Source organism: Nonomuraea sp. NPDC004186 (genome assembly GCF_053603495.1).
The window spans coordinates 1-53,903 of the sequence record NZ_JBSGFQ010000029.1 but is presented as its reverse complement, the minus strand read 5'-3'; the positions used below and the strand labels follow the sequence as shown (position 1 = coordinate 53,903).

General features: G+C 70.6%; 58 protein-coding genes, 2 tRNA genes and 1 pseudogene (1 of these 61 running past the window's edge). 37 read left to right on the top strand and 24 right to left on the bottom strand.

Going from position 1 to position 53,903, the window contains the following annotated elements; all coding sequences use genetic code 11:
• The 5 genes in view from ACWEPL_RS23790 to ACWEPL_RS23770 are tightly spaced (at most 4 nt apart) and all read right to left on the bottom strand, a layout consistent with a single transcriptional unit that may run on beyond the window.
• Window positions 1–817: the 5' portion of an MlaD family protein gene (locus ACWEPL_RS23790; protein ID WP_363963934.1), read on the bottom strand. It extends 209 nt beyond the left edge of the window; the window shows 817 of its 1,026 coding nt (coding positions 1–817); it begins with the start codon at window positions 815–817; the stop codon falls past the left edge of the window.
• Entirely contained in the window at window positions 817–1,851 is a 1,035-nt protein-coding gene (locus ACWEPL_RS23785; protein ID WP_452437477.1) for an MCE family protein, read from the bottom strand. The genes ACWEPL_RS23790 and ACWEPL_RS23785 overlap by 1 nt, the downstream gene beginning before the upstream one ends.
• A gap of 1 nt (window position 1,852) precedes the next feature.
• Window positions 1,853–2,872 (bottom strand): MCE family protein, encoded by a 1,020-nt coding sequence (locus ACWEPL_RS23780; protein WP_452437476.1) that lies wholly within the window; start codon window positions 2,870–2,872, stop codon window positions 1,853–1,855.
• A gap of 4 nt (window positions 2,873–2,876) precedes the next feature.
• Window positions 2,877–3,734, bottom strand: coding sequence for an ABC transporter permease (locus ACWEPL_RS23775; RefSeq protein ID WP_313045386.1), 858 nt, complete (start codon window positions 3,732–3,734; stop codon window positions 2,877–2,879).
• Window positions 3,734–4,525 (bottom strand): MlaE family ABC transporter permease, encoded by a 792-nt coding sequence (locus ACWEPL_RS23770; protein WP_350726465.1) that lies wholly within the window; start codon window positions 4,523–4,525, stop codon window positions 3,734–3,736. The genes ACWEPL_RS23775 and ACWEPL_RS23770 overlap by 1 nt, the downstream gene beginning before the upstream one ends.
• A gap of 256 nt (window positions 4,526–4,781) precedes the next feature.
• Here ACWEPL_RS23770 and ACWEPL_RS23765 point away from each other — a divergent pair, with 256 nt between their 5' ends.
• The 10 genes from ACWEPL_RS23765 (at window position 4,782) to ACWEPL_RS23720 (ending at window position 14,629) form a co-directional block, all read left to right on the top strand.
• Window positions 4,782–5,210 (top strand): CBS domain-containing protein, encoded by a 429-nt coding sequence (locus ACWEPL_RS23765; protein ID WP_350726467.1) that lies wholly within the window; start codon window positions 4,782–4,784, stop codon window positions 5,208–5,210.
• Between the two features lie 93 nt (window positions 5,211–5,303).
• Window positions 5,304–5,861, top strand: coding sequence for a hypothetical protein (locus tag ACWEPL_RS23760; protein WP_452437475.1), 558 nt, complete (start codon window positions 5,304–5,306; stop codon window positions 5,859–5,861).
• Window positions 5,862–6,074: 213 nt separating this feature from the next.
• Complete coding sequence (locus tag ACWEPL_RS23755) at window positions 6,075–6,941, top strand: endo alpha-1,4 polygalactosaminidase (protein WP_452437474.1); 867 nt, start codon at window positions 6,075–6,077, stop codon at window positions 6,939–6,941.
• On the top strand, window positions 6,931–7,845 hold the full coding sequence (locus tag ACWEPL_RS23750; protein ID WP_452437473.1) for a carbohydrate kinase family protein: 915 nt from the start codon (window positions 6,931–6,933) through the stop codon (window positions 7,843–7,845). Before ACWEPL_RS23755 ends, ACWEPL_RS23750 begins: the two co-directional genes overlap by 11 nt.
• Window positions 7,842–9,128: an alpha-glucosidase/alpha-galactosidase gene (melA, locus tag ACWEPL_RS23745; RefSeq protein WP_350726475.1), complete on the top strand. Its 1,287-nt coding sequence runs from the start codon at window positions 7,842–7,844 to the stop codon at window positions 9,126–9,128. Before ACWEPL_RS23750 ends, melA begins: the two co-directional genes overlap by 4 nt.
• Window positions 9,128–10,423, top strand: a complete 1,296-nt coding sequence (locus tag ACWEPL_RS23740) for an ABC transporter substrate-binding protein (protein WP_452437472.1) — start codon at window positions 9,128–9,130, stop codon at window positions 10,421–10,423. The genes melA and ACWEPL_RS23740 overlap by 1 nt, the downstream gene beginning before the upstream one ends.
• 11 nt (window positions 10,424–10,434) lie before the next feature.
• Entirely contained in the window at window positions 10,435–11,331 is an 897-nt protein-coding gene (locus ACWEPL_RS23735) for a carbohydrate ABC transporter permease (RefSeq protein ID WP_452437471.1), read from the top strand.
• Window positions 11,328–12,140 (top strand): carbohydrate ABC transporter permease, encoded by an 813-nt coding sequence (locus ACWEPL_RS23730; protein ID WP_350726481.1) that lies wholly within the window; start codon window positions 11,328–11,330, stop codon window positions 12,138–12,140. Before ACWEPL_RS23735 ends, ACWEPL_RS23730 begins: the two co-directional genes overlap by 4 nt.
• Before the next feature lie 72 nt (window positions 12,141–12,212).
• A complete protein-coding gene (locus ACWEPL_RS23725; RefSeq protein WP_452437470.1) occupies window positions 12,213–12,986 on the top strand; it encodes a cyclase family protein in 774 nt (257 codons plus the stop codon).
• The gene (locus tag ACWEPL_RS23720; protein ID WP_452437469.1) at window positions 12,983–14,629 is read left to right on the top strand and encodes a thiamine pyrophosphate-binding protein; all 1,647 of its coding nucleotides are present in this window, start codon (window positions 12,983–12,985) and stop codon (window positions 14,627–14,629) included. The genes ACWEPL_RS23725 and ACWEPL_RS23720 overlap by 4 nt, the downstream gene beginning before the upstream one ends.
• Window positions 14,630–14,666: 37 nt before the next feature.
• Here the strand turns inward: ACWEPL_RS23720 and ACWEPL_RS23715 are convergent, their stop codons facing one another.
• The 3 genes from ACWEPL_RS23715 to dhaK all read right to left on the bottom strand — a co-directional run bounded on the left by ACWEPL_RS23715 (window position 14,667) and on the right by dhaK (window position 16,742).
• A complete protein-coding gene (locus ACWEPL_RS23715) occupies window positions 14,667–15,041 on the bottom strand; it encodes a PTS-dependent dihydroxyacetone kinase phosphotransferase subunit DhaM (protein ID WP_363963953.1) in 375 nt (124 codons plus the stop codon).
• 103 nt (window positions 15,042–15,144) lie between these two features.
• Window positions 15,145–15,762: a dihydroxyacetone kinase subunit DhaL gene (gene dhaL, locus ACWEPL_RS23710; protein WP_363963955.1), complete on the bottom strand. Its 618-nt coding sequence runs from the start codon at window positions 15,760–15,762 to the stop codon at window positions 15,145–15,147.
• Complete coding sequence (gene dhaK, locus ACWEPL_RS23705) at window positions 15,762–16,742, bottom strand: dihydroxyacetone kinase subunit DhaK (protein WP_452437468.1); 981 nt, start codon at window positions 16,740–16,742, stop codon at window positions 15,762–15,764. The genes dhaL and dhaK overlap by 1 nt, the downstream gene beginning before the upstream one ends.
• Before the next feature lie 54 nt (window positions 16,743–16,796).
• Between dhaK and ACWEPL_RS23700 the strand changes: the two genes are divergently transcribed.
• Together ACWEPL_RS23700 and ACWEPL_RS23695 are read left to right on the top strand one after the other, a co-directional pair.
• Window positions 16,797–17,963, top strand: coding sequence for a cytochrome P450 (locus ACWEPL_RS23700; protein WP_363963959.1), 1,167 nt, complete (start codon window positions 16,797–16,799; stop codon window positions 17,961–17,963).
• An 18-nt stretch (window positions 17,964–17,981) separates the two neighbouring features.
• On the top strand, window positions 17,982–18,728 hold the full coding sequence (locus ACWEPL_RS23695; RefSeq protein ID WP_363963961.1) for a lysophospholipid acyltransferase family protein: 747 nt from the start codon (window positions 17,982–17,984) through the stop codon (window positions 18,726–18,728).
• Between the two features lie 40 nt (window positions 18,729–18,768).
• Here the strand turns inward: ACWEPL_RS23695 and ACWEPL_RS23690 are convergent, their stop codons facing one another.
• Window positions 18,769–19,533 (bottom strand): RNA-guided endonuclease InsQ/TnpB family protein, encoded by a 765-nt coding sequence (locus tag ACWEPL_RS23690; protein WP_452437507.1) that lies wholly within the window; start codon window positions 19,531–19,533, stop codon window positions 18,769–18,771.
• Window positions 19,503–20,081: a hypothetical protein gene (locus tag ACWEPL_RS23685; RefSeq protein WP_452437467.1), complete on the bottom strand. Its 579-nt coding sequence runs from the start codon at window positions 20,079–20,081 to the stop codon at window positions 19,503–19,505. The genes ACWEPL_RS23690 and ACWEPL_RS23685 overlap by 31 nt, the downstream gene beginning before the upstream one ends.
• Before the next feature lie 54 nt (window positions 20,082–20,135).
• Here ACWEPL_RS23685 and ACWEPL_RS23680 point away from each other — a divergent pair.
• Window positions 20,136–20,237: pseudogene (locus tag ACWEPL_RS23680) on the top strand (transposase); the annotation flags it as partial.
• Between the two features lie 94 nt (window positions 20,238–20,331).
• Here ACWEPL_RS23680 and ACWEPL_RS23675 read toward each other — a convergent pair.
• Window positions 20,332–21,276, bottom strand: coding sequence for a hypothetical protein (locus ACWEPL_RS23675; protein ID WP_452437466.1), 945 nt, complete (start codon window positions 21,274–21,276; stop codon window positions 20,332–20,334).
• A 311-nt stretch (window positions 21,277–21,587) separates the two neighbouring features.
• On the opposite strand from ACWEPL_RS23675, the gene ACWEPL_RS23670 reads away from it, so the two are divergent.
• Window positions 21,588–22,379, top strand: a complete 792-nt coding sequence (locus ACWEPL_RS23670) for a hypothetical protein (protein WP_452437465.1) — start codon at window positions 21,588–21,590, stop codon at window positions 22,377–22,379.
• 99 nt (window positions 22,380–22,478) lie between these two features.
• On the opposite strand, the gene ACWEPL_RS23665 is transcribed toward ACWEPL_RS23670, so the two are convergent.
• Window positions 22,479–22,970, bottom strand: a complete 492-nt coding sequence (locus tag ACWEPL_RS23665; RefSeq protein WP_363963971.1) for a MarR family winged helix-turn-helix transcriptional regulator — start codon at window positions 22,968–22,970, stop codon at window positions 22,479–22,481.
• 90 nt (window positions 22,971–23,060) lie between these two features.
• On the opposite strand from ACWEPL_RS23665, the gene ACWEPL_RS23660 reads away from it, so the two are divergent.
• Window positions 23,061–23,915, top strand: coding sequence for an NAD-dependent epimerase/dehydratase family protein (locus tag ACWEPL_RS23660; RefSeq protein WP_452437464.1), 855 nt, complete (start codon window positions 23,061–23,063; stop codon window positions 23,913–23,915).
• 150 nt (window positions 23,916–24,065) lie between these two features.
• A complete protein-coding gene (locus ACWEPL_RS23655; RefSeq protein WP_452437463.1) occupies window positions 24,066–25,094 on the top strand; it encodes a DUF418 domain-containing protein in 1,029 nt (342 codons plus the stop codon).
• Here the strand turns inward: ACWEPL_RS23655 and ACWEPL_RS23650 are convergent.
• On the bottom strand, window positions 25,091–26,365 hold the full coding sequence (locus tag ACWEPL_RS23650) for an ABC transporter substrate-binding protein (RefSeq protein ID WP_363963977.1): 1,275 nt from the start codon (window positions 26,363–26,365) through the stop codon (window positions 25,091–25,093). The two genes, ACWEPL_RS23655 and ACWEPL_RS23650, sit on opposite strands and share 4 nt — an antisense overlap.
• 318 nt (window positions 26,366–26,683) lie before the next feature.
• On the opposite strand from ACWEPL_RS23650, the gene ACWEPL_RS23645 reads away from it, so the two are divergent.
• Window positions 26,684–27,451 carry a phosphatase PAP2 family protein gene (locus tag ACWEPL_RS23645; RefSeq protein ID WP_452437462.1) on the top strand — a complete coding sequence of 256 codons (768 nt, stop codon included), beginning with the start codon at window positions 26,684–26,686 and terminating at the stop codon, window positions 27,449–27,451.
• 48 nt (window positions 27,452–27,499) lie between these two features.
• Here the strand turns inward: ACWEPL_RS23645 and ACWEPL_RS23640 are convergent.
• Window positions 27,500–27,576 (bottom strand) — tRNA-Pro (locus ACWEPL_RS23640).
• Between the two features lie 95 nt (window positions 27,577–27,671).
• Between ACWEPL_RS23640 and ACWEPL_RS23635 the strand changes: the two genes are divergently transcribed.
• From ACWEPL_RS23635 to ACWEPL_RS23620, 4 genes are all read left to right on the top strand, one after another.
• Window positions 27,672–28,097, top strand: a complete 426-nt coding sequence (locus tag ACWEPL_RS23635; protein ID WP_350726512.1) for a hypothetical protein — start codon at window positions 27,672–27,674, stop codon at window positions 28,095–28,097.
• Between the two features lie 70 nt (window positions 28,098–28,167).
• A complete protein-coding gene (locus ACWEPL_RS23630) occupies window positions 28,168–28,713 on the top strand; it encodes a hypothetical protein (RefSeq protein WP_363963983.1) in 546 nt (181 codons plus the stop codon).
• Between the two features lie 8 nt (window positions 28,714–28,721).
• Window positions 28,722–29,483 (top strand): hypothetical protein, encoded by a 762-nt coding sequence (locus ACWEPL_RS23625; RefSeq protein ID WP_452437461.1) that lies wholly within the window; start codon window positions 28,722–28,724, stop codon window positions 29,481–29,483.
• Between the two features lie 4 nt (window positions 29,484–29,487).
• The gene (locus ACWEPL_RS23620) at window positions 29,488–29,685 is read left to right on the top strand and encodes a hypothetical protein (RefSeq protein ID WP_185073178.1); all 198 of its coding nucleotides are present in this window, start codon (window positions 29,488–29,490) and stop codon (window positions 29,683–29,685) included.
• An 84-nt stretch (window positions 29,686–29,769) separates the two neighbouring features.
• On the opposite strand, the gene ACWEPL_RS23615 is transcribed toward ACWEPL_RS23620, so the two are convergent.
• On the bottom strand, window positions 29,770–30,183 hold the full coding sequence (locus tag ACWEPL_RS23615; RefSeq protein ID WP_363963987.1) for an ATP-binding protein: 414 nt from the start codon (window positions 30,181–30,183) through the stop codon (window positions 29,770–29,772).
• Window positions 30,184–30,198: 15 nt separating this feature from the next.
• Window positions 30,199–30,969, bottom strand: coding sequence for a SigB/SigF/SigG family RNA polymerase sigma factor (locus ACWEPL_RS23610; protein WP_350726519.1), 771 nt, complete (start codon window positions 30,967–30,969; stop codon window positions 30,199–30,201).
• Between the two features lie 174 nt (window positions 30,970–31,143).
• Here ACWEPL_RS23610 and ACWEPL_RS23605 point away from each other — a divergent pair, with 174 nt between their 5' ends.
• Complete coding sequence (locus ACWEPL_RS23605; protein ID WP_350726908.1) at window positions 31,144–31,500, top strand: STAS domain-containing protein; 357 nt, start codon at window positions 31,144–31,146, stop codon at window positions 31,498–31,500.
• Window positions 31,501–31,523: 23 nt separating this feature from the next.
• Here the strand turns inward: ACWEPL_RS23605 and ACWEPL_RS23600 are convergent, their stop codons facing one another.
• Window positions 31,524–32,225 carry a GAF and ANTAR domain-containing protein gene (locus ACWEPL_RS23600; RefSeq protein ID WP_363963989.1) on the bottom strand — a complete coding sequence of 234 codons (702 nt, stop codon included), beginning with the start codon at window positions 32,223–32,225 and terminating at the stop codon, window positions 31,524–31,526.
• Between the two features lie 79 nt (window positions 32,226–32,304).
• Here ACWEPL_RS23600 and ACWEPL_RS23595 point away from each other — a divergent pair, with 79 nt between their 5' ends.
• Complete coding sequence (locus ACWEPL_RS23595) at window positions 32,305–34,131, top strand: SpoIIE family protein phosphatase (RefSeq protein ID WP_363965038.1); 1,827 nt, start codon at window positions 32,305–32,307, stop codon at window positions 34,129–34,131.
• A 126-nt stretch (window positions 34,132–34,257) separates the two neighbouring features.
• Entirely contained in the window at window positions 34,258–35,361 is a 1,104-nt protein-coding gene (locus tag ACWEPL_RS23590; RefSeq protein WP_363963991.1) for a glycosyltransferase, read from the top strand.
• A gap of 66 nt (window positions 35,362–35,427) precedes the next feature.
• On the opposite strand, the gene ACWEPL_RS23585 is transcribed toward ACWEPL_RS23590, so the two are convergent.
• On the bottom strand, window positions 35,428–36,480 hold the full coding sequence (locus ACWEPL_RS23585) for a PucR family transcriptional regulator (RefSeq protein ID WP_452437460.1): 1,053 nt from the start codon (window positions 36,478–36,480) through the stop codon (window positions 35,428–35,430).
• A 75-nt stretch (window positions 36,481–36,555) separates the two neighbouring features.
• Between ACWEPL_RS23585 and ACWEPL_RS23580 the strand changes: the two genes are divergently transcribed.
• The 4 genes from ACWEPL_RS23580 to ACWEPL_RS23565 all read left to right on the top strand — a co-directional run bounded on the left by ACWEPL_RS23580 (window position 36,556) and on the right by ACWEPL_RS23565 (window position 40,803).
• A complete protein-coding gene (locus tag ACWEPL_RS23580) occupies window positions 36,556–37,473 on the top strand; it encodes a proline dehydrogenase family protein (RefSeq protein ID WP_350726527.1) in 918 nt (305 codons plus the stop codon).
• Window positions 37,473–39,098: an L-glutamate gamma-semialdehyde dehydrogenase gene (pruA, locus tag ACWEPL_RS23575; RefSeq protein WP_397366192.1), complete on the top strand. Its 1,626-nt coding sequence runs from the start codon at window positions 37,473–37,475 to the stop codon at window positions 39,096–39,098. The genes ACWEPL_RS23580 and pruA overlap by 1 nt, the downstream gene beginning before the upstream one ends.
• A 115-nt stretch (window positions 39,099–39,213) precedes the next feature.
• Entirely contained in the window at window positions 39,214–40,176 is a 963-nt protein-coding gene (locus ACWEPL_RS23570) for a GlxA family transcriptional regulator (RefSeq protein ID WP_452437459.1), read from the top strand.
• Window positions 40,177–40,179: 3 nt separating this feature from the next.
• Entirely contained in the window at window positions 40,180–40,803 is a 624-nt protein-coding gene (locus tag ACWEPL_RS23565; RefSeq protein WP_363963997.1) for a DJ-1/PfpI family protein, read from the top strand.
• A gap of 4 nt (window positions 40,804–40,807) precedes the next feature.
• Here the strand turns inward: ACWEPL_RS23565 and ACWEPL_RS23560 are convergent, their stop codons facing one another.
• Together ACWEPL_RS23560 and ACWEPL_RS23555 are read right to left on the bottom strand one after the other, a co-directional pair.
• Window positions 40,808–41,041 (bottom strand): hypothetical protein, encoded by a 234-nt coding sequence (locus ACWEPL_RS23560; protein ID WP_363963999.1) that lies wholly within the window; start codon window positions 41,039–41,041, stop codon window positions 40,808–40,810.
• 23 nt (window positions 41,042–41,064) lie between these two features.
• The gene (locus ACWEPL_RS23555) at window positions 41,065–41,712 is read right to left on the bottom strand and encodes an ArsR/SmtB family transcription factor (protein WP_363964001.1); all 648 of its coding nucleotides are present in this window, start codon (window positions 41,710–41,712) and stop codon (window positions 41,065–41,067) included.
• A 67-nt stretch (window positions 41,713–41,779) separates the two neighbouring features.
• Between ACWEPL_RS23555 and ACWEPL_RS23550 the strand changes: the two genes are divergently transcribed.
• Together ACWEPL_RS23550 and ACWEPL_RS23545 are read left to right on the top strand one after the other, a co-directional pair.
• Entirely contained in the window at window positions 41,780–43,024 is a 1,245-nt protein-coding gene (locus ACWEPL_RS23550; protein WP_452437458.1) for an MFS transporter, read from the top strand.
• Between the two features lie 56 nt (window positions 43,025–43,080).
• Window positions 43,081–43,887, top strand: a complete 807-nt coding sequence (locus ACWEPL_RS23545; RefSeq protein WP_350726540.1) for a serine/threonine-protein kinase — start codon at window positions 43,081–43,083, stop codon at window positions 43,885–43,887.
• Here the strand turns inward: ACWEPL_RS23545 and ACWEPL_RS23540 are convergent, their stop codons facing one another.
• The gene (locus ACWEPL_RS23540) at window positions 43,888–44,769 is read right to left on the bottom strand and encodes a hypothetical protein (protein ID WP_452437457.1); all 882 of its coding nucleotides are present in this window, start codon (window positions 44,767–44,769) and stop codon (window positions 43,888–43,890) included.
• 518 nt (window positions 44,770–45,287) lie between these two features.
• Between ACWEPL_RS23540 and ACWEPL_RS23535 the strand changes: the two genes are divergently transcribed.
• The 3 genes from ACWEPL_RS23535 to ACWEPL_RS23525 all read left to right on the top strand — a co-directional run bounded on the left by ACWEPL_RS23535 (window position 45,288) and on the right by ACWEPL_RS23525 (window position 46,963).
• Window positions 45,288–45,364, top strand: a tRNA-Pro gene (locus tag ACWEPL_RS23535).
• Between the two features lie 839 nt (window positions 45,365–46,203).
• The gene (locus ACWEPL_RS23530; protein WP_452437456.1) at window positions 46,204–46,431 is read left to right on the top strand and encodes a hypothetical protein; all 228 of its coding nucleotides are present in this window, start codon (window positions 46,204–46,206) and stop codon (window positions 46,429–46,431) included.
• Between the two features lie 34 nt (window positions 46,432–46,465).
• Window positions 46,466–46,963, top strand: a complete 498-nt coding sequence (locus ACWEPL_RS23525; RefSeq protein WP_363964009.1) for a peptidase inhibitor family I36 protein — start codon at window positions 46,466–46,468, stop codon at window positions 46,961–46,963.
• A gap of 260 nt (window positions 46,964–47,223) precedes the next feature.
• Here ACWEPL_RS23525 and ACWEPL_RS23520 read toward each other — a convergent pair whose 3' ends face one another.
• Window positions 47,224–47,913: a response regulator gene (locus ACWEPL_RS23520; RefSeq protein WP_452437455.1), complete on the bottom strand. Its 690-nt coding sequence runs from the start codon at window positions 47,911–47,913 to the stop codon at window positions 47,224–47,226.
• Window positions 47,910–48,959 carry a sensor histidine kinase gene (locus ACWEPL_RS23515; RefSeq protein ID WP_452437454.1) on the bottom strand — a complete coding sequence of 350 codons (1,050 nt, stop codon included), beginning with the start codon at window positions 48,957–48,959 and terminating at the stop codon, window positions 47,910–47,912. The genes ACWEPL_RS23520 and ACWEPL_RS23515 overlap by 4 nt, the downstream gene beginning before the upstream one ends.
• A 348-nt stretch (window positions 48,960–49,307) precedes the next feature.
• Here ACWEPL_RS23515 and ACWEPL_RS23510 point away from each other — a divergent pair, with 348 nt between their 5' ends.
• On the top strand, window positions 49,308–50,111 hold the full coding sequence (locus ACWEPL_RS23510) for a hypothetical protein (RefSeq protein ID WP_452437453.1): 804 nt from the start codon (window positions 49,308–49,310) through the stop codon (window positions 50,109–50,111).
• A gap of 196 nt (window positions 50,112–50,307) precedes the next feature.
• Here the strand turns inward: ACWEPL_RS23510 and ACWEPL_RS23505 are convergent, their stop codons facing one another.
• Window positions 50,308–51,159: a DUF72 domain-containing protein gene (locus ACWEPL_RS23505; RefSeq protein ID WP_363964017.1), complete on the bottom strand. Its 852-nt coding sequence runs from the start codon at window positions 51,157–51,159 to the stop codon at window positions 50,308–50,310.
• 70 nt (window positions 51,160–51,229) lie between these two features.
• Here ACWEPL_RS23505 and ACWEPL_RS23500 point away from each other — a divergent pair, with 70 nt between their 5' ends.
• The 3 genes from ACWEPL_RS23500 to ACWEPL_RS23490 all read left to right on the top strand — a co-directional run.
• On the top strand, window positions 51,230–51,982 hold the full coding sequence (locus ACWEPL_RS23500) for an endonuclease/exonuclease/phosphatase family protein (protein ID WP_452437452.1): 753 nt from the start codon (window positions 51,230–51,232) through the stop codon (window positions 51,980–51,982).
• Window positions 51,983–52,055: 73 nt separating this feature from the next.
• On the top strand, window positions 52,056–53,183 hold the full coding sequence (locus ACWEPL_RS23495) for an L-talarate/galactarate dehydratase (protein ID WP_355192712.1): 1,128 nt from the start codon (window positions 52,056–52,058) through the stop codon (window positions 53,181–53,183).
• 5 nt (window positions 53,184–53,188) lie between these two features.
• Window positions 53,189–53,903 (top strand): mandelate racemase/muconate lactonizing enzyme family protein (locus ACWEPL_RS23490; protein WP_452437451.1); only part of this gene is annotated, 715 nt, incomplete at its 3' end.

Genomic DNA, 53,903 nt, shown 5'->3' with positions numbered 1-53,903 from the left:
CCTGGACGAGGGTCTTCTCGTGCTCGTTGATCAGCTTGGTCGTGCTGCGCACCAGGTCGCTGCCGTCGCCGAGCAGCGTGCGCAGCTCCTCGCGCCGCCGGCGCAGCTCGGCCAGCATGACGCCGATGGCGTCGATGAGCCGCGAGAGCTGCCTGTCCTTCTTCTCCAGGACGTTCATGATCCGGGTGCCGTTGTCCATGAGCCGCTGGAGCTGCGGCTCGCTCTTGCTGATCGTGTCCGACAGGTCGCCGATGTTGCGCAGCAGCCGGGTGATGCGGCCGCGCTTGCCGAGGTCGACCTTGTCCAGCTCGGTGAGCAGGTCGTCCACGGCGTCGGTGTCCAGGCGCTGGACCAGCCGGGTGGCGTCCTTGATGGCGTCGTTGATCAGGGTGGGCACGCCGGTCCGCGTCACGGGGATGCGCCGCTGACCCTCGGGGAGCTGGTCCATGAACGGGGCCGTGACGGGGCCGGTGAGCTTGACGTACCGGCCGCCGAGCAGGTTCGACAGGGCGATGTCGGCCCGGGTGCCGCGGCCGAGCCGTACGCCGTCGTCCACTTTCCAGGTGACCACGACGTCGCCCTGCGCGTAGTCGGCGCGGACCTCGGTGACCTTGCCGACGCGCACCCCGGCGACCCTGACGTCGTTTCCGGTGCGCAGCCCGCCGGAGTCCACGAACACGCCCGACATGGAGTAGCCGCCCTCCAGCAGCCCCAGGTTGCCGACCAGGAACGTGCCGACGAGGATCGCGGCGAGCGTGGCCAGCGACACGAGGCCGACGACGATCCGGTTGCGGTCGCGGAAGGACTTGAGCGCCATCACTCGCCCACCAGCAGCTTCTGCAGGTCCTTCGTGCTCTGGACCCGGGTGTTGCGCAGCGGCGGCGGCGCCTGCATCCCGTACGGGCAGGGCGCGGCGCTCAGCGCCACGCACGGGACCGCGGTGATGAAGTAACGGCCGCGGTCCACGGTCTGGTACGCGCGGGCGAACAGCGGCTGGAACGTGCTGACCGTCCTGTCGATCTGGTTCACGTGCCGCCTGATGCCGCCGGTCAGCCCCGACAGGTTGTCGACCAGCCGGCCGAGCTCGTCGGCGTTCTTGCCGAGCACCTCGTTGGAGGTGTGCACGGTCGTCGACAGCTCCACCAGCGACTCGTCGATCAGCTCGCGGTTGTCGGCGAACGCCTCCGACAGCGTGACGAGGTTGTCGACGAGCTGCTCGATCTGCTTGTCGCGCCGGGCGACCACGCCGGTGACGGTGGCATAGTCCTTCAGTAACTGCTCGATGGTCTTCCTGCGCTCGGTGACCGTGGTGGTGATGGCGTTGACGTTGTCGAGCAGCCTCGGGATGTTCCGCTCGTTGCCCTTGAGCGACCTGGCGGCGGCGGTGAGGAGCTGGTTGATCTGGTCGGGGTCCAGGCTGCGGGTGAGCGGGCCGAGGTCGCTGACCAGCTGGCCGATGTCCACGACGGAGGACGTACGGGTGATGCGCGCCCCCGGCGTCAGCTTTCCGGGCGCGGTGCCGGGCAGCAGGTAGACCACGCGCTGGCCGACCGCGTTGCGCCAGCGGATGGCGGCCTCGGTGTCGGCGGGCACGGTGATCCCCTGCTGCACCTCCATGGTCACCTCGGCCCGCCCGTCCACCACCTTGATCGTGTCCACCTGGCCCACGGGCGCTCCGGCGATCTTCACCTGGTCGCCCTCGTTCAGCCCCGACACGTCGTCGAACACGGCGACCAGCGGATATCCGGCGTCCGTGCTCACCCGGGCGATCTGCACGCCGATCACCGCGATCAGCGCCACGCACACGCCGACGAAGACCGCGAACCGCGCGAACGTCCAGGCCCGGCGCATGTCAGCGCCTCCCGTCGGTCGGGCCGCAAATGCCGACGATCAGCTCGCAGACGTCGGTCGCCACGAACGCCTCGACCTGGAGCTGGCGGGTGTTGCCCGGCCCGGGCGCCTCGATCAGCTCGTTGAGCAGGTCGACCAGCCTGTTCAGGCCGCGTACGCCGTCGCCGGCCAGGCCGAGCTGGGCGTAGATGAGCGCGGCCACCCGCTCGGTGGAGTGCACGCCAGCCCGCAGGTCCTGACGGTGCTTGGCCAGCCCGTGCGCCGCCAGGCCGGAGACCGAGGTGACCTCGTCCAGCAGCGCGCGCACCTTGTCGGCCCGCGCGAGCAGGTCGGGGGTGATGACGTTGACGTCGGAGGAGATCGAGACCAGGTCGTCGCCCTTGTCCTGCAGGGCCGTGCCCAGCAGGGCGGCGTCGTGCAGGAACTGCCGGGCCCGGCCGCGCTGCCGGTGCGCGACGCCGACGAGCGTGCCGGCGTCGCCGATCAGCTCGCGCAGGTTCTCGCCTTCGCCGTCCAGGCCCTGGGCCAGGGTGTGCACGATGACGGTGACCTCGCGCGGGTCGACGGCGTTCAGGCCGCGGTAGGCGGCGCCGAGCGTGTCGGACAGGTCGAGCGGGCCCTCGGTGTCGGTGATGACGGCTCCGCTGGCCAGGTAGGGGCCGGTGGTCTCGCCGGAGCCGGGCTTGAGGTCGAGGAACTTGGGGCCGAACACCGAGGCCGGCTCGACGGAGGCGACCGTGGACCCCGGCACCTTGACGCCGGGGTCGAGGTGCATGGTCACCACGGCCCGGCCCTTGGCGTCCAGCGACACGCTCGTCACCTTGCCGACCGTGATGCCGCGGATCTTGACGGGGGAGCCGGCGTCCATGCCCTGCCCGGCCCTGGCGAACACGGCGTCGATCCTGGTCCCGCTCAGCTCGGTGGCGGTGCGGACGACGTACAGGGTGGCCGCGGCGAGCACGACGAGCACGGCGAACGCGATGCCCACCCGGGCGGCGAGGGAGAGTTGGAATCGGCCCACCGGCTCACCCCGTCAGCGGTATGTTGCCGCCGCTGCCCCAGAACAGGTACGACAGCAGCAGATTGAGCAGCACGATCGTGACGATCGACTGGCGGATGGCGCGGCCCGCCGCCACGCCCACGCCCACCGGGCCGCCGGTGGCGTGGAAGCCGTGGTAGCAGTGGATCACGATGACCGCGAAGGCGAACACGCCGACCTTGGTGACGCTGAACGCGATGTCCCGGACCGGCAGATACAGATAGAAGTAGTAGTCGTAGACCCCCGGCGCCAGGCCGAACAGCACCGTGCACATCAGCCGGGTGGCGAAGAAGCTGGCGAAGAGCGCGATCAGGTAGATCGGCACCAGCGCCAGCAGCGCCGCCACGACCCTGGTGCAGATCAAATAGGTGAAGGCGTTGATGCCCATGACCTCCAGCGCGTCGATCTCCTCCGAGATCCGCATCGCGCCCAGCTCCGCCGTGAACGACGAGCCCACCTGCGCCGCCAGCGCCGTCGCGGCGATGATCGGGGTGATCTCGCGGACGTTCGCGAAGCTGCCCACCAGGCCCATGAACGACTCCGCGCCGATCGCCTGCAGCCCCTGGTAGCCCTGCAGGCCCACGGTCGCGCCCACGACGAACGCCATCGTGAACACCACGAAGATCATGCCGCCGCCGATGACGGTCGCCCCGACGCCCACCACGACGTCGCTGACCTGCCTGATGACGACCTTGAAGAACTTGAGCCGCAGGACGACGTCGCGTACGGAGTAGAACAGCACCTTCCACACGAACAGCGGCCAGTCGGCCAGCGTCGCGAACCGTTCGGCGACGTCCCGCCCCCGCAGCGCGAGCCGCAGGCCGGCCGTGCGCGTCACCATCATCACAGCGACCTCGGCGGGTAGGCCAGGAAGTAGACGGCCGAGATCACGTAGTTGAACGCGAACACCAGCATGAACGTCACCACGGTCGCCTGGTTGACCGCCCGCCCCACGCCGACGGGGCTGGAGGCGCACGTCATGCCCTTGTAGCAGGCGACCGCCGCCGCGATGAACCCGAAGATCCACGCCTTGAACAGCGTCACGTACAGGTCGGAGGCGACGACCAGGGAGAACGCGCCGTCGAAGTACGCGCCCGGGGTGACGCCCTGCACGACGACGTTGAAGAAGTAGCCGCCGCTCGCGCCGGCCAGGATGACCAGCGGGCACAGGCAGACCGCGACCGTGCTGGCCGCCCACATGCGCGGCGTGACCAGGCGGTGGATCGGGTTGACCGACATGACCTCCATTGCGCTCAGCTCGTCGCGGATGTGGCGCGCGCCGATGTCGGAGGTCATCGCGCTGCCGCCGGCCCCGGCGATCAGCAGCGCGCTGGCCAGCGGCGCCACCTCGCGGATGAGCCCGACGAAGACCGCGCTGCCGGTCGCGGAGCTGGCGCCGAGCTGCCTGGCCAGCTCGCCCACCTGGAGCGCCACGGTGGCGCCCAGCGGCAGAGCGACCAGCAGGACCGGGACGCTGGTGACCCGGGCCAGGAACCAGCACTGCTCGACGAACTCCCACCACCAGCGCCTGATGTCCCAGGTCCTGCGCAGCCCCTCCAGGACGATGACGAACAGCTCACCGATCTGGCCGAGCGTCGAGCCGGCCCGGCGTCCGATGTACCCGGACAGGGTCATCGGCGACCTCGGGTTACCGCCATGACCACCTCCGCCGCCTACGGATGAGATGAGTGGCAACCCTACTGACGGGTTGTCTAGTAGTCGATGCTTTCGTGGGAATTTGCGCGAAAGGTATGAGACGCAGGTCACATGTTGTCAGCCAGGCACGAAAAGTGACCGCCCCGTTACAACCCGGCTCCCCTTGACGTCATCCCCTGGGGTTGTTTGCCTGTACGCAAGGCCTGGAAGACTGAGGTGCAAGAGGTGGTGCAACATGCTCATCGGGACGATTCTTCGCGCCAAGGGAAGTGATGTGGCGACCGTGTCGCCCGGGGCGACAGTGCGCGAGCTGCTGGCCACGCTCGCCGAGCGCAACATCGGTGCCGCGGTGGTCTCCACCGACGGCCTCACCATCGAGGGCATCGCGTCCGAACGCGACGTCGTGCGCCGCCTGCACGACCGCGGCCCGGCGATCCTCGACGGCCCGGTATCCGCGATCATGACCACTCAGGTGCGCACGGTGGGGCCCGGCGAGAACGTCGACTCGCTGCGGCAGATCATGACCACGCAGCGGTTCCGGCACATGCCGGTGGTCGAGAACGGCCGGCTCGTGGGCATCGTGAGCATCGGCGACGTGGTCAAGAGCGCGATCGAGGAGCTGGAGACGGAGAAGGCGTCGCTCGTCGACTATCTCCACCGTTGATAGGGATGGCACCCTTGGTCCGTGATGTACGGGCCTCCTGAATATCCGCCTGAGTATCCGCGGGCGACAAGCAGTCCGACGATCATCGTGCTCGTGGCCGGACTCGCCGCTCTGCTCGGGTTCCTGCTGGGGGTCTTCGTGGGGTTCGGCGCGTCCGAGTCGTCCGAGGAGCCCGCCTCCCGGGTCACGGTCACGGTCGAGGGCACGCAGCCGCCGGAGCCCGAGGCCACCGGCCCCGGCCCGTCGTCGCCGGTCCAGTCCACGCAGCCAACGCAGCCAACACAGCCCACGCCGCCGCAGGGAACGCAGCCACCGGCCACCCAGCCGGGCGCCACCCCGCCCGGGCCCGGTCAGACGGCGCCCAGCCAGAACCCGCCGGGTCAGACCGGCCCGCCGAGCGGGGGGGCCGGCAGTCCCGCGTTCAACAACGTGTCCATGCGGACGCTCGTCGTGGGCACGGACATCCAGCCGGGCACCTACCGTACGGCGGGCCCGACCGCGGGGATCCCCATGTGCTACTGGGCCAGGCTGCGGAGCACCACGGGGGGCGAGATCGCGAGCGGCATGCCGACAGGTTCGGTCAGCGTCACCATCCTGGCCACGGACAAGGCGTTCAGGACCGCCGGATGCGCGGAGTGGATCAGAGCATGATGCTTTTGTGCGTCAAACTCTGGACAAAAGAGCAGGAATGCGCAATTCTGTGCGGCAAGCAAGAAGGGAGGCACGCCTGGAGCGTGCTGGCGTGACGTCCTACGGTTATGGGCCACGCCACTCCGGTGTCCCTGGCCAGGACGCGACTCGGAGAGTGCGGAACAGCGCGCAGCGCCATTGATCCGCACCCGTTCCGTACGCGAGGAGTGCCTGTTGCGCCGTCTCCCTGCTCTGATCTCTGCGGCCGCCCTGGCCGCCGCCGCTCTTGTCACCGCACCCGCCGCCGCCGCGACCACCGAGGCCAGGGCGTTGCCCGCCCCCGTCGCCTGCAACGGCTGCTGGAAGCCCGCGCTGAACACGTCCTGGCAGTGGCAGCTCTCGTCCCTGCCGACCAAGCCGTACCCGAACGTGCAGATGTTCGACATCGACGGCTTCGCCGCCAAGGACGGCGCGATCGTCAAGTCGCTCAAGGCGGACAAGCCGGGTCGCGGCGTCGTCTGCTACGTCAGCGCGGGCACGTTCGAGGACTGGCGCCCGGACGCGAGCCAGTTCCTTGCCGAGGTGCTCGGCAAGCCGCTGGAGGACTGGCCGGGTGAGCGCTGGCTCGACATCCGCACATACACCGGCAAGCTCGGCCAGATCATGAAGGCCCGGCTCGACATGTGCAAGGCCGCCGGGTTCGACGCCGTGGAGCCCGACAACGTCGACGGCTACAGCAACGCCAGCGGCTTCCCGCTCAAGGCCGCCGACCAGCTCGCCTACAACACCTGGTTCGCCAACGAGGCCCACAAGAGGGGCCTGTCGGTCGCGCTCAAGAACGACATCGAGCAGATCCCGGCGCTGCTGCCGTACTTCGACTTCGCGGTGAACGAGGAGTGCTGGGAGCACACCGAGTGCACCACCGCGCAGAACGACGACTACGGATACGACCAGTTCGTCAAGGCGGGCAAGGCCGTGTTCAACGTCGAGTACAACCTGGCCACCTCGGCCTTCTGCGCCAAGTCCAACGCTCAGAACTTCAACTCGCTGAAGAAGAAGTACGAGCTCGACGCGTACCGCGTGCCCTGCCGTGGCGCGTGACTTCGACCTGCTGGTCGTCGGTGACGCCAACCCCGACGTGGTGCTCTCCGGAGCGCCGCGCGGGTTGGCGTACGGCCAGCGTGAACAGCTCGTCTCCGGCGGCGACCTGGTGCTCGGCGGGTCCGGCGCGATCACCGCGTGCGGGGCGGCCCGGCTGGGCCTGCGGACCGCGTTCGCGGGGCGCGTGGGCGACGACGCGGCCGGGCGCTTCGTGCTGGACGCCCTGGCCGACCGGGGCGTGGACGTCTCCCGCTGCGTGGTCGACTCCCGGCCCACGGCCATGACCGTGGTGCTGGCCGACGGTTCGGACCGGGCCATCCTCACCTCGCCCGGCTGCCTGCCGTACCTGACCGTGGAGGACCTGCCGCGCGATGTGGCCCGCCACGTCCACGTGTCGTCATATTTCCTGCAACCGGGGCTCGCGCCCGGACTGCCGGGCTTCCTGGCGGAGGAGCGGCGCGCGGGCGCGACCACCTCGCTGGACACCAACGACGACCCCGCCGGGGAGTGGGAAGGGCTCGGGGAGGTGCTGGCCGAGGTGGACGTGTTCCTCCCGAACGCCGCCGAGGCCCGGGCCGTGGCCGCCCGGCTCTTCGACACCGGTCCCGAATGCCTCGAGGCCGCGGCGGCCCGGATCGGCGGGCTCGGCCCCACCGTGGTCGTCAAGGACGGCGGCGACGGCGCGCTGGCGTGGCAGGCGGGCGAGCTGACCCGGGCCCCCGCCGTCCCCGTCGAGCCGGTGGACACCGTCGGCGCCGGCGACAGCTTCAACGCCGGCCTCCTCGCCGCGCGGCTGCGCGGGATGAGCCTGCGCGAATGCCTGCGCGTGGCCGTGACCTGCGGATCCCTTTCGACCCAGGCCGCCGGCGGCACCGCCGCCCAGCCCACCTGGAAGGACCTATGAAGATCGTCTTTCTCGGCGCCGGGAGCGTCGAGTTCACTCAAGGGCTGCTGGCGGACCTGGTCGCCTTCCCCGATCTGGGGGAGTTCGAGGTGGCGCTGCACGACATCCACCCCGAGCGGCTGGACACCGCCGAGGCCGCCGCCCGCGTCATCGCGGCCGGGCGGCCCGTCAAGATCTCCGCCCACCTCGACCTGCGCCAGGCTCTCGAAGGCGCCGACTTCGCGATCAACATGATCCAGGTCGGCATGATCGACGCGACCCGCGTCGACTTCGAGGTGCCCGCCCGGTACGGGCTGCGCCAGACGATCGCCGACACCATCGGCGTGGGCGGCATCTTCCGCGCCCTGCGCACCTTCCCGGCGCTCGACCGGATCGGGCGGGCCATGGCCGAGGTGTGCCCGGACGCGTGGCTGCTCAACTACACCAACCCGATGGCCATGAACGTCTGGTACCTGGCCGCCGCCACCCCCGTGCGCAACGTCGTCGGGCTCTGCCACTCCATCTACTGGACCGCCCACGACCTGGCCGAACTGGTCGGGGTGCCGCTGGAGGAGGTGTCGTACCTCGCGGCGGGCGTCAACCACCAGTCGTGGATGCTGCGCTTCGAGTCCGGCGGACAGGACCTCTACCCGCGCCTGGACGAGGCCATCGAGCGCGACCCCGGCCTACTGCGCCGGGTGCGCGTGGACATGTACCGCAGGCTCGGCTACTACCCGACCGAGACGAGCGAGCACTCGGCCGAGTACGTGCCCTGGTACCTGCACGACGAGAGCGAGATCGAGCGCCTGCGGATCCCCGTGGGCGCGTACATCGGCATCAGCGAGGAGAACGTGCGCCAGTACGAGGCCACCCGCGACGCGCTGCGCGCGGGACGGCCGATCACCGTGGAGGGGACCATGGAATACGCCCCGCAGATCATCCACAGCGTCACCACCGGCACCAGCCGGGTCGTCTACGGGAACGTCCAGAACAGGGGCCTGGTCGCAAACCTGCCGGACGGCTGCGTGGTGGAGGTGCCGTGCGTGGCCGACGCGCTCGGCGTCCGCCCGATGGCCGTCGGCGACCTGCCCGCGCAGTGCGTGGCGCTCAACCGCGCCTATGTCAACGTCAACGAGCTGACCGTGCGCGCCGTCACCGAGGGGCGGCCCGAGCACGTCCGGCACGCCATGATGGCCGACCCGAACACCGCCGCCACCCTCACCGTCGAGCAGATCGACGAGCTGTGCGGCGCGCTGATCGAGGCCCACGGCGAGCTGATGCCCGAGTCCCTCAGGAGCCGGTGATGAAGAGCCCCGTCATGAAGAGCCCTGTCATGAAAAGCACGGCGGTGCTTGTCCTGGTCGCCGCGCTGGTGACGGCCTGCGGCTCCTCCTCCGAGGACGCTTCGGGCCCGGTCGAGATCACCTGGTGGCACGGCCAGACGGAGCTGCAGGCCAAGGTCATCGAGGAGCTGGCCGCCGAGTACTCCAAGGCCCACCCGGACGTGAAGATCACGCCCGCCGTCGGGTCCACGAACGTGGACGACATGCTGCAGAAGGTCCAGGCGGTGCTGGCCGGCGGCAAGGCGCCCGACATCGCGTACATGTACGGCACGTGGATGCCGAACCTGGCGCGTAACCCCAAGGTGTACGACCTGGCCGCCACCGTGAAGGCCCCCGGGTTCGGGTGGGACGACTTCTGGCCGTCGGAGCGGGCCGTGTCGGAGGTGAACGGCAAGGTCGTCGGCGTCCCCGCCCTGGTCGACAACCTGGCCGTCATCTACAACAAGAAGCTGTTCGACGCGGCGGGGCTGCCGTACCCGTCCAAGGACTGGACCTGGGACGACTTCCGGGCCACGGCGAAGAAGCTGACCGGCGGCGGCGTGTACGGCACCGCGTACCCCGTGACCGGTCTCGAGGACACCGTGTGGCGGTTCTGGCCGATGATCTGGCAGCAGGGCGGCTCGATCCTGACGCCGGACGGGAAGAAGTCGGCGTTCAACACGCCGCAGGCGACGCAGGCGCTCGACCTGTGGAGTGCCATGGCCCAGCAGGATAAGTCCGTATATCTCGATCAAAATGGTGAGAAGTTCGTGCCGCTGTTCCAGAGCGGCAAGATCGGGATGATCGCGGCGGCGCCGTACGCGCTGCTGGACATCATCGATCACAAGATCTCCTACGGCGTGCAGGTGCTGCCCGGCTACAACGGCAACCACGAGACGGTCGCCGGGCCGGACAACTGGGTCGTGTTCGACAACGGCTCGCGCCGGGCCAAGGCCGCCGCCGAGTTCCTGACCTGGCTGACCCGGCCGGAGCAGGACGCCCGGTGGTCGCTCGGCCTGGGCAACCTGCCGCTGCGCAAGGCCACGACCGCGCTGCCGGCGTACCAGAAGTTCGTCAAGGACTTCCCCGGCATCGACGTCTTCACCGCGAACCTCGAGAACGCCAAGCAGGCCAGGCCGCCCCTGCCGGCGTACCCGGAGTTCTCCGAGAAGGTCGGCAACGCGATCGCCCAGTCGCTGGTCGGCGGCACGCCCGCGCAGCAGGCCCTCACCAAGGCCGCGACCGACGCCGACGCGGTGCTGGGGCGCTCGCGATGACAGCCCCGACGATGAGCAGGACGGCGCGGGTGAGCGCGCCGTCCGCGCGGCGGAGCCGGTTGGTCCCCCAGCTGACCGGGTGGGGTTTCGTGTTCCCCGCGACGCTCGTGATCGTCGGGCTCAGCCTGTTCCCCGCGGTGTGGGCGCTGCTGCTCTCGCTGCGGGACGGCGACCTGCTCACCGGCGGCAACTTCGTCGGGCTGGCGAACTACGGCGACATGCTCGGCGACGCCGAGCTGGCCGCGTCGGCCGGGCACACGCTGCTCTACACCGTGCTCTTCGTGCCCGGCTCGGTGGTGCTCGGGCTGGCGCTGGCGCTGGCGCTCAACCTCAGGATCCGGCTCATCGGGTTCTACCGTACGTGCTTCTTCGTCCCGTACGTCGTCTCCGCCGCAGCCACGGGCATCCTGTCGAACTTCGTCTTCGACCCCGACTTCGGCATCGTCAACGCCGGGCTGAAGGCGCTCGGCCTGCCCGCGATGGGGTTCCTGCAGGACCCCGACCAGGCGATGCTCACCCTGGTCGCGATCTCGCTCTGGGGCGGCGTGGGCATGCCCGCCGTGGTCTACCTGGCCGCCCTGCAGGACATCCCGCGCGAGCTGATCGAGGCGGCCCGGGCGGACGGCGGCGCCGGTCGGCACGTCCTGCGCCACGTCGTGCTGCCGCAGCTGCGGCCGGCCACGGTCTTCCTGCTGATCTGGCAGACGATCACCGCGCTGCAGCTGTTCGACCTCGTCTACACCACCACCAAGGGCCAGCCGCTCGACTCCACGACGACCATCGTGTTCTACCTCTACCGGCAGGCGTTCCAGCTCTTCCACTCCGGCTACGGCACGGCCATCGCCTACGTCCTGTTCATCGTGACGCTCGCCGTGTCGGGCGCGGTCCTGTGGAGGGGTGCGAAGTGACGCGCCGCAGCCTCGCCCATCTCTTCCTGATGCCGCTCGCGCTGCTGTTCGTGGCGCCGCTGGTGTGGATGGCGCTGACCGCGTTCATGCCGGACGCCGACATCAACACCTACCCGCCCAAGCTCTGGCCCGAGCACTTCACGCTGGACGGGTTCAGGCGCATCTTCACCGAGGACGAGTACCCGCTCTGGCTGGCCAACACGGTGATCGTGGCCGGGTCGGCGGTGCTCGGGCACGTGGTGCTCTGCTCCCTGGCCGGGTACGGCTTCGCCCGGATCAAGTTCCGCGGCCGCGGGGTCGCCTTCGCGGCGGTCATGGCCACCATCATGGTGCCGACCCAGGTGCTGATGATCCCGACGTTCCTGCTGTTCAAGAACATGGGCCTGATCGACACGCTGGGGGCGGCCATCGTGCCGTGGCTGGCGTCGGCGTTCGGGGTGTTCCTCATGCGGCAGTTCTTCCTGTCGCTGCCCAAGGAGCTGGAGGAGGCCGCCATCATCGACGGCTGCTCCCCCCTGGGCGTGTTCTTCCGCGTGGTGCTGCCGCTGGCCCGGCCCGCGCTGGCCACGCTGGTGGTGTTCACGCTGCTCGGCGCCTGGAACGACCTGATCTGGCCGCTCATCGCGATCTCGTCGGAGTCGGGCTACACGCTGCAACTCGGGCTGGCCACCTTCGCCGGCGCCCGGCACACCGAGTGGTCGGCGCTGATGGCCGGCAACGTGATCGCGGTGCTGCCGCTCGTGCTCGCGTTCATCCTGGCGCAGCGGCACTTCGTGGCCACGATGAGCTTCAGCGGACTCAAGGGCTGAGGTTGTTGGCAGTGGTGGGGTGTGCGTAGGAGGATGCGCACAGCCCACCCCACAGCCCATCGGGAGGATGACATGTCGGTCTTGCAGAGCTTCGTTGACAGCGTGCGCAGCGGGGCGATCGAGGTGATCGACCTCACGGCGCCCCTCTCGTCCGAGACGCCGATCCTCCAGTTGCCCGAGCCGTTCGGCAACACGATCCCGTTCCGCCTGGAGGAGATCAGCCGCTACGACGACCGCGGCCCCGCCTGGTACTGGAACGACATCCACACCGGCGAGCACACCGGCACCCACTTCGACGCCCCCGTCCACTGGGTCACCGCCCGCGACGGCCAGGACGTCTCCCAGGTGCCCGTGCGCAGCCTCATCGCGCCCGCCGTCGTGCTCGACTTCGCCGCCGAGGCGTCCAAGGACGCCGACTTCCTCCTCCAGATCGACCACGTCAAGGAGTGGGAACGCGCCAACGGCCCGCTGCCCGACGGCGGCTGGCTGCTCTACCGCACCGGCTGGGACACCCGCTCCGCCGACCAGGCGGCCTTCCTGAACGCCGACGCCTCCGGCCCCCACACGCCCGGCATCTCGGTGGAGTGCGCCAAGTGGCTGGCCTCCGAGAGCCCGATCGCCGGGATCGGCGTCGAGACCGTCGGCACCGACGCGGGCGCCGCCCACTCCTTCGACCCGGCCTTCCCGTGCCACTCCTTCCTGCTGGGGGCGGGCAAGTACGGCCTGACCCAGCTGCGCAACCTCGACCGGCTGCCCGCGACCGGCGCCGTCGTGGTCGCGCCGCCGCTGCCCATCGTGGGCGGCTCCGGCAGCCCCGTGCGCGTGCTGGCCCTGGTGGAACGTTGATCGTCGCGGAGGCCGTGGGGCGGGCCCTGGCCGCCTGCGGCGTCGGGACCGCCTTCGGGGTGGTCGGCAGCGGCAACTTCCACGTGACCAACGCCCTGGTGGCGGGCGGCGTGCGCTTCGTCGCCGCCCGCCACGAGGGCGGGGCCGCCACCATGGCCGACGCGTACGCGCGGATGAGCGGGCGGGTCGGCGTCGTGTCGGTGCACCAGGGGCCGGGGCTCACCAACGCCCTGACCGGCCTGACCGAGGCGGCCAAGAGCCGTACGCCGCTCATCGTGCTGGCGGGGGAGGCCACGGAGGTCCAGTCCAACTTCCACATCGACCAGGCCGCGCTCGCGACGGCGGTGGGGGCGGTGGCGATGCGCGTCACCTCGGCGGAGGAGGCCGTGTCGCGGGTGGCCGAGGCGTATCGGGTGGCGGTGGAGGAGCGGCGCACGGTCCTGCTGAACCTGCCGCTCGACGTCCAGGCCGCCCCCTTCGAGGGGCCTGCCGACGTGATGCCGCCCGCGATCGCTTCGGCGGTTCCTACGGCGGTTCCTACGGTGGGTCCTTCGGTGGCGGAGGTGGGGGAGCTGGCGCGGTTGCTCGGCGCGGCCGAGCGGCCGGTGTTCATCGCGGGGCGCGGTGCCCGGCACGCGCGGCGGGAGCTGGAGGAGCTGGCCGACCTCGCGGGCGCCCTGCTGGCCACCTCGGCCGTCGCGAAGGGGCTGTTCCGCGGCAGCCCGTGGGACCTCGACGTGAGCGGCGGCTTCGCGACGCCGCTGGCCGCCGAGCTGATCCGCGGCGCCGACCTGGTCGTCGCGTGGGGATGCGCGCTGAACATGTGGACCACCCGCCACGGCACGCTCGTCTCGCCGGGCGCGAAGGTCGTGAAGGTCGATCTCGACCCGGCGGCGTTCAAGACGCATGTGCCCGCCGACCTGGGCGTGGCGGGTGACGTGGCGCGGGTAGCGGAGGCGCTGGCCGCCCAGGTCGCGCCCCGCCCGGGCTACCGGTCGCCGGAGCTCGCCGCCCGCGTGCGGGCCGAGGGGCGCTGGCGGGACGTGCCGTACGAGGACGAGAGCGGCGGCGGCCGGATCGACCCCCGGACGCTCAGCATCGGGCTGGACGACCTCCTGCCGCGGGAGCGGATCGTTGCCATCGATTCCGGAAATTTCATGGGATATCCGTCGATGTTCGTGGATGTCCCGGATGAGGGTGGGTTCTGCTTCACGCAGGCGTTCCAGTCGATCGGGCTGGGCCTGGCGACGGCGATCGGCGCGGCGATCGCCCGCCCGGACCGGCTGCCGGTGGCCGCGCTCGGCGACGGTGGCGCCCTCATGGGCATCGCGGAGCTGGAGACCGTCGTCCGGCTCGGCCTGCCCATGGTGATCGTGGTGTACGACGACGAGGCGTACGGGGCCGAGGTCCACCACTTCGGGCCGCACGGACACCCGCTCGGGACGGTCACGTTCCCACCGGCCGACCTCGCCGCCATCGCCCGGGGTCACGGCTGCGCCGCCGTGACGGTCGGCGGGCCCGGCGACCTGGCGGGCGTGGCCGAATGGGTGGACGGGCCCCGCGACCGGCCGCTCCTGGTGCACGCCAAGGTCACGGCGGAGCACGGGTCCTGGTGGCTGGAGGAGGCCTTCAAGGGCCACTGAGCTCAGAGCTCGCGGTAGGCGCGGGCGCCCGCTGAGCTCACAGCTTGCGGTAGGTGCGGGCCTCCTCGGCCGCCTCCAGCACGTCGGCCAGCGGCACACCCGCGCCCGCCGCCACCGCCGCGGCGATCGCGCCCTCCACGAACGGCACGTCCGCCACCACCACCCGCCCGTCCTCCTCCAGCAGGCGGGCGGTCAGCACCGAGCTGCCCAGGTCGGGGATGAGCACCACCCCGTCACCCTGGTCGACGCCGCGCAGCGCCGCCTCGATGAGGTCCAGGCTCGTGCCCAGCCCGCCGTCCTCGGTGCCCCCGGCGGCCGCCACGGGTACGTCGGCACCGGCGATCCCGCGGGCCAGCGCCGCCGCCTCCGCCGCCAGCCCCGCGCTGTGCGCGACGAGCACCAGCCCCACCATCACCCGGCTCCGCGCGGGATCGCGCGATCACCGGGGCCGCCCATCACGCCACCACCGAGACCAGGCCCGCCCATCACGCCAACACCGAGGCCAAGACAGCTCATCACGCCACCACCGACGCCAGCGCCGCCATGAACAGGGCCGCCGACGCCGCCCCCGGGTCCTCGTGCCCGATGCTGCGTTCGCCCAGGTAGCTGGCCCGGCCCTTGCGCGCCTGCATCGGGATCGTGGCCTTCGCCCCCTCCTCGGCCGCTTCGGCCGCCCGTTCGAGTGCCTCCTTCACCCCGATCCCGTCACGTACGGCCAGGGCGAGCGCCCGGGAGGCCGGGACCAGCGCGTCCACCATGGTCTTGTCGCCCAGCGCGGCCTTGCCCAGCCGTTCGAGCGCCACCACCCCGGCCTCGAACGCCCCCGAGAACCCGGCCAGCGTCACCGGCGACTCCAGCGACTTGCCCATCTGCCGGAACACGGACCCGTACAGCGGCCCGGAGGCGCCCCCGACGCGGCGGATCAGCGTCGCGCCCGCCGCGGCCAGCGCCTCGCCGGGAGTCCCCGGCGGCGACTCGGCCAGCGTCTTGCGGACCTCGGTGAGGCCGCGGTCGAGGTTCGTGCCGTGGTCGGCGTCGCCGATCGCCGCGTCCAGCCGGGTCAGCCGGTCGCGGTCCCTGTGCACCAGCCTGGCAGCCTCCTCGAACCAGGCCACGAACACGTCGGTGTCCATCAGCGCCCCCAGCGCAGCCCCGGCGTCTCGACCGGAGCGTCCCACAGGCGGGTGAGCACGTCGTCGAGCAGGCAGATCGACACGGAGAAGCCCTGCATGTCGAGGCTGGTCACGTAGTTGCCGACGAGCGAGCGCGACACCCGCGCGCCCTTGCCCCTGACGAAGGCCGCGACCTCCGCGAACACCACGTACAGCTCCATGAGCGGGGTGCCGCCCATGCCGTTGACCATGACCAGCAGGTCGCCGCGGAGCGGCAGGTCGCCGTGGATGGCCTCCATGGCGATCGCGGCCAGCTCGCGCGCCGACACCATCGGCACCCGGGCCCGCCCCGGCTCGCCGTGGATGCCGATGCCCAGCTCCACGTCCGTCTCCGGCAGGTCGAAGGTCGGCTTGCCCGCGTGCGGCGTCGTACAGGACGTCAGGGCGATGCCGAACGACCTGCTGCGCTCGTCCACCTCGCCCGCCACCGCGGCGATCTGGGCCAGCGGCGCGCCCTGCTCGGCCAGCGCGCCCGCGAGCTTCTCCACGAACAGCGTGGCCCCGGTGCCGCGCCGGCCCGCCGTGTAGAGGGAGTCCTGTACGGCCACGTCGTCGTCGACCAGCACGCTGGCCACCTCGACGTCCTCGATCAGCTCGGCGGCCATCTCGAAGTTCAGCACGTCGCCGGTGTAGTTCTTGACGATGTGCAGGACCCCGGCGCCGCCGTCGACCGCCCTGGTCGCGTCGATGATCTGGTCGGGGACCGGTGAGGTGAAGACCTCGCCGGGGCAGGCCGCGTCGAGCATGCCGTACCCGACGAAACCGGCGTGCAGCGGCTCATGTCCCGAGCCGCCGCCCGAGACCAGGCCGACCTTGCCCGGCAGCGGTCCCTCGGCCCGGCAGACCACGCGGTCGCGCACCCGCAGCGAGGGGTGGGCCGCGGCCATGCCGTTCAGCGCGTCATCGACGACGGAGTCGGCCGTGTTGATGAGCTTCTTCATGGTGAGAAGATCTGCCCATTTTCACGAGGGCGCAAGCGTCGTAGCGTGGGCGGGATGGAGGTCGTCTACAACCCCTACGACCCGGCGGTCAACAACGATCCGTACCCCGTCTACGCGTGGTTACGCCGGGAAGCGCCGGTCTATCACAACGCCGAGCACGGCTTCTGGGCACTGTCGCGGCACGCCGACGTGTCCGCCGCGCTCGGCGACAGCGCCCTGCTGTCCAGCGACCACGGCCCCGTGCTCGATCCGGCCGCGTGGGGGCCGCAGGCGCGTACGTACCTGTCGTTCGTGGCCATGGACCCGCCGGACCACACCCGCATGCGGGCCGTCGTCTCGCGGGCCTTCACCCCGCGCCGGGTGGCCGCGCTCGAACCCATGATCAGGGAGATCGCGCGGGGCTACATCGAGGAGGGCATCGAGCGGGGGACGTTCGACTTCGTCCGCGACTTCGCGGCCAAGCTGCCGCTCGACGTGATCTCCGAGCTGGTGGGGGTGCCGCCGTCCGATCGCGCGGACGTCCGCCGCAAGTCCGACATCCTCGTGAAATATGACCCTCAGGGCAAGATGGCGGACACGGGGCTCAGGAGCATCCTGTCCCTCGGCGACTACTACGCCTCGATCGTCGCCGACCGCCGGGCCGCACCCCGTGACGACCTCGTCTCGGCGCTCGTCGCCGACGGCGGGCTGAGCCCCGAGGAGATCGTGGCGTTCCTGTTCCTGCTGATCGGGGCCGGCTCGGAGACCACCACCCACCTGCTGGGCGCCGCCTGGTACTGGGCATGGCGCCACCCCGGCCAGCGCGCCGCCGGCTTCGGCGGGGCGATCACGGGGTGGGTGGAGGAGTCGCTGCGGTACGACACCCCCGCGCACGGCATCGCCCGCCGCCTCACCGAGCCCGCCGAGTGGCACGGCGTCGAGGTCCCCGCCGACGCCAAGGTATGGATCCTGATCGGCTCCGCCAACAGGGACGAGTCGGTATTCCCCGACCCCGACGTCTACGACCTGGGCCGCGACACCTCCAGGTCCATCAGCTTCGGCGTCGGCCGCCACTACTGCCTCGGAGGTCCGCTCGCCCGGCTGGAGGCCCGGGTGGCGCTGGAGGAGCTGACGAAGGCCGTCTCGCCTTCGTACGAGATCGACCCGGACGGCATCCGGCGCATCTCGCACGGGAACGTGCGCGGGATGGTCAGGCTCCCGACTACCGTGGCACCCGCCTGAGTAGGCTACCTTCTGCTCATGGCTGAGATCGTGTACCCGCCGGTGATCGCCGCCGCGCGGACCCTGTTTCGCGTGCTCGACGTCCGGTTCCACATGGAGGGTACGGAGCACGTGCCGCAGACCGGGGGAGCGGTGCTGGTGAGCAACCACATCAGCTACCTCGACTTCATCTTCGCGGGATTCGCCGCGCTGCCCTCGCGGCGGCTGGTGCGCTTCATGGCCAAGCAGGACGTCTTCGAGCACCGGATCTCCGGGCCGCTGATGCGCGGTATGAAGCACATCCCGGTGGACCGGGGGGCGGGCGCGGGCTCTTACGCCACGGCCCTGCGCATGCTGAAGGCCGGCGAGGTCGTCGGGGTCTTCGCGGAGGCGACGATCAGCCGGTCGTTCACCGTCAAGGAGATCAAGAACGGCGCCATCCGCATGGCCCAGGCCACCAACACGCCCATCATCCCCGTCGGGCTGTGGGGCAGCCAGCGCTTCTGGACCAAGGGCCGGCCCCGCAAGCTCACGCAACGGCACATCCCGCTGACCATCGTGGTGGGGGAGCCGATGCACCCCAAGCGCGGCGAGAACGTCAACGACCACACCGCCGACCTGCACAAGCGGCTGTCGGGCCTGGTGGACCAGGCGCAGCGCACGTACCCGGAGGTGCCGCAGGGGGTGTGGTGGCAGCCCGCCCACCTGGGCGGCACGGCCCCGACGCCGGAGGAGGCGGAGGCCATGGACGCCGCCGAGGCCGAGGCCCGCGCCAAGAAGGATTGACATGCTCCTCCCCGGTGAACGGGGAGGATTCTCATGGCCGCTACGCGGCCACCCCTTGCGGGGTGGGTGCGGTCCCGCTATGAGTGGCTTGACGCTTCACAGGCCCCAGTACGGCAAGGCCTCCACGTCCGTTTACCGCCTGTCCGACGGCTGAGTTGTACCGGTACATCTGGGTGCGGGCGGCATTGGTGTCGGCGTTGCCGATCCACCCGCAAGCTGGGTTTTTGCATACGAACCTGGCCTGGGACTGGCGTGATCCCTGGGTGATCGTGTGGCACTGGTGGCATTCCCGGCTGGTGTTCGCCGCCGGGATGGAGGCGACTTCCCCGCCCTTGTCGAGGACTTTGTAGGCGAGGAACTCGGCGGTGCGCGACCATGCCTCACCGGCGATGGCCCGGTTCAGGCCGCGCTTTTGGGCGACGTTCGTCCCCGGTTCCTCCACAGTGCCCGAGGCAGAGGCCATCATGTTCTTGACCTTGAGGCCTTCGAGCACGATCACGCTGTAGCGGTCGGTGAGTTTCGCGGTGGTCTGGTGTTGCCAGTCGATCACCCGGCGCTTGGCTCTCGCACGCAGGCTAGCGATCTGGTCATAGGTTCTCTTCAACCGGTTCGAGGTCGGCCGTCCCGGCTTGGCGGCCCGCTTCTGGCGGGCGGCCTTGCGTTCCAGCCGGAGCAGACGCTCGGCCTCCTTGTGCGACAGCCACTGCTCGCGGTGGCGGATCTTCTCCCCTGAAGCCAGGGCCAGGGGGACGGTGATGCCCCGGTCGATCGCGGTCACCGGGCCCTCATGCGGGGCCAGGGGCATCTCCATCGTTTGGGTGCGGAAGATGATGTGCCAGCCGTTGGCTCCTTGATCAGCCGGGCACCGGTGACCTTCCCATCGGCGGAGGATCTGGTGATGCCGGGCAGGTTCTTGGTCCACCGGAACGGGACCCGGCCCAGTTTGGGGATGTTGACCTCGCCCCACCGCCGGTTGACCCGGATGATGTGCAGATCCCGCCCCTGCGGAACATCCACGGCCATCCGGGACCGAAAACGCCCTTTGAACTTCGGCCGCTCAGCGGGATGGTCGGGGTTGAAGAAGTTCGCCCACGCCTGCCGATGGGTCTTGAGCACAGCTTGGGAAGCTTGCGCAGGCAGGTCCTTCAACCAGTCGACGTCCCTGCGCGCCTGCCGGATCGCCTCGTCGCCGTCCTTCAGCGTGGCGAAGCGGCCCTGCCGGAAGGTGTAGTACTCGTGCAGCAGGTTCCACAACGCCCGCGCATTGTGCGCCTGGCCATCCAGGATGGCTGACTGGCGACTGTCCAAGTCCAGGCGCGCCATATGAGCGCGGTGGCGTTTCTCCAGCTCCACAAACCGCATTTTGTCATTTGGTGTATGTCACCGATGTGAGAACCGAATCCCGAAATCAGAACTGGTCGCCATTGCGTTCACGAACTGACCGCGCATTTGGTGTTCGTCACCAAATATCGGCGCAACTTCTTCTCCGATGAGATGCTCACCCGCTGCCGGGTCGCGCGAGTCAGCACGGGCGACTCCGCGCGCCTGCTCCCAGCCTGGCCCACTGGTTCCCATCGCTCCGAACGGCGCGGGCGCCGGGCTCTCAGCGGGGGATCGGAAGGGTGCGATCGGGACGATCCGCCCGGTACGCCTCGCCGTCCGGATAGATGCACCACGCATCGCCTCGCCGTAGCAGGACCGGGCTGGTCCACGCCTCGTCCGGCGCCGGGAGGTGGAGGTGCCGGACGCGTTCCGCCGCGTCCCAGATCAGCAGCCCGCGAATGTCGCCGAGGAGATCCATCTTGACGGAGTCGTACAGAGGATGGCTCCACAGGCCGCCCACCTCGGCGTGGACGAAGCGGTCGTCCAGCCACGTGACGTGCTCGTCGCACAACGGGCCCCAGTCCCGCTCACACGGCACGGGCACCGGCTCGCCGTCGACCCACAGTTGCGCGCCGATCCAGTCGGGAGCGCGGATCGTCAGGGCCTGGCGCCGCAGGCCGGGCGCGAAGGCGACGCGGACCACGCCCTTGCCCGCGGTGTCGAGGAAGTTGTACGCGCACCGCTCGTCCGTGAACTCCCAGCCGATCTCCCCGTACTCGGCGGGCGTCACCCCGGCCGGTGGAGCCGGGTAGGTCCGCCCGCACCTGTCACCGTCACGCGCGGCAACGCGCCCGGCCGCACCCGTCCAGGCCCACATCGCCAGGACCCGCACCGGATCGTCCATCCCGCCCATCGAGAACCGATGCTCCAGCCAGCGCTCCAAAGCAGCGCCCTGCGGCTCGCCCCCGATGCCGGTCGGGACGGGCGCGCTCCGGCCGTCCATCCACAGCAGGAGCTCGGGCCCGGCCAGCAGCATGGCGTGATGCCGCCGGTCGGGGGCGAAGTAAGCGCGAAACGTCACACCCCCGCGAGAGCGCCGGTAGGACCTCCCGTACGACGCCAGGCCCGCGGCCGTACAGTCCTCGACCGTCACCGCGGCCGGTGGGTCCGCCAGGTCGCCGCGCGCCACGGCGGCCATCCACTGCTCCAGGGCCTCGCGACTCATGGCCGCCATTCTGATGCGACTCTGATACGACGGACAGGCCCGGACAAGATCAACAAACGCGGCGCGAATCGAATCCACCCGGTCGCGGCGCAACGCCTCGCCCCGGCAGCGGCGACTGGGCACGGGCGCGACCCGAGCCGGTCGAGGCCGCGCCCGTTCACCGCGCGGGGGTGGCCTGTGACCGTGCTTGCGGGCCGTGATGCGAGGCGCGCGGCCCGGGCGGTTGCGCTGGTGGAGTGGGTGAGGCCGGAACGAGATCTGGGCCTGCGAAGATCACCCGGCATGGCTCACCTCCCGAGGAGACGACCCGCATGAGGCTCTGGGCGCTCGCCCTGACGATCACCTCCGTGACCTCCATCGTCACGTCGCCGGCCGCCGCCGCGGCCGACCCCGTCGCCGCGCTGCGCCGCCAGCTGACGAGCGGCAACGGTGTGACCTTCTCGGACGTCCTGGTCGCCAGGTCCGAAGGAAAGCCGCGCACCTTCCGGGAGTCGGGAGTCCACGAGCTGGACCGGGGGAGGATCGTCGCGAGCGAGATCCTGCGTCCCAAGGACTTCATGTTCGGCAAGTACCGCCAGCGTCTCATCCTCTTCCCGGACCGGTCCTACGAGCAGTCGGCCGGCCTGCGCAAGCATCTTCCGGAAGGCAAGAGCTGGGTGGTCGCCGAGGAGAAGCAGTCCCTCGCCCTGTACTGCGGCCAGATGCGGCTGAGCGATCCCGGCACGCTCAAGGCCCTGCTCGCCGCCACCAAGGTCAAGCGTCCCTCCGGCGTGTACGACGGCACCCGCACCACCCTCTACGAGGGGTTCATCACGCTGGGCGAGCTCGCCAAGGCGGACCCCGACTTCCGTATCGCCGGACGCCACAGGCCCACGGGCAAGTACGCCCGTGTCCGGGTCGACTGGAAGCTCTGGATCGGACGGGACCAGCTCGTCCGCCGATGCCACAGCGACTCCAGGCAACCCGGCATCCCCAAGCTGAGCGACGAACCCGTCCATTACGTCGACGACGTCCGCCTGTCCCGGTGGGGCCGGCCGATCGACATCCAAGCGCCTCCGGCCGATCAGGTGGCGACCTACGACGAGCTCGACCTTCCGGAGTAGCCCCTGCGAGGGCCACCGGATGCGGGGCCGTACAGGCGCAGAAAAGGGAAGCCTCGACGGACCGCCCCAAGGCAGGTGCCGAGCCCCGGGAGCAGCCCCCTACACGGTGTCGCCCAGAGAGACGAGGAGTTTGCGGAGGAGGTCGGCCAGGGCGTCGCGGTCGGTGGGGGAGAGGCCGGACAGGAGGCGGGCCTCGTTGGCCGCGTGACGTTCCAGGACGTCGTTGGCCACCCGCCGCCCCTCGTCCGTCAGCGCCACGAGCGTCATCCGCCGGTTGTCCGGCGCCGGCCAGCGGTCGACCAGCCCGCGCTCCACCAGGTGGTCCATGCGGTTGGTGAGCGCGCCAGGACTGACCATGGCCGCCGCCGACAGGTCCTTCATGCACATGGAGTCGGCTTCGTTCCTGAGCAGCGTGGCCAGCATGTCGAACTCCCACGCCTCCAGCCCGTGCTCGCCCAGGAACTCCTTGACCCCCCGCTCCAGGAGCCGCGAGGCCCGCGACACCCGGCCGATCACGCCCATCGGGGACACGTCCACGTCGGGCCGGGTGCGGGCCCACTGCCCGAGGATCGCGTCGACTGCATCTCCCATGGCGGCAATCGTACGACATTGAAATGTTCGATGTCGTGGGTTATCGTCCTACGTGGAAATGTTCAATGTCGAAATTTTTGAGGTGGGACAATGAAGGTGCTGGTGCTTGGCGCGACGGGGTACATCGGGGGCGCCCTGGTGGAGCGGCTGGTCGCGCAGGGGCATGAGGTGGCGGCCTACGTGCGGCCCGCGGCGGAGGGAGAGCGGCGGGTGCCGGGTGTGGCCGACGTCCGGTACGGGGACCTGGCGGACGCCGCCGCGCTGGAGAGGGCGATCACCGCGGACCTCGACGCGATCGTGCACGCCGGCCAGTTGACCGGCGACCAGGAGACCGACCTGGCCACGCTCGGCGTGCTCGCCGGAGCGTCACAGAAGGTCGTCTACGTCAGCGGCGTGTGGGTGCTCGGCGAGACCGACGGGGCCGACGAGGACAGCCCGGCCGACCCGATCCCCCTGGTGGCGTACCGGGACCAGGTGGAGCGGCTGGTGATCGGCGGCGGCGGCTCCGTGGTGCGTCCCGGCGTCGTCCACGGGCGTGGCACGGGCATCGCGGCGCTGCTGAAGGCCCAGGCCGCGCGGCGCGGGACCGGTGTGTACGTCACCGCGGGCGGCACCGCGCCGACGTGGACCTTCGTGCACGTGGACGATGTGGCCGAGCTGATCGTGGCCGCCCTGGAGAAGGGGGAGGCGGCCGTCTACCACGCCATCAGTGAGGAGGCGGTGCCCGTCACCGCCGTGGCCGAGGCGGCGGCCAGGTCGGCGGGCGTCAAGGAGACGGCCGAGCCCTGGCCGCTCGAGGAGGCCGCGCGGGAGCTCGGGGAGGGCTTCGCCCAGGCTCTGGCGATCAGCCAGCGCGTCAGCGCGACCCGTACCCGCGAAACGCTCGGCTGGCAGCCCACCCGTCCCGGCATCGTGGCCGATCTCGTCGAGGGTTCCTACGCCTGACGCGTCCTCCCATCCCGGACCAGCGGGACGAACCGACGGCCCGGTGGGGCACCGTCGAGAACGAGGATCGGCCGAAAGTACCGTCGGAGGACCGCGAGCCCCCACCGGTGGTCGATGTCCGCACCGGGCCCCGTCCCCAGGATGAGGTGCATGCCCTATCGAGATCACGCTCCGGGACCGGCCCGAGGTCCCGGAGCCCCTTCCACCCGCGCCGGGACGACGGCCTCCCCCGGCCGGCCGCGTATCGCCGCGCTCGACGTCCTGCGCGGGTTCACGCTGTGCGAGATCCTGCTCGCCAACATCCAGCTGATAGCCAACGGCGACAGAGCCGTCACGACGCAGCCCATGGGCGACTGGGACCCGTGGCTCGGGCTCCCGATCTTCTCCCTGCTGTTCGGCATCGGGTTCTCGCTGCTGCTGGACTCCGCCGCGAACCGCGTCCCCCGCCCGCGGCTCGTCCTGCTGCGCCGGCTTCTGGCGCTGCTCGCGATCGGCCTCGCGCATTCGCTGCTGTGGCGGGGCGAAATCCTGACCTCGTACGCCGTCGTCGGCCTGCTGGTGCTGCTGCCCTCCACTTGGCTGCCGCGGTGGGCCGTGGCCGGCCTCGCCCCGGCGCTCGTGGCGGCGGCGCTGATCGGCGGGGGTGGCGGGCCCCTGATGATCGCCGGGCTGTTCCTGCTGGGCTCGGCACTGGTCCGGTACGGGATGATCGAGGCCCTCGAGCGGTCCACTCGAGGGCCGCTCCTGCTGGGCCTGGCCTTCGCGGCGGGGGCGGCCTCAGCCCTGTGGGCACGGAACGGGACCGGTGCGCCGTCCTTCACGTCCAGCCTGGCCGATCTGCTGCTCGCCGGCGTGTACGTGTGCACCCTGCTGGTCCTGCTCAGAACGCCGCTGCGACCGGCGCTGGCGGCCCTCTTCGCACCACTGGGCCGGATGGCGCTGACCAATTACCTGACCGCCACGCTCCTCGTGCTGGCGGCCGGTCACCTCCTCGGCCTGCCGATCGGCCGATCCCTGACGGCGGCGTACGCGGCCGCGGGGGTCATCCTCGCCGCCCAGTGGCTGTTCGCCACCCTCTGGCTGCGCCGCCACCGCCAGGGTCCCGTCGAGTGGCTCTGGCGCTGGGTCACCTGGGCCCACCGCTCAGCCCTGCGCATCCCCGCGAACCGAGCCCACTAGCCCGCGATGAGGGCGTTGGCCTCCGTGATGAGCTTCTGAGCGGCCTCGTCAGGCGTCATCCGACCGAACAGGACCTCATTCGTGTACCGCGTGAGGATGGCCTCGATGGCGCTGGCGCGCTTCGGCGGGGCGGCGGGCGAGTCCGTGAGCTCGCCCTTGACCTTGTCGAGGAAGGCCAGCGTCTTCTTGTCGGTCTCCGGAAGCTTGTCCCTGACCGCCGCCAGCACCTTGGAGCTGGCCGGCAGGCCGCGGTCGCTGAGGATGATCGCGCCCGCCTCCGGATCGTTGATCATGAAGTCGATGAACTTGGCCGCCGCGGCCTGATGCTCGGACTTCGCCGAGGCGGTGTAGAACATCGCGGGCTGCAGGAACATGCCGCCCGCGGTGGCGCCCTGCGCCTTGGGCATCCGCAGCAGGTCCACCTCCTTGCCGCCGGACGCCTTGTTGATCGAGCCGAGCTGGTTGCTCCACCACATCCCCATCGCGCCGTTGCGGGTGGCGAACAGCGACCGGTCCTCGCTCTGGGTCGCGAGCTCGATGCTCTTGGCGGCGTCAGGAGAGCCCTTGCTCCTGATCAGCTTCTGGTGGACCGCCCACCACGCCTTGAGCGTCCCGGGCGAGACGCCGATCTTGTTGCCCTTGTAGAGGGACTCGCCCCGCTGAGCGGCGAAGATCTGCAGGAACGCCGGGTTGAAAGCCTGCTGCGTGCCGTAGACCTTGCCGCCGGTGCTCGCGGTGATCTTCGCCGCCAGCTCGGCGTATTCGTCCCAGGTCCACGTGGTGTCGTCGGGCAGGTTCTGCCCCGCGTCCTTGATCGCCTTCGGGTCCACGACCAGGGACCAGGCGTTGACGCCGGTGGGGATGGCGAACTGCTTCTCGTCGATGGCGCCGGTGGCCAGCACCTTGGCGTCGATGTCGGCGGTGTCGACCGCGCTGGACAGATCGGCGAGCGTGCCGCGTTCGGCGTACTCCCGCAGCCCGCGGATCTCAAGGGTGATGACGTCAGGCGTCTCGTCGCTCGCGACCTTCGTGGCCAGCGTGTCGTAGTAGGTGCCGAAGCCGGAGAACTCTTCCTCGATGTCGATGTCCGGGTTCTTCGCCTCGAACCTCTTGATCGCCTCTTGCGTCATCTTCTGCCGCGCGTCACTGCCCCAGTAGGAGAAACGTAACGTGATCGCACCGTCGGCGCCTTCGCTGCCGCAGGCCGCGGTGATCGCCAGCACAGCAGTGGCCAGCAACGCTGCCGTCCACGTCTTCTTGCCAGAGCCCACGGCTCTACCTCCTGGGGGGTTGAGGGGTGCAGGACCTGCAGCGGCCCTGGGGCGGTCACTCCACGGGTCCGGCCAGGAAGAAGTCGAAGCCCAGCCCGAGCGCGCTGATCGGCATGGCGAGCACCGGAGCTCACGACGACCTTCCACCGGAGTCAGAGAATCCCGCAAGATTACCGGGGCGGTGAGGCCGCCGGAAGTTGTTGAGGTGGCGGAAGTGGCTGAGGTGGTCGTTCTGTAACACGTTCCATGCCGGAGCGGTGAGTTAGGGTGACTCGCGTGAGCCCGCGTGAGGTGGCCGCCGGCCGATTATCGCGCCTGGTGGCGCGCGCCCGCTCGGCCGCACTCGCCGGGAGGGTGGGCGGGCGCCCCGCCCCGCTGGTCGAAGTGGCCGGCCTGCTGCTCGTGATCCTGCTCTTCGCACTGCTTCACGCCGCCGCCGGGAACGACACCGCGGCCGCCACCGCCAACGCTCTGGCCCTGCAGTCCATGGAACGGGCCCTCCACCTGGACATCGCACTGAGGGCGAACCAGTGGCTGACCGAGCATCCGGCCCTCATCCAGCCGGCGGTGTACTACTACCGCCTGTACTACCTCGTGGTCATCGGCGTGCTGGTGTGGGTCTTCGTCCGGCACGCCGCTGTCTACGCCAAGGTCCGCTGGACCCTCGTCGCGATGCTCGTCCTCGTGCTGCCCGTTTACTGGGCGGTGCCCATGTCGCCCCCACGGTTCGCCCTGCCGGGCGTCGTCGACATCATCGCCGAGCACGACCTCCTGGGCGGCCACGCCTCACGCGAGATCGGGAACGGCCAGAACCTGACGGCGATGCCGAGCATGCACGTGGGGTGGTCGTTGTGGTGCGCGTACGCCGTGTGGTCCGCGCTGCGGGACTCCCACCCACGGCCGGCGTTGCTGGCGTGGATCTTTCCGCTGGGTATGGTCGCAGTCGTGCTCACCACGGGCAACCACTACGTGCTCGACATCGCGGGGAGCGTCGTGCTGCTGATCGTCTCCATCACGGTCGTATCGGCATGGGGCCGCCTGGCCGAGCGCCGGCGGACAGCCGCGGCGGACGCCGCTCAAGCATGAGAAAGGGTGTCACCCTGGCGAGTGACACCCTCATCGACCAGCGATATCTGGTCGGGACGACAGGATTTGAACCTGCGACCCCTTGACCCCCAGTCAAGTGCGCTACCAAGCTGCGCTACGTCCCGGTCGTGTCGGCCGCTCCTTGCGGAGCGGGACGTCATAACCTTAGCGCACATCGGAGGTGCACGCGTACACGGAGAGCTGGGGCGGAGGGGGCCGAGTGGGGCGGAAACCGACCATCGATCGGCGGGAGCTGGCCAGGTTGGTGGCCGAAGGGATGAACGTGCAGGAGCTGGCCGCGCACTTCGGGGTCAGCGAGTCCGGGGTGCTGCAGGCCAAGCGGGCCGCCGGGCTGGCCAAGCCGATGCTCGACCACAGCCGTGCCGTGCCGTGGAAGCTGGCCCGCGAGCACTCCCAGTCCGGGCCCGCCACCAATCTGCGCAATCTGTCGGCGGCCGCGCAGGGGAAGCCGCCCGCGGCCGAGCGGCTGAACACGGCTCTGCGGTGGGCTCAGCGGCTCGTCGACGCGGGGCTCGACGTGCGGTACGACGCGGCTGAAGGGTTCAGCGAGATCCCCGCCGCACCAACGGGCTCACATGTCGCAGCCGTGCTGGCCGCGGCCCGGGAGGCGCTGGAAGCCCGCTGAGGCGGGGAGTTTCGACCCACCTGTTCGAGGGCAGTCGCTGGTCTCAAGACAGAGACCGGAGGCGAACAACATGACCACCTTAATCTGGGTGGCCGTCGTCGCGGTCGTGGTGGTGGCGCTCGTCGCAGTGGGTTACGCCGTGCTGCAGCAGAGGCGCCGCGACCATCTCCGCGAACGTTTCGGCCCGGAGTACGAACGCATAGTCTCCGAGCACGACACCCGCCACGAGGCCGAGCAGGAGCTGCTCGACCGGGAGCGCCGGCATGCGGAGCTCGGCATCCATCCCCTGACGGAAGAGTCGCGCGACACCTACGCGAACCAGTGGACCGAGGTGCAGGAGCGCTTCGTCGACGCACCCGGGTTCGCGGTGACCGAGGCCGATCAACTGGTCACCGCGGTCATGGCGGAACGGGGTTACCCGACGGAGAACTACGAGGAGCGGCTGTCCACCCTCTCGGTGGGGCACGCGAAGACTCTCGACCGCTACCGGACGGCCCACGAGATCAGCGGGCGCGCGGCCAGGAAGGAGGCCTCCACGGAGGACCTGCGGCAGGCCATGGTGCACTATCGCGCGCTGTTCGAGGAACTGCTGCAGGAGACCACACGAGGACGGTGAACGAGGACATGAGCACCCCCAGCACCCCCAGGAGTGGCAGCGAGGAGGAGCGCGCCCAGCGCGATGAGCGCCTCCGAGACGACGGGCTCTCCGATGAGCGTCCCGGCGAGCGCTTCGACGCCCGCACCGATGAGGACGCCCGCGCCGATGAGGACGCCCGCGCCGATGGGAACGCGGACGATCGCAGGCTCGCCGACGACGGCTCGGACGACGTCCGTGTCGCGGGCGATGACCGTGTCCCGGGCGACGGCGAGCCGGAGAGGCACAGTCCGCGTGCCGGCGACGAGTACGCCGCAGCCGTGCCCGGCGCCGTGACGCCGTCCACGGCCGGGTACGACGCCGAGTACGACGACGGCACGTACCGCGACCCCTACGCCAGAACCGCCGAGGACATGCCGGCCGGGCCGGAGACCGAGCCGGGCGAGATCCCCGCGCACGCCGCCCCCGAGGACGTCGTCCTGTTCGACCAGGATCCGGACCAGGTGCAGGCCCGCTGGCGCGACCTGCAGGCGTCGTTCGTCGACGACCCCGGCGAGGCCGTGCGGCGCGCCGACGGGCTGGTCGGCGAGGTCGTCGACGCCCTCACCAGCAGCCTCGCCACCCGTACGAACGGCCTGCGCGACCGCTGGAAGGACACCGAGGCCGCCGACACCGAGCAGATGCGCCTGGCGCTGCGCGACTACCGGAGCGTCCTGGAACGCCTGCTCGCCCTCTCCGGCCGGCAAACACAGACCCAGACGACCCAGCTCCAGACCTGGGGAAGGAGGTGACGACATGCTCGCGGTAGTCGCAGCGATCATCTTCGGACTGGGGTTCCTGCTCGACCTGGTCGGCGCCCGGATCCCCGGCGGATTCTCCGGCATGACGTTCGTCCTGCTCGGCCTGACGCTGCTGGCCCTGCATCAGGCGGGCGTCGGCACGGCCGGAATCCGTACCGGTTACAGCAACTGGCGTGGCCGGGCGCGCAGGTAGGAGCCGGCCAAGGGCCCACCGGTAAAGGCCCCAGCCGGTGAGGCCCCAAGAAAACGGGAGGTCGCCGAGGACGGCGGCCTCCCGTCACTCCTTGCCGGGGAAGCGCATGATGACGGTGCTGCCGCCGTTCCCGACCCGCAGGGTCAGGTCAGCCGACACCAGGCGGGCCACCCACAGCCCCATCCCGCCCACCGCGCCCGGTCTGGGCCCGGGTTTCCAGGTGCCCCCGTCGTGCACCTCCACGATCAGGTCGCCGTTCACCGTCCAGGTACGCATGGAGGCCCGGTCGGCCCCGTGGGTGACGGCGTTGGTGGCGACCTCGTTGACCGCGATGACGAAGTCCTCGATGACGTCCTCGTGCATGCCGGCGTCGCGGGCCTCGTCCTCAGCGAACTGCCGGACCTGTGGCAGGTCCGGCAGTCGGAAGCGCAGCTCTTTCACGGGCGCGCCGGGCGGCGGGCTCGTGTAGCCCGACTGAGGCTCTCCGTCCTCGTTCACCCGGCGACCTTCTTCTCAGCCGACCAGCTCGGAGCGCAGCTGGTCGAGAACCTTGCGGAGGATACGTGAGACGTGCATCTGGGAGATCCCGAACTCGGCGGCGATCTCGGCCTGCGTCATGTTGCCGAAGAACCGCAGCAGCAGGATGTGCTTCTCGCGGGAGGGCAGCGCGTCGATGAGCGGCTTGACGGCCTCCCGGTCGACCATGGTGCTCAGCGTGTCGTCGTCCTCGGGGATGACGTCGCCGAGGGAGGCGGCGTCGTCGTCGGTGCCGAGCGGCGCGTCGAGCGACAGGGTGCTGTAGGCGGCGGAGGCGTCGAGGGTCAGCAGGACGTCCTCCTCGGTGATGTTCATCTTGGCGGCCAGCTCGGCCACGGTGGGCGACCTGCCGAGGTCCTGGCTGAGGTCGGCGACCAGGCGGTTGAGCTCCGAGCGGCGCTCCTGGTAGAGCCGCGGCACCCGGATGGCCCAGGTGCGGTCGCGGAAGTGGCGCTTGACCTCGCCGGTCATCGTGACGACCGCGTAGCCCCGGAACGCGTGGCCGAGGGTCGGGTCGAAGCCGTTGACGGCTTTCATCAGGCCGACGTACGCGGCCTGGAGAAGATCCTCCAAAGGCTCGCCGCGGTAGCGGTAGCGCCGGGCGATCTCCATGGCGAGCGGCCGGTGCATCTCGACGATGCGCTCCCGCAGTCGCTCTCTGTGACTGTCGGGGGTCTCTTCCCTGACCATTTCGGCCAGGAGCTCTTCCGCTGTCATCTCCTCGAGGACGTATTCCTGCACAGCCATCGCTGCTCCTCTTATGGGTCGCAGGCGCCCTCTCCCAGCAAAAAAGCCCAGGCAGAGGCACGCCTCGCTCAACTCTCGAGACGAAAGCCCGCTGCTGGACTCCGCATCAAGTGTCCCCCGTATCGCGGGAAGTATTCCTCCCTCCTGTGGTGACAGTAGGGTTGCTCCGTGACAATGCCGGATAACGGTGAGGGGCCCGTGGCGGCCCTGACCCTGACGTCGTCGACGGTGGACGAGATCACCGTGATCAAGGTTGACGGCGTGCTCGATGCCACGACCCGCGAGCAGTTCGCCGACTACCTGTCCCTGGCGGGGTCGGACCTGATTCTTGACCTGGCCGGGGTCACGTTCATGGACTCTCGCGCGCTCGGGCTCATCGTCCACCACTGGCAGACGAGCCTGGCGTCGGGCGCCAGGTTCGCGCTCATCGGGGTCGAATACTCCAAGTCCAAGGTGATGTGGATCACCGGGCTGGCGCAGCGGCTGCCCCTCTACGACACGCTCGACGACGCGCTGGCGGCCATCGGCTGAGGGCTGCGGCAGGGCCGCGGAGGTCAGCGTCTCGACTTGCGCTGGTGCTCGTCGACCAAGAGCCTGGCGAGGTCGGCCACCTTGACCTGGTGGTGCTGGGAGATCTTGCGAAGCTCCTCGAACGCGGCCTCGGCGGTGCATCCGCTGGTCTGCATGATGATGCCCTTGGCCTGGTCGATCACCGCCCGTCCGGCGAGGGCCTCCTGGAGCTGCGCGGCGTCGGTGCGCACCTCCTCGAACTCCCACATGTTGGCCATCGCCACCCCGACCTGCTCGGTCAGCATGTCGGCCAGCGAGTGGGCGCTCTGGGGGGAGAACGCCCCGGGGCGTACCGAATAGAGGCCGACCAGCAGCAGGGCGGGCGCCACGTCGATGGGGACGACCAGCACGGAGCGCACGCCCCAGCGGCTGGCCAGCGCGTCGTAGCGGGGCCAGCGGGGCTCGTTGAGGACGTCGGTCACGCCGGCGCGGCCGCCGCTCTGCCGGGCCTCGACGGACGGGCCCTCGCCGAGCGCGCGTTCGCCCTCGACGAGCATGATCAGCTCGCTGTGGGAGCCGGACACCAGCACCCGGTGGTCGCGCCAGTGCTCGGCCGAGGCTCCCGAGCAGCCCGGTACGCCGACGGCCAGCGCCGTGGTGAGGTCGCGCAGCACGCGTTCCGTGGAGGTGTCCTCGCCCAGCCGGCCCAGTGCGGCGAGGTCGCGGGCGAGACCGGGGGTGATCATCGCAGTTGATTTCATAGCAGGAAGCCCCTACCCGATATGGCCTCCCATATCCCTTGTGACGTAGCGTCAGAGGGTGACCATGCCGGACCTCGAACAAGCGCTGGACGCGCTGGCCGGACGCGTTTCCTCGCTTCGCGAGGCGCGGACCGCCTATCCCGCCGACCTCGCGCCCACGCTCGACGCAGCCCTCGCCGAGCTAGACACCGCAGCCGAGCTGCTGGCCGAGGCCCGCGAGGCGCTGCAGAAGGCGCCCAAGCGGGCGGGCGGCAAGAAGGACGGCGCGCAGCGGGAGCTGAAGCTGCTGCGGCAGGTGTTCCGGGCCTTTCCGGTGCCGGTCATCGTGCTGGACAGCGGTGGCGTGGTCAGGCGAATCAACCCCGAGACCTCGCAGATGCTCGGCAGCCCCGACGGCTACCTGGTGGGCCGGTCGTTCCCGCTGCTGGTGGACGTGTCGCGGCGGGCGGCGTTCCGGTCGCATCTGACGGCGGTGCTGCAGACGGGCCAGCCGTCGGCGTTCGCGACGCGGCTGGCGCATCAGGGGCGCACGCACACCGTCCAGCTGGCGCTGACCAGGATGACCATGCCGGGCGAGCCGCAGCAGATGGTGGCGGCGGTGGCGCTGCCGACCGAGGTGCAGCTGCCCGAGCCGGGCGCGGGGCGGCCCGAGCAGTCCGACGGGGCGCTGCTGCTGGCGGCGGCCAAGCGGCAGGACCTGCTGGTCAAGATGGCCAATCTGCTGCTCGAAGAGGAGACGCTGCTGCGCCCGGTCGCGCTGCCGAGGGCGACGCGGCTGCTGGCGGCCGAGTGGGCCGACTGGGTGATCGCGGACATGGTGCGCGGCGGGGTGCCGCGCCGCTCGGTCGTGGTGGCGCCGAAGAACCATCCGCTGGGCGATCTGGTCCGGCAGGTGGAATCCGCGGATCCGGCGGGCAGCCAGGTCGTGATGCAGGTGCTGGAGCGCGGCTCCGGCGTGGTGCAGGAGATGCTGGACGACGACGGCCTGCTGGGGTTCTGCGCGGACGGGCCGCTGCTGACGGCGATGGGCGCGGGCTCGATGTTGTGCGTGCCGATCGGCTCCGGCGACGGCGTGCTCACGCTGGTGCGCGCGCACGACCGGCGCCCGTTCGCGCTGGCCGACCTGGCCGTCATGCAGGAGGTGGGGCTGCAGCTCGGGCTGGCGGTACGGGCCCAGACCAGCTTCCAGGACCGTTCGCGGGCGGCGGACGCGCTGTCGGCGAGCGTCGCGCCCCGCAAGCTGCCCGACGTGCCCGGCTACGAGGCGGCGGCCGTCTACCATCCCGGCGCGTCGGTGGGCGCCGAGTTCTACGACGTGTTCCCGGTGTCCTGCGGGTGGGGGTTCGCGCTGGGCGGCGCCGTCGGCAAGGGCGAGGAGGCCGCGTCGGTCAGCGCGATGGTACGCGGTGGCCTGCGGGTGCTGGGCACCTGGGAGTCCGACCCCGACCTGGTGATGCGCAAGGTCAACGAGGCCCTGGTCGCGCAGGGCGCCGGCATGTTCGTGATGGCCGTGGCGGGCTTCGTGAAGGGGCGCGAGATCAGGCTGTCGTCGGCCGGGCACCATCCCGCCGCGCTGCTGCAGGCCGACGGCGGCGTGCGCTTCGCCGCGGGCGGCGGCGTGCCGCTGGGCCTCGCGCCCGAGGCGGAGACCAGCGTGGAGCGGCTGACGGTGGCCGCGGGCGAGACGCTGGTGCTGTATTCGGAGGGGCTGATCTCCTCCAGGAACGACCTGGGGGAGCCGTACGGCGAGGAGCGGCTGGCCGACGTGCTCGGCCGGTGCGCGGGGCAGTCGCCGTCCACCGTGGTCAAGGCGCTGGAGGCCGACAGGCACGCGTTCTCGGGCGGCCAGGTGTGGGACGAGATCGTGATCCTCGCGCTGCGGGGTGTCTGACCTGCGAAGTCAGGATGTCTGATTTTTGGGGGTTTGCGATCGAGTCAAACCTGGGTATGGTCAGAAGCGTAGACATGTGCCTAAGACGCAGGCGCACCTTTCAGTCTTTCTTCGCTGAGGTGTGCCATGAATATCGCGATCGTAGCTTCCACCGAGAGCAACCGGCGTGACCGCATCCTTTCCGTCGCCCGCGAGCTCGGCCGCGAACACCACGTCACCGTCTACTCCCGTCGTGACAGCATTGAGGGCAAGCCCAAGACGCGGGTGGCCCCGGGGGTCACGTTGGAGCAGATCGACGTGGGCCCGGCCGAGGAGTTGTCGGCCGACGGCGTCGTGCCGTACCTGAACGACGTCGGCGAGCACCTGATGCGGCGGTGGAGCCAGGACCGGCCCGACGTGATCCACGCGCATTCGTGGACCGGTGGTCTGGTCGCGGTGGCGGGCGCCAACGGGCTGGGGGTGCCGGTCACGCAGACGTTCCACACGGTCGACGCCATGCACAAGGAGCTGGAGCTGGCTCTCGGCCGCCGGGCCAGCGCGGTCATCGCGGGCTCCGGGGACGAGGAGTCGGCGCTGATCCGGCTGGGCGTGCCGCGCAACCACATCGCCGTCGTCCCGTACGGCGTCGACACCGAGCGCTTCCAGCGCCGCGGCGCGGTGGCCACGAAGGGCGCGCGCAAGCGGCTCCTGCACGTCGGGCCGCTGACGGTGGATCGCGGCGCGGACACCATCGTGCGGGCGCTGCCGGGGCTCGGCGACGTCGAGCTGGTCATCGCGGGCGGGCCCGAGCCCGAGGACCTCGACACCGACCAGGACGCCCGCCGGCTGCGCGCGCTGGCCGAGCAGCTCGAGGTCGCCGACCAGGTGACGCTGCTGGGCCAGGTCAAGCGGTCCACCGTGCCGAAGCTCATGCGCAGCGCGGACGCCGTGGTGTCGGTGCCGCGCGAGGCCGTGACGGGCATCGTCGCGCTGGAGGCGATGGCCTGCGGCGTACCGGTGATCGCCTCGGCCGTCGGCGCCCACCTGGACTCCGTCATCGACGGCGTCACCGGGCTGCTCGTGCCTCCGGACCGGCCGGCGCGCACCGCGCGGCTGGCCCGCGAGCTGCTGTGGGACCCCACCCTGCGGACCGCGCTGGGCTACGCCGGCGCCGACCGGGCGCGCTCGCGCTACTCCTGGGAGCGGGTGAGCCAGGAACTGGTACGGGTGTACGAGGCGGCCTGCGCCTGAAGCACCGAAACCCCGGCAGGCGGCAGCAGCCGCCTGCCGGCACCATGACCCGGGACCTTGACATGGTCAGGATCCGCAGAGCCGGGCGGCCTTGAGCCCCAGGTGCACGGCCAGGCGGTCGTCGCCGTCCGAAAGATCCCGGTGGGTGAGGCGCTCGGCCTTGCCCAGCCGGTAGTAGAGCGTCTGGCGGTGGATGCCGAGCTCGGCGGCCGTCTTCTGGGCGTGGCCGCCGTGGTCGAGGTAGGCCTCCATGGTCTCGGCCAGCTCGCCGTCCAGGACCGCGGTCTCGGCCGCCAGCTCGCGCAGGTCCGCCTGGCCGAGCCTGGCCAGCAGGCGGTGCACGCCCAGGTCCTCCCAGCGGGCGACGGGCGCGTACCGGGGGAAGTGCTCGGCGACGCGCAGGGCGTGGCGCGCCTCGCGCCAGCTCAGCCAGGCGTCGGCCGGGTCCGCCCGGGGCGCGCCGATGCCGGCGGCGGTGCCGTACGCGCTCTGCAGGGTCTGCGCCACCTCGCCCGCGAGGTGGGCGGGGGCGAGCAGGGCGACGGGCGAGCCGGGGCGGGCCAGGACGCCGCGCGGCAGCGTCCAGAGGGCGGCGAGGCGCTCGGCCGACTCGCGTACGGCGATCGCCGCGACGGGGCCCGGCACCTCGATGGCCGCGCCCGCCCGCTCGGACGGGTCGGCCGAGAAGAGGGCGAGCAGTCCGCGGCCGAGGTCCTGCCGGCTCCTGGCCTCCTGGGCGAGGGCGGCGGCGGCCCTGGCCACCAGCGGCGCGACGGGTTCGAGCGCGGTGAGCGAGCCCGAGTCGAGCAGCCATAGATAGCCGTAGGTGACCTCGCCGTGGCGCAGCGGCCAGCACACCCTGGCCAGGACCCCGAGCTCGGCGTCGGCGGGGATCCGGATCGGGCCGGGGGCCTTGGCGATGCCGTAGCGCTCGAAGTAGTCGCGCACCTCTCCGGTGGCGCGCCGGCGCAGGATCGACTCCTGGCGGACCGTGTCGATGTCGCCGTGCTGCGCCCCGTACGCCAGCAGCCGGAACGAGCGGTCCTCCAGCGTCGCGGACGCCCCCAGCCGGGCGGCGATCTCGTCGACGATCTCTTGCAGGTCTGCCGTGTTGTGCATTTGTATGACAGCCTGCCACATCGGCCGTTACGCACGTCGATGGCCCCCGCTGAGCTGCGTTTTTAGACTTGAGGCATGCTGGGTCAAGTGCTCCTCGCCGCGTCCGGGAGCGGCGTCGTACGTCGTGCCGTGTCGGCCTTCCCGCTCACCAGGAAGGTGGTCGATCGGTTCGTCGCGGGCGAGAGCGTCCAGGAGGCCCGCGACGCCATCGAGCGCCTGCGCGACATGAAACTCGCCGTCACCGTCGACCACCTCGGCGAGGAGACGCGCGACGCGCGGGCCGCCGAGGCCACCGCGGACGCCTACCTCACGCTGCTCGACGCCGTCAGGCCGCTCGACCTCGGCGTCAGGGGCGAGGTGTCGGTGAAGCTGTCGGCCGTGGGGCAGCGGCTCGACGACGCGATGGCGCTGGAACACGCCCGCGAGATCTGCGCCGCGGCGGCGCGCAACGGCTCGACCGTCACGCTCGACATGGAGGATCACACCACCGTCGACTCGACGCTGACGATCCTGCGCAAGCTGCGCGAGGACTACCCGTCGACCGGTGTGGCGATCCAGGCGTACCTGTTCCGCAGCGAGGCCGACTGCCGCGACCTGTCCGCCGAGGGCTCCAGGGTGCGCCTGGTCAAGGGCGCCTACCGCGAGCCCGCCTCCGTCGCGCACCAGGGCCGCGGCGCCGTGGACAAGGCGTACGTGCGATGCCTGCGGATCCTCATGGCGGGGAAGGGGTATCCCATGGTGGCGACGCACGACGATCGCATGATCGCGATCACGGAGGTGCTCGCCGACCGGTTCGGGCGGACGATCGGCGACCACGAGTTCCAGATGCTCTACGGAATCCGGACCGACCTGCAGGAGTCCCTGGCCGGGGCCGGCCACACGGTCCGCGTCTACGTCCCCTACGGCGACGACTGGTACGGCTACTTCATGCGCCGCCTCGCGGAGCGCCCCGCCAACGTCGCCTTCTTCCTTCGCGCCCTTGGGGGTAAGTAATGGATGCCATCAGCAACGTCCCCGTTCCTGCCAACGAGCGCATCTACGGGTACGCGCCGGGCAGCGCCGAGCGGTCGGCGCTGGAGGACCGCATCAAGGAGCTGGCCGGGTCGTCGATCGACCTGACCATGACGATCGACGGCGAGCAGCGCCTCGGCGCGGGCGCTCCCATCGACGTGGTGCAACCGCACAACCACGCTGCCGTCCTGGGCCGTACCAACGACGCTACGGCCCGGGACGTGCAGGACGCCGTGGACGCGGCGCTGCGGGCGGCGCCGGCGTGGCGGGCCCTGTCGTTCGACGAGCGGGCAGCGATCTTCCTCAAGGCCGCCGACCTGCTGGCCGGGCCGTGGCGGGCCACGCTCAACGCGGCGACCGTGCTGGGCCAGTCGAAGTCGGTGCAGCAGGCGGAGATCGACTCGGCCTGCGAGCTGATCGACTTCCTGCGCTTCAACGTCGCCTACGCGCGCCAGCTCTACGCCGACCAGCCGATCTCGTCGCCCGGCGTGTGGAACCGGATGGAGTACCGCCCGCTCGAAGGCTTCGTGCTGGCGATCACGCCGTTCAACTTCACCGCCATCGCCGGAAATCTGCCGACTTCTGCGGCTTTGATGGGGAATGTCGTCGTCTGGAAGCCGTCGCCCACCCAGCAGTTCGCCGCGCACTTCACGATGCGGCTGCTGGAGGCCGCCGGGTTGCCTCCCGGCGTGATCAACATGGTCACCGGCAACGGCCAGGCCGTCTCCGAGGTGGCGCTCGCGCACCCGGCCCTGGCCGGGATCCACTTCACCGGCTCCACGGCGACGTTCCAGCACCTGTGGAGCACCATCGGCCAGAACATCGCCTCCTACCACGGCTACCCGCGCCTCGTCGGCGAGACCGGCGGCAAGGACTTCGTGCTGGCCCACCCGTCCGCCGACCCGGCCGTGCTCTCGACGGCGCTGGTCAGGGGCGCCTTCGAGTACCAGGGACAGAAGTGCTCGGCGGCCTCGCGGGCTTATGTGCCGCGCTCGGTCTGGAACCGGATGCGCGACGACTTCGTGGCCACCGCCGAGTCGCTGACCGTGGGCGACGTGTCGGGCGACCTGTCGACGTTCATGGGCGGGGTCATCGACGCCCGGGCCTTCGCCAAGCACAAGGAGGCCATCGACCGGGCGCGGGCGGCCGCGAACATCGACGTCCTCACCGGCTCGTACGACGACAGCGTCGGCTACTTCGTCAAGCCGACCATCCTGGAGTCGGCCGACCCCACGGACGAGATCTTCGTCAAGGAGTACTTCGGGCCCATCCTGGGCGTGCACGTCTACGAGGACCGCGACTTCGACACGGTGCTCGACCAGATGGAGGGCATCGCCCCGTACGCGCTGACCGGCTCGATCATCGCCCAGGACCGCTACGCCATCGCGTCGGCGTCCGACCGGCTGCGCTTCGCGGCGGGCAACTTCTACGTCAACGACAAGCCGACGGGCGCGGTCGTGGGCCAGCAGCCGTTCGGCGGCGCCCGCGCCTCGGGCACCAACGACAAGGCGGGCTCGATCTTCAACCTGATCCGCTGGGTGAACGCCCGCACGATCAAGGAGACGTTCGTCCCGCCCACCGACCATCGTTATCCGCACATGGGCTGATTTTTTCAGCCCATCAAGCCCATGAGCCCCCCGGTCCTGCCCCGGGGGGCTCATGGCGTAATGTGCAATATTTGTGTCGTTGACGCCTTGACAGGCCCGCCACCAGCATGAAGACATGCAGCGACGGGTTCTCATGGTGGTCTTCCCCGGCTTCCAGCTGCTCGACCTGGCCGGGCCGTCCGACGTGTTCGCGACGGCGGCGCTGCTGGCGCCCCAGGACGGTTACCAGGTCGAGGTGGCGGCCGTGCGCGCCGGTCCCGTGCCCTCCGGCAACGGGATCGCCGTCACGGCCCGCGCCCTCGGCGAGGTCACCGGGCCCGTCGACACGCTGATGGTCGTGGGCGGGATGTCGGTCCCCGAGCAGCTGGGCGACCGGGAGCTCGTCGAGGCCGTCGCCCGGCTGGCCGCGGGCGCGCGGCGGGTCGCGTCCGTGTGCAACGGGGCGTTCCTGCTGGCCGAGGCCGGGCTGCTGGACCACCGGCGGGCCACCACGCACTGGCTGGCCGCCGGCGAGCTGGACGCCCGCTACGCGTGCGTCGAGGTGGACGCCGACCCCCTCTACATCGAGGACGGCAACGTCTGGACCTCGGCGGGCGTGCTGTCCGGCGTGGACCTCGCGCTCGCGCTGGTGGCCAGGGACCACGGCCACGCGCTCGCCCGCGACGTCGCCCGCGGCCTCGTGGTCTACCTGCACAGGTCGGGCGGGCAGAGCCAGTTCAGCACCCCGATGCGGGCCATGACGCCGCGCAGCGAGCCGCTCAGGGAGCTGCAGGCCTACATCGACGCGAACCCCGCCGCCGACCTGAGCGTCCCCGCGCTCGCCGACCGGGTGGGGATGAGCGAGCGCCACTTCTCCCGCGTCTTCACCGAGCAGACCGGCCTGTCGCCCGGCCGGTACGTCGAACGCAGCCGCGCCGAGGCCGCCAGGCGGCTCCTGGAGGTCACCGCCCACCCGCTGGACCGGGTGGCCAGGGAGTCGGGGCTCGGCACGCCGGAGACCCTCTACCGCGTCTTCCGCCGCCACTGGCGGATCTCACCCGGCGACCACCGTCGCAGGTTCCGATCGAAGGAGAAGTAAGCGATGCATGTGGCGATCCCGCTCTATCCCCGTTTCACCGCGCTCGACGCGGTCGGGCCGTACACGGTGCTGGCCTTCGCGCCCGGCTGGACGGTCACGTTCGTCGCGGCCGAGCCCGGGCCGGTCACCGACGACCAGGGCACGCTCACCCTCACCGCCACGGCCTCCTACGAGGACCTGCCCCACCCTGACGTGATCGTGGTCCCGGGCGGCCCGGGGACGTTCGACGTCATGTCCGACGAGGCGCTGCTGGGCTGGCTGCGGGAGGCCCACGAGCACAGCCAATGGACGACCTCGGTGTGCAGCGGCTCGTTCGTCCTGGCGGCCGCGGGGCTGCTGGAGGGGCTGACGGCGACCAGCCACTGGGCCCTGCTCGACATGCTGCCGCAGTACGGGGCCGAGCCGGTGAGCGAGCGCGTCGTCACCCAGGGCCGGATCGTGACCGCCGCGGGGGTGTCGGCGGGGATCGACATGGCGCTGACGCTGCTGGCCCAGGCCACCGACGAGACGACCGCGCAGTCGGTGCAGCTCGTGATCGAGTACGACCCGCACCCGCCGTTCGACGCCGGGTCGCCCAGGACGGCGCCGGAGGGCCTGGCCGAGCTGGCGCTCAAGCTCATCGCCTGACCCGCTACGACTGCACGGCCAGCTTCACGGGCGCCACGCCGTGGGTCGCCCAGTGGACCGCGATCTTCCGCACCACGGCCCGGGAGAGGTACGTCTCCTCGCCGTCCTCGATCCACAGCCGTTCGCCGGCCTTGTCGAGGATCACGTGGCCGAGGACGAATCCCGTGCCCTCGGAGTACTGGTACCGGGCCTGGGCGGCGTCCTCGCCGACCTTCTCGATGAGAGCGTAGAGCGCCACGGCGGTCAGTGTACTGGTCCGCCTCAGGGCCGCCCTGGCTGTGGGCGGCCCTGAGGCGTGCCCTCCTCCGCCGGCCCCTGACCGGCTCCCACCGGCAGCACGTCGAAGTGGATGACCACGCGTCCCGTCGACGGATCGCGGGAGTCCGGCGACGCGATCTCCCTGCGGTCCGACAGCGCGCGATACCGCTCCAGCACCTCGAACACCTCGTCCCGCAGCGCCGCGCTCTCCTCCGGCGTGAGCCGCAGCGACCGCCGCCCGTAGCCGCTCGCGCGCACCCACTCCTCGGGCGCCCGCGCCTCCTCCTCGCGCCACCGGGCCAGCTCCGCGCCGCGCTGGCGCACCAGGTCGTCCAGCAGGAACTCCATCGCGCTGGCCGTCTCGGGGTCGGAGCCCGGCTCCCCGAAGGAGAACCCGCCGGGCGTGATGCGCCAGTACTTCTCCTTGCCGCGCCCCATCCCCGGCACGACCTCGATCATGCCGTGCCCGGCCAGCTCCCTCAGGTGGTAGCTCGTGGCGCCGGTGTTCTGCCCGAGCAGGGCGGCGAGCTTGGTGGCCGTGGAGGGGCCGTGCTCGTCCAGCAGCTCGTAGATCCGCAGCCGCAGCGGGTGGGCGAACGACTTCAGGGCGTTCGCGTCGAGCGTGCGGGCGGAGAAGCTCTTGCTCTGCATGCTATGCAAGCCTATCTTTGCAAAGAAAACTATGCACACTTTCCCTTACACACTATCGGAGTGAGCCGTGGGGCGTTCGTTCGGATTTCTCTTGTCCTCCACCGCCCTGTCGAACCTGGCCGACGGCGTGCTGAAGGTCGGGGCGCCGCTGCTGGCCGTGTCGATGACCCGTTCGCCCACGCTGGTGTCGCTGGCGGGGGCGGCCGCGACGGTGCCGTGGCTGCTCCTCGCGCTGCACGCCGGGGCCCTCGCCGACCGGCTCGACCGCCGCCGCATCATGGTCGTGGCCAACGTCGCCCGGGCCGCGATCCTCTCCCTCGCCGGGCTGGCGGCCCTGCTCGGCCTGCTCGACCTGTGGGTGCTGCTGGCGGCCGTGCTCCTGGCCGGGGTGGCCGAGGTCTTCGCCGACGTCTCGGCGCAGTCGATCCTGCCCATGACCGTGCCTCAGGGCCACCTGACCAGCGCGAACGGCCGCGTCTCCACCGCCCAGATGATCGGCAACGACTTCGTCGGGGCGCCGCTGGCGGGCCTGCTCGTCGTCACCCTCCCCGCCGTCGTCTTCGGCGCCCCGGCCCTCCTGTACGGCGCCGCGGGCCTGCTGTTGCTGGGCATGCGCGGCACGTACCGGATGGACGCCCCTCGCGCGCAGGGACGGCGGCCGCTGCGGCGGGACATCGGCGAGGCGCTGCGGTACCTGTGGTCCCACCGGGTGCTGCGGAGCCTGGCCGTCACGGCCGGGCTGCTCAACCTCGCCAACGCCGCCTACTTCGCCGTCTTCGTGCTGTGGGCCGTCGGCGACGGGTCGCGGATCGGGCTGGAGCCGGGCGAATACGGCCTGATGACGACCGCGTTCGCCGCCGGGGCGCTCCCGGGGTCCCTGCTGTCGGGGTGGGTCGCGGGACGCTTCGGGGAGCTCCGCGCGCTCGTGGGATGCTGGCTGACGACCAGCCTCCTGCTCATCGTGCCGGTGGTCGTGCCCTCCCCGTGGACGCTCTACCCGACGGCCGTCCTGTGGGGCGTGGTGGGCGCGGCGGGCAACGTCCTGGTGATCTCGGCCCGGCAGCGGCTGATCCCGGCCGAATTGCTCGGGAGGGTCAATTCGGCATACCGCCTCGTCGGCATGGGTGGGATGCCACTCGGGGCGGCGCTGGGAGGCGTTGTGGCCGAGTTTGCGGGGCTTGGTGCCGTCCTCGTGGGCGCCACTGGAGTATGTTTGGGGGGCGTCGGACTGGTGTGGCGCGCGTTGTCTGATCGAATTTCTAGGCCGTTGACCAGCGCACCCGCACTTTCCGACATATCAGGATCACGTTAGGCACCCTACGGCCTGTGCTGAAGTGACATGATTATCCCCGAGCAAGAGGGGATGGTATGCGGGAGATCGGCGGACGGTACCTCCTGAACGAGGAGGCCGGTCGTGGGGGTATGGGTGTCGTCTGGCGTGCGTTCGATCAGCTCCTCCACCGTACGGTGGCGCTGAAGGAGCTGACCTTGGCCGGTGAGGCCGAGATGGTGCGCCGCCGGGTGCTGCGTGAGGCCAGGATGGCTGCCGGGCTGACGCACCCTAACATCGTTACGGTCCACGACCTGATCGAAGAGGGCGGCAAGCTCTGGATCGTGATGGAATACCTGGACGGGCTCTCGTTGCACCAGCTGCTCTCCCAGGTGGGCACCTTACCGGCCCAGTCGGTCGCCGCGATCGGGCAGCATCTGCTCGCCGCGCTACGGACCGCCCACCAGGCCGGAGTGCTGCATCGCGACGTGAAGCCCGCCAATGTGATGCTGACCGGCGACCGGGTGGTGCTGACCGACTTCGGCATAGCGACCGCCGAGGGCGACATCCGGATGACCAGGTCGCGGCGGTTGCGGGGCACTCCGGCGTTCATGGCGCCCGAGCGGCTGCACGGGGGGCCGGCCAGCAAGGAGGCCGACATGTGGTCCTTCGGCGCCACCCTCTACAGCGCCGTCGAGGGCCAGCCGCCCTACCCGGGCCAGGACGCGGCCACGGTGCTCGGCATGGCCCGCAGCGGCCCGTACCCACCGCCCCGGCGGGCCGGGGTGATGCGGCCGCTCATCGAGGGCCTGCTCCACCACGACCCGGTGCGGCGCTACACGCCGGACCAGACGGCGGGCCTGCTGGCCGGCATGCGCGCCAGCTCGTTCCAGGCCGCCATCTGATCAGATTCCCCTGCCGGGTTGCCTGCCCGGCAGGATCTCCATGCGGATGTCGTCGTTCTGCGGGAGGACGTACGTACGGCCCCCGCCGTCCCGCCAGTCCTTCTCGCTCACCGGCGGCACGAGATAGTAACGGTCGTCACGGACGAGCAGGAGCCGCATTCCCGTGTAGGAGTGCCGGTATTTCCCGGTCCTGTATTTCTGGTGCTCGACGCCTGTGGGGTTGATCGAGAGGTCGTCCTTCGACCAGATCACCACCTGGGTCCGCTCGGGCAGATCGCGCACGGCTTGCTCGGCCGTCCTCGTCCCCCGCCCGTTGGCGTACAGGGACGCGGCCCAGAGCAGTGAGAAGACGGCCATGGCCACGCTGAAGGCGAAGGCGATCCGGCTGGATTTCCGGGCCGGCGACGGCCAGGTCAGCAACAGCAGGCCGAGGGCCGACAGCGCGAGCAGCTGGTACGTACCCAGCTGCCACCATCGGTTGAGCACGGCGACGGCGCAGACGAGCCCGGCGAGAGCGAGCCCGCCTCCCACGACCCTGCGGTCCGCCACGACCGGCACCCGGCTCTTCAGCCGCGCCCCGGCCCCCCGCAGCCATTGGGGCACGAACCGGACCAGCAGGGCCCGGTGGGCGGCGACGGCGAGCGCCAGCGGGATCGCCACCATCCACGGCAGGAAACCGGTGTCGAAGAGGTTGACGCCGTAGATGGCGTACTCGTCGGCGCCGTACCCCAGGTCGGTGGCCCTCAGACTGAAATACTGAAGGTAACCCTCCAGGTAGGCCCATCCCATGTAGATGAGCACCGCCGCGCTGACGGTGATCAGCGCGGTGATCAGCCCGATCGCGTCGAGCGGACGCGACTCGCCCTGCCCGCTTTCCTGCACGGCTACCGAGCCTGCGGAGCGGCGGTGGTGGGCAGAGCCTCCGGCGACGGCTCCGGGGACGCCTCGGGAAGGGGCTGGGCCGTAGTCGTGGGCTGCGGGACCGTGATGGTGGGAGACGGGGTGCCGGGCGGCGCGATCGAGGGGCACGGCAACGGCGCTTCACCACTGCCGGTCGGGCATGGTCTGCGCCTGGACCGCGTCGGTTCGGGGGTGCGCACGCCTTTCTTCACTGACCGCGTCGGAGTCTTCGACTTCGACGCGACCGGCGTCCCCGACGCCGGCGGGTCCACCTGTCCGTCTCCGCACGCGCAGAGCGATCCCAGCAGGAACGCGGTGACGATGATCTCGGCCAGCGAGCTCCGCCAGGACATTCCGCCGGGCCCTCCTCGCGTGCGACGCCGTCACGGTGTTCATCACTGCGCGCGATGGAGGCGTTACGGCGTTACTGTCCATGATCCCGCACCTCGGATGTGCGCTAAGGTTGTGACGTTCCGCTCCGCAGGGGCGGCCGGCGCGACCGGGACGTAGCGCAGCTTGGTAGCGCACTTGACTGGGGGTCAAGGGGTCGCAGGTTCAAATCCTGTCGTCCCGACCAGATTCTCGCTGGTCGATGAGGGTGTCACTCAATAGGATGGCACCCTTTCGCATGGGTGGGTGACCAACGCGGCGAAGAGGGTGTCCATCGCCGTAGCTCCTTGCAGGAGTACGGGGCGGATCTGCTTACGGTGGACGGCTTCGGTGACGGCCGTCCCGCTGTGGCCGACGAGCCGCGCGATGTGCCGGGGTGGGAGAGCAGCGAGACGGAGCTGTGGCGCGTCTCGTCTCGTCTCGTCTCGTCTCGCGAGAAGTCCAGTGGTAGGCGGGCATCCCCGCGTCCTTGATGATCTCCCGGAAGGCGCGTCGGACGTTGTGGACGTCGAGCGGCGTGCCGACGAGCAAGGCGAAGACGAGCCCGTGATCCTGCCAATTCTCGCCCGCCGCCCTTCGCCGCGCCTCCTCCCGCCAGCCGAATTGAGTATGGGTTACTCAGGCGTGCGGATCGTTGCCGGTTTACCTTCACAGAGCAGGTAACGGAGGGAGTGGCCCGTGGTCACCAACGAGACGTACAGGGCAAACGCCGACGTCACGCGGGTGAAGATGCTCGCAGATACGAGGTCGAGTTCCTGGGCGGGCTGTCGGAGACGCAGAAGGCGGCGTTCGAGGGTGCGGCCGATCGCTGGGTGCAGATCATCCTGGGAGATCTGCCTGAGATGCGGATGCCCGGCCTCGCAGCGATCGACGACCTCAGGGTCATGGCGGGGGCATGCGCATCCACCAAGGGATACTCGGCGCCGCCGGGCCGCTGGTGATGCGCCCACGTCATCACCCACGAGATGAGGCACGCGCTGGGCTTCGGTGCCACCGACTGGCGGCTGAATCTTCGACATCGAGCTGATGACGCCTAGCGTCGACGCCAACCGGCAGCTCAGCCGGCTGACCGTCGCTGCCCTGCAGCACCCCGGCTACCAGGTCGACCTCGAGGCCGCCGAGACGTTCCTGCTGCCCGAAACGCCGCCGAGCACGGCCAAGACGGTCTTCACCTGCGCGGTAGATCACCAGCCCACGCATCCGGGACGGGACCCCCGATGCACCGGCACCATCCGGCAACACGCCATGCCCTAACCGGGCCACAACCCCCCAAACCAGGAGAGTCTGCATGACAGGGAGAGAAAGTAGCAGCTCGCTGATACCCATAGTGGTCGCCGTTATCGGCCTGATCACGGCCCTCGTGACCTCACCGCTGTGGGGCGAACCGGTATGCCGGGCAGTCGGGGTCTGCCAGGACGGCGGTAGCCACTCCGCCTCGGCAGGCAACCCTAAGAGTAGCCACAACTCCTCCAAGCAATCATCCAAGCCGACCAACGGCGCGGCGGGGTGGAGCTGCCCCGGTGGACTGTTCTGCGGATGGGATGACGCTCAAGGTGAGGGCGCCATGATCGTTCAAAAGGACGCCACCTGCAGCATGTATGACATCGGGAGCGCCGGCTTGGGGGACCGGCTGACCTCGTATCAGAACCGGACCGGCAAGAGCGTCGCACTGTACAACTGGACGGGTACCGAATGGCAGCCACTCGTGAACGTGCCCGACGGTGCGAAGGGCGACATGCCACAGTCTGCGGACAACATGACTGACGCAGTGAAGATCTGCGCCTGACCAACCAGATCAGAGGGCGGTTCGCGAGTCGATGCCCGTGATGCCGTTGCGTGATCGGACGCGGCGGGGTTCGGGTGTGCTGGGATGCCCGTCGTCGCAGCTCCTTGCAGGAGTACGGGGCGGATCTGCTCGCGGTGGACGGCGATGGGTCCAGCAGGAGGCGGGCATCCCTGCGGTCTTGACGATCTTCCGGAAGGCTCGGCGTACGTTGCGGGCCGGCCTGAACCCCGACCCCGCCCCGCAATGACGACGACCAGGTCTCAGATGGTGATGAGCCCGCCTTCGTAGGCGGCGATGACGAGCTGGGCTCGGTCCCGGGCGTGCAGTTTGGCCAGGAGACGGCCGATGTGGGTTTTGACCGTGCCGACGGTGAGGTGGAGGTGCTCCGCGATCTCGGAGTTGGACATCCCCTTGCCGATGAGGGTGAGCACCTCGCGCTCGCGTTGGGTGATGTCGTTGAGGTCCCGCATGACCGGGGCGGAGTGCGGGCCTCGCAGGAAATCGGCGATGAGCCGGCGGGTCACGGTGGGCGCGAGCAGCGCTTCGCCGGAGGCGACGACCCGGATGGCGGCCAGGAGCTCGCTCGCCGTCGCGCTCTTGACGAGGAATCCGCTGGCGCCGGCCCTGAGCGAGGCGTACACGTATTCGTCCAGGTCGAACGTGGTGAGGATCAGCACGCGGACGCCGGCGCTGTCCGGGTCGGCGCAGATACGCCGGGTCGCCTCGATGCCATCCATGTCGGGCATACGCACGTCCATGAGGACGACGTCGGGTCGCCGCAGGCGGGCCAGGAGCACGGCTTCGGCGCCGGTGCCGGTCTCGCCCACGGTGGCCAGCCCCGGTGTGGTGTCGATGAGGAGTTTGAGGCTGTCGCGCACCAGGACCTGGTCCTCGGCCAGCAGGACCCGGACGGGCGGGGGCGGATCGTGTGCGGCGGCGTCGGTGGTCATGTGATGGTGCCGTTCGGGTCGTAGGGCAGGCGAGCGGTCACGTGAAAGCCTCCTTCGGGCCGGCGCCCCGCGCTGAACGTGCCTCCGTACATCTTGGTCCGTTCGCGCATGCCGATCAGGCCGTGTCCGCCGTGGCCCGCGCGCGGCGGCCGGCCGTGGCGGGGGCCGTCGTCGACGACCTCGATCATGGCTTCCCGTCCGTCGATCTCCACGGTGACGGAGCAGCGGGTGGGCGCCGCGTGGGTGATGACGTTGGTCAGAGCCTGTTGCACGATGCGGTACACCGACATCGCGACCGCGGGAGGCAGCACGGCCTCTTCGCGGACGGTCAGATCCACCTCCACCCCGGCCGAGCGGGCATGGGCGGCCAGCTCGGGCAGGTCCGCCATGCCGGGAACGGGCAGGTGGGTCTGGTGGGGATCGCCGTCGGAGCGCAGGAGGCCGAGCACCCGGTGGATCTCGGCGAGCGTGCTTCGGCTGGTCTGCTCGATGACGTCCAGCGCGGCGCGTACCTCGTGCGGGCGGGCGTCGGCGACATGGTTCGCGACGGTGGCCTTGACGGCGATCACGCTCATGCTGTGGCCGATGACGTCATGCAGTTCGCGGGCGATGCGCCTGCGTTCGTCGGCCACGGCCGCCTCGGCGAGGTGGCGGACGAGGCGAGCGGTCGTGTCCCGCTTCCAGCGGACGGCCGTCCCGATGGCCCATCCGGCCGTCAGCAGCACGCAGATCGCGCCGATCTCGACCGGCCAGTACGGCGGCAACTCGCTGGGCGCCGTCGCGGGTGGAAGGCCGGGGAGCACCTGCTCGTAGAAGATCAGGATGGCGGTCACCGAGCCGGCCACGCACACCGACAGGCCGCCCAACGACCACACGACCGAGGCGGTGGAGGCCACCAGGTACAGCACGAGCACGGTCGGCACGAACGACACCCAGATCGCGCCCGCCGCGACGGCACCGGCCAGCGTCGCCAGCACTGCCGCGGCGCACGCGAGCCCCAGCATGGCCCGCGGCCGGCGCCGCCGGAACGCGACCGGAAGACTCATGACCGCCGCTACCGGCCAAGCCGACCAAGCGGGCCACCACGACGACGGGCCAGGCGGATCGACGATGGCATAGCCGACGGTCAGCGCCACGATGACCGCCACCACAGCGTCGGCAACGCCGTGCCCACCGAGCCGCCGAGCCCGAACCATGACCAGAAGTTATCGCCTTTCCCGATCAACCGGCATCTGCCCACGGTCGGACATCCGCATCGGTCTGGGGTCGTAGCACCGGCTCATGTATGCCGGCCAAGATGCCACCCGAGCCAGACGCGCCCGCACCCCACAGCCCATCACCATGCTGGTGCACCCGGCATACCGGGCCGAGAGCGACAAATCTGGGAGGAACCGATGAACGTCGATCTTCGGGGGCGAATCACACGTTGGCGACAGGCCGCCGCGGACCGGCGCGCCGCCAACGCCGCGGCCGACCTGGACCGACAACCCCCGTTTCCCGGACGATGGGTGAGCGCCGTCTCGCTGATCGGCGGCCCCGCCCTCATCATGACCGGGACCGTCCTGCGCTCCCAGTTCTACTACTTCGTTCCTTACCAACTGGCCGCCTACTCCCAGCACCCCGCGCTCATCAGGGTCGCCTATACCTGCTTCGCCGCGGGGTTCGTCCTGCTGTGGCCGGCGGTCATGACGCTGGCGCAGAGGATCGCCGCCACCAGCCCGCTGTGGGGCCTGTGGGGCGGCTGCCTGGTGATCGTCGGCCTGTTCACCCGGACCTTCCAGTTCGGCACCGATCACCTGGCCTTCTACCTGACCGACAGCCTCGGCCTGCAAACGATGCTCAAGGGCATCGACGATTATTACCTGGCATGGCGGGACGCGATGTGGAATCCGTTCAGGGCCATATCCGGACCGGCCTTCTTCGGCTGGGTCGTGCTGGCCGTCGGCGCCTACCGCTCCGGCGCCCTGGGGCTGGGCCGCTCGGTCGCGCTCGGCCTGATGTCGGCGCTCGCGCTCGGGACGCTCAAAGGCACCGAACCGCAGTCCTTCATCGCTGTGGGCGGCCTCTGCGTCGCCTTCATCCCCCTGGGCATTTCCCTGCTGCGCAGCGGTCCTCCGCCGACCAGACGCGCGATGTTCTGGATCGTCGTCCTCATCCTCGTGCACATCCTCATGACGGCCTACGGCCCAAGGGGATGAGGACCCCGACCCGGTGGCGAGCCCGGGAACCCGCCTCGCCGGCACATCCACCCGTACGCGGCTCCGCAGCCGGTCGGGGTGCCGCCGGGCCGATCTCCTGGAGGCGCAGCCGTTTCCCGCGGCCGATGTGGCAGCTGCGGGGGTCGATCCGTTCGACGTGCACGGTCATGGGTCTCGATCAAGCCCATGGTCGCGGTCAGAAAAGGGTCAGCGGGTCCGCGGGCTCGGGGTCGGGGAGCGGGGTCAGGGCGGGGAGGCGGGCGCGTACCGCCTCGTGGAAGTCGCGGGCCAGCTTCGGCGCGTCGGCGTTGTCCGGCGTGTGCACGAAGAACGTGGGGGAGCGGCCCTCGCGCAGCCAGTCCGTGACGACGTCCAGCCAAGGCCGCCAGCCCTCGACGGTGCGGGCCTCGGCGTCCCGGCCCAGGTAGCGGACGATCGGGTGGCCGGTGAGGGCGCGCGTGCGGCGCGGCACGCGGGGCTTCTTGGTCCACGCGTCGCGCTCGGCGTCGCTGGTCGGCGGGCTCTGGAAGAGCGTCGTGGTGTCGAACGGGACCCACTCGGCGTCCGCGGCCGCCAGGACGCGCTCCAGGAGCCGTTCGGATCGCCGGTCCTCGAAGAAGGCGCGGTGGCGGACCTCGACGGCGTACCTGTGGGAGCGGGGGAGCCGGTGCAGGAAGGCCGCGAGGGTGCCGAGGTCGGTGGGGGAGAAGGAGCCGGGCAGCTGGATCCAGAGCGCGTGGGCTCGCGGGCCCAGCGGCTCGATCGCGTCCAGGAAGGCGTGGAGGTGCTCGTCGGCGCCGATCAGGCGGTGCTCGTGGGTGATGGGCTTGGGGAGCTTGACGACCATGCGGAAGTCGGGGGCGGTCTGGCCGGCCCACGATTCCACCGTGGCGCGCGTGGGGGTCGCGTAGAAGGTCGTGTTGCCTTCCACCGCGTCGCACCAGGTCGCGTACGAGCGCAGGCGCTCCCTGGGCGGGAGGTGGCCGGGGAGGAACCGACCTTGCCAGCGCGCATGAGTCCACATCGCGCATCCCACGTGAAGCCGCATGCTCTCGACGGTATCGGAGATCCGTTGAGACGCTGTCATGGTCATCGACGGGCGAAAGGAAGGGCAATCCATGCCTCGTGTCCGACTGCTTCTCGTGATCGTCCTCGTCGCGGTGAGCGCCGTGGCCGCGCCCGCGGCGGCCGCGCAGGAGTTCCGCGTGCTGCAGCTCAACCTGTGCCACAGCGGCGTCAACACCTCCTGCTTCAACGGCGCCGCCACCCTCCAGGAGGCGAACGCGGTCATCGCCGCCAAGCAGCCCCACGTCGTCTCCCTCAACGAGATCTGCAGGAACGACCTGCCCCAGCTGGCCCCCGCCATGGGCAGCGGTTTCTCCACGTTCGCCCCGGCCCGCCGTCCCGATGGCACGCCCGTGCGCTGCACCAACGGGGACGAGTACGGCAACGGCCTGATCTTCCGCTCCCCGGTCACCGGGGCCGTCTTCTCCGGCCAGTACGCCACCCAGGACAGCGGCAGCGAGAAGCGCGTCTACGTGTGCGCCGAGTTCGCGGAGCTCGTCGGGTGCAGCACCCACCTGTCGACCACCGGGAGCGTCGCCATGGCCCAGTGCAAGGCGGCGATCGCCCTGCTGCGCGACCGGGCCGTCGCGGGCCGGCAGACGTTCCTGGCGGGCGACTTCAACCTCAAGTACGCCCCGCTGATCGGGCCCGATGTCCAGGACTGCAACGCCGCGCCCTTCTTCAGGAAGGGGGACGGCAGCGTGCAGCACGTCTTCGCGGCCAACCTGGGCTTCGTGCGGACGGAGGTGACCCGCATGACCTACACCGACCACCCCGCCCTGCTTGTCGTGCTGACGCGGCCCTGAGGCGAAGTTGTCATACGAGTGATGGCTTCGTATGATGACTGACAACATCGCCGCCTACCCTCTTGGACCGCCCATGGCCGCCGACCGCATCCGCCACGTCTCGCTCTCCTCCGTCACCCTCCCGCTCGACGTCCCCATCAGCGACGCCAAGGTGCTCACCGGGCGGCAGAAGCCGATGACCGAGATCGCCTTCCTCTTCGCCGAGATCACGACCGAGGACGGTCACGAGGGCACCGGGTTCAGCTACTCCAAGAGGGCGGGCGGCCCCGCGCAGTACGCCCACGCCAAGGAGGTCGGGGCCAACCTGATCGGCCAGGACCCCTCCGACATCGGCAAGGTGTACGACACCCTGCTGTGGGCGGGCGCCTCGGTCGGCCGGTCCGGGGTCGCCACGCAGGCGCTGGCGGCGATCGACGTCGCGCTGTGGGACCTGAAGGCGAAGCGGGCGGGGCTGCCGCTGGCCAAGCTGCTGGGGTCCTATCGCGACTCGGTCCGGACGTACAACACCTCGGGCGGTTTCCTGCACGCGCCGATCGAGGAGGTCAAGGCCCGCGCCACCCAGTCGCTCAAGGACGGCATCGGCGGGATCAAGATCAAGGTCGGGCAGCCCGACACCAAGGAGGACCTGCGGCGGCTGGCCGCGGTGCGCGAGCACCTCGGCGACGACGTGCCGCTCATGGTGGACGCCAACCAGCAGTGGGACCGGCCGACGGCCCTGCGGTTCGGGCGGGCGGTGGAGGAGCTCGGGCTGGTCTGGATCGAGGAGCCGCTGGACGCCTACGACGCCGAGGGGCACGCGCAGCTGGCCGCCGCCCTCGACACGCCCATCGCCACCGGCGAGATGCTCTCCAGCGTCGCCGAGCACGTCCGCCTCATCGAGGCCCGCGCCGCCGACATCATCCAGCCGGACGCCCCGCGCGTCGGCGGCATCACGCCCTTCCTGCGCCTGGCCACCCTCGCCGACCACGCGGGGCTGCAGCTGGCGCCGCATTTCGCCATGGAGATCCACCTCCACCTGGCCGCCGCCTACCCGCGCGAGCCCTGGGTCGAGCACTTCGAGTGGCTCAACCCGCTCTTCAACGAGCGGCTCGAGACCCGCGACGGCCGCATGATCGTTCCTGACCGGCCGGGGCTCGGGTTCACGCTCAGCGAGCAGTGCCGCAAGTGGACCGTGGACAGCGTCGAGTTCGGGAAGGCCTGAGACCGATGGGTGACCGCGTCGCGTCGGTGCGGTTCGGGCATTACGCCGTGCCGCTGGCGCATCCGGTGAGCGACGCCAAGGTCGCGACGGGGCGCCAGCGGCCCCTGTCCCAGATCGACGTGCTGACCTGCGAGATCACGACGGACGACGGGCTCGAGGGGCTCGGGTTCTCGTACACGACGCGGGCGGGCTGCCGCGCGCAGTTCGCCCACGCGAAGGAGGTCGGGGAGAACCTCCTCGGCCGGGATCCGTCCGACATCGGCAGGTTGTACGACGTGCTGCTGTGGGCGGGGGCGTCGGTCGGGCGTTCGGGGGTGGCCACGCAGGCGCTGGCGGCGGTCGACGTCGCGTTGTGGGACCTGAAGGCGAAGCGGGCGGGGTTGCCGCTGGCGAAGCTGCTGGGGTCCTATCGCGACTCGGTCCGGACGTACAACACCTCGGGCGGCTATCTGCAGGCTCCGGTCGAGGAGGTCAAGGAGCGGGCCCGGCAGTCGCTGAGCGACGGCATCGGCGGGATCAAGATCAAGGTGGGGCAGCCCGACACCCGGGAGGACCTGCGGCGGCTGGCCGCGGTGCGCGAGCACCTCGGTGACGACGTGCCGCTGATGGTGGACGCCAACCAGCAGTGGGATCGGGCCACGGCGCTGCGGTTCGGGCGGGCGGTGGAGGAGCTCGGGCTGGTCTGGATCGAGGAGCCGCTGGACGCCTACGACGCCGAGG

Excerpts from the sequence above, each read along its gene's own strand:
- ACWEPL_RS23785 (WP_452437477.1), bottom strand. The coding sequence starts at position 1,851 with ATGCGCCGGGCCTGGACGTTCGCGCGGTTCGCGGTCTTCGTCGGCGTG.
- ACWEPL_RS23775 (WP_313045386.1), bottom strand. The coding sequence starts at position 3,734 with ATGATGGTGACGCGCACGGCCGGCCTGCGGCTCGCGCTGCGGGGGCGG.
- ACWEPL_RS23770 (WP_350726465.1), bottom strand. The coding sequence starts at position 4,525 with ATGACCCTGTCCGGGTACATCGGACGCCGGGCCGGCTCGACGCTCGGC.
- ACWEPL_RS23765 (WP_350726467.1), top strand. The coding sequence starts at position 4,782 with ATGCTCATCGGGACGATTCTTCGCGCCAAGGGAAGTGATGTGGCGACC.
- melA (WP_350726475.1), top strand. The coding sequence starts at position 7,842 with ATGAAGATCGTCTTTCTCGGCGCCGGGAGCGTCGAGTTCACTCAAGGG.
- ACWEPL_RS23740 (WP_452437472.1), top strand. The coding sequence starts at position 9,128 with ATGAAGAGCCCCGTCATGAAGAGCCCTGTCATGAAAAGCACGGCGGTG.
- ACWEPL_RS23735 (WP_452437471.1), top strand. The coding sequence starts at position 10,435 with ATGAGCAGGACGGCGCGGGTGAGCGCGCCGTCCGCGCGGCGGAGCCGG.
- ACWEPL_RS23725 (WP_452437470.1), top strand. The coding sequence starts at position 12,213 with ATGTCGGTCTTGCAGAGCTTCGTTGACAGCGTGCGCAGCGGGGCGATC.
- ACWEPL_RS23715 (WP_363963953.1), bottom strand. The coding sequence starts at position 15,041 with ATGGTGGGGCTGGTGCTCGTCGCGCACAGCGCGGGGCTGGCGGCGGAG.
- dhaL (WP_363963955.1), bottom strand. The coding sequence starts at position 15,762 with ATGGACACCGACGTGTTCGTGGCCTGGTTCGAGGAGGCTGCCAGGCTG.
- dhaK (WP_452437468.1), bottom strand. The coding sequence starts at position 16,742 with ATGAAGAAGCTCATCAACACGGCCGACTCCGTCGTCGATGACGCGCTG.
- ACWEPL_RS23700 (WP_363963959.1), top strand. The coding sequence starts at position 16,797 with ATGGAGGTCGTCTACAACCCCTACGACCCGGCGGTCAACAACGATCCG.
- ACWEPL_RS23695 (WP_363963961.1), top strand. The coding sequence starts at position 17,982 with ATGGCTGAGATCGTGTACCCGCCGGTGATCGCCGCCGCGCGGACCCTG.
- ACWEPL_RS23690 (WP_452437507.1), bottom strand. The coding sequence starts at position 19,533 with ATGCCCCTGGCCCCGCATGAGGGCCCGGTGACCGCGATCGACCGGGGC.
- ACWEPL_RS23675 (WP_452437466.1), bottom strand. The coding sequence starts at position 21,276 with ATGAGTCGCGAGGCCCTGGAGCAGTGGATGGCCGCCGTGGCGCGCGGC.
- ACWEPL_RS23670 (WP_452437465.1), top strand. The coding sequence starts at position 21,588 with ATGAGGCTCTGGGCGCTCGCCCTGACGATCACCTCCGTGACCTCCATC.
- ACWEPL_RS23665 (WP_363963971.1), bottom strand. The coding sequence starts at position 22,970 with ATGGGAGATGCAGTCGACGCGATCCTCGGGCAGTGGGCCCGCACCCGG.
- ACWEPL_RS23660 (WP_452437464.1), top strand. The coding sequence starts at position 23,061 with ATGAAGGTGCTGGTGCTTGGCGCGACGGGGTACATCGGGGGCGCCCTG.
- ACWEPL_RS23655 (WP_452437463.1), top strand. The coding sequence starts at position 24,066 with ATGCCCTATCGAGATCACGCTCCGGGACCGGCCCGAGGTCCCGGAGCC.
- ACWEPL_RS23630 (WP_363963983.1), top strand. The coding sequence starts at position 28,168 with ATGACCACCTTAATCTGGGTGGCCGTCGTCGCGGTCGTGGTGGTGGCG.
- ACWEPL_RS23625 (WP_452437461.1), top strand. The coding sequence starts at position 28,722 with ATGAGCACCCCCAGCACCCCCAGGAGTGGCAGCGAGGAGGAGCGCGCC.
- ACWEPL_RS23620 (WP_185073178.1), top strand. The coding sequence starts at position 29,488 with ATGCTCGCGGTAGTCGCAGCGATCATCTTCGGACTGGGGTTCCTGCTC.
- ACWEPL_RS23610 (WP_350726519.1), bottom strand. The coding sequence starts at position 30,969 with ATGGCTGTGCAGGAATACGTCCTCGAGGAGATGACAGCGGAAGAGCTC.
- ACWEPL_RS23605 (WP_350726908.1), top strand. The coding sequence starts at position 31,144 with ATGCCGGATAACGGTGAGGGGCCCGTGGCGGCCCTGACCCTGACGTCG.
- ACWEPL_RS23600 (WP_363963989.1), bottom strand. The coding sequence starts at position 32,225 with ATGATCACCCCCGGTCTCGCCCGCGACCTCGCCGCACTGGGCCGGCTG.
- ACWEPL_RS23595 (WP_363965038.1), top strand. The coding sequence starts at position 32,305 with ATGCCGGACCTCGAACAAGCGCTGGACGCGCTGGCCGGACGCGTTTCC.
- ACWEPL_RS23590 (WP_363963991.1), top strand. The coding sequence starts at position 34,258 with ATGAATATCGCGATCGTAGCTTCCACCGAGAGCAACCGGCGTGACCGC.
- ACWEPL_RS23585 (WP_452437460.1), bottom strand. The coding sequence starts at position 36,480 with ATGCACAACACGGCAGACCTGCAAGAGATCGTCGACGAGATCGCCGCC.
- ACWEPL_RS23580 (WP_350726527.1), top strand. The coding sequence starts at position 36,556 with ATGCTGGGTCAAGTGCTCCTCGCCGCGTCCGGGAGCGGCGTCGTACGT.
- pruA (WP_397366192.1), top strand. The coding sequence starts at position 37,473 with ATGGATGCCATCAGCAACGTCCCCGTTCCTGCCAACGAGCGCATCTAC.
- ACWEPL_RS23570 (WP_452437459.1), top strand. The coding sequence starts at position 39,214 with ATGCAGCGACGGGTTCTCATGGTGGTCTTCCCCGGCTTCCAGCTGCTC.
- ACWEPL_RS23565 (WP_363963997.1), top strand. The coding sequence starts at position 40,180 with ATGCATGTGGCGATCCCGCTCTATCCCCGTTTCACCGCGCTCGACGCG.
- ACWEPL_RS23555 (WP_363964001.1), bottom strand. The coding sequence starts at position 41,712 with ATGCAGAGCAAGAGCTTCTCCGCCCGCACGCTCGACGCGAACGCCCTG.
- ACWEPL_RS23545 (WP_350726540.1), top strand. The coding sequence starts at position 43,081 with ATGCGGGAGATCGGCGGACGGTACCTCCTGAACGAGGAGGCCGGTCGT.
- ACWEPL_RS23530 (WP_452437456.1), top strand. The coding sequence starts at position 46,204 with ATGACGCCTAGCGTCGACGCCAACCGGCAGCTCAGCCGGCTGACCGTC.
- ACWEPL_RS23525 (WP_363964009.1), top strand. The coding sequence starts at position 46,466 with ATGACAGGGAGAGAAAGTAGCAGCTCGCTGATACCCATAGTGGTCGCC.
- ACWEPL_RS23520 (WP_452437455.1), bottom strand. The coding sequence starts at position 47,913 with ATGACCACCGACGCCGCCGCACACGATCCGCCCCCGCCCGTCCGGGTC.
- ACWEPL_RS23515 (WP_452437454.1), bottom strand. The coding sequence starts at position 48,959 with ATGAGTCTTCCGGTCGCGTTCCGGCGGCGCCGGCCGCGGGCCATGCTG.
- ACWEPL_RS23510 (WP_452437453.1), top strand. The coding sequence starts at position 49,308 with ATGAACGTCGATCTTCGGGGGCGAATCACACGTTGGCGACAGGCCGCC.
- ACWEPL_RS23505 (WP_363964017.1), bottom strand. The coding sequence starts at position 51,159 with ATGCGGCTTCACGTGGGATGCGCGATGTGGACTCATGCGCGCTGGCAA.
- ACWEPL_RS23500 (WP_452437452.1), top strand. The coding sequence starts at position 51,230 with ATGCCTCGTGTCCGACTGCTTCTCGTGATCGTCCTCGTCGCGGTGAGC.
- ACWEPL_RS23495 (WP_355192712.1), top strand. The coding sequence starts at position 52,056 with ATGGCCGCCGACCGCATCCGCCACGTCTCGCTCTCCTCCGTCACCCTC.